Origin of the sequence: Actinophytocola sp., from assembly GCF_035634895.1 — a bacterium.
GTDB lineage: Bacteria > Actinomycetota > Actinomycetes > Mycobacteriales > Pseudonocardiaceae > Actinophytocola.
This window is the reverse complement of sequence record NZ_DASQCC010000070.1, coordinates 1-49660: the sequence shown is the minus strand read 5'-3', so window position 1 is coordinate 49660 and position 49660 is coordinate 1. Positions and strand designations below refer to the sequence as shown.

At 72.2% G+C, this 49660-nt stretch carries 49 protein-coding genes and 1 pseudogene; 28 read left to right on the top strand and 22 right to left on the bottom strand.

Translation table 11 applies throughout. The features are described from left to right. The coding region (locus VET29_RS10260) for an ABC transporter ATP-binding protein (RefSeq protein ID WP_324918191.1) at positions 1-1208 on the top strand (1208 nt) is incomplete at its 5' end. Further along, complete coding sequence (locus tag VET29_RS10255; protein ID WP_324918188.1) at positions 1205-2965, top strand: ABC transporter ATP-binding protein; 1761 nt, start codon at positions 1205-1207, stop codon at positions 2963-2965. The genes VET29_RS10260 and VET29_RS10255, both read left to right, overlap by 4 nt. 41 nt (positions 2966-3006) lie before the next feature. Here VET29_RS10255 and VET29_RS10250 read toward each other — a convergent pair whose 3' ends face one another. Beyond that, positions 3007-3198 carry a hypothetical protein gene (locus tag VET29_RS10250; RefSeq protein WP_324918185.1) on the bottom strand — a complete coding sequence of 64 codons (192 nt, stop codon included), beginning with the start codon at positions 3196-3198 and terminating at the stop codon, positions 3007-3009. 88 nt (positions 3199-3286) lie between these two features. Continuing rightward, complete coding sequence (locus tag VET29_RS10245; RefSeq protein ID WP_324918182.1) at positions 3287-4255, bottom strand: SDR family NAD(P)-dependent oxidoreductase; 969 nt, start codon at positions 4253-4255, stop codon at positions 3287-3289. Between the two features lie 245 nt (positions 4256-4500). Between VET29_RS10245 and VET29_RS10240 the strand changes: the two are divergent. Both VET29_RS10240 and VET29_RS10235 read left to right on the top strand, forming a co-directional pair. Beyond that, a pseudogene (locus tag VET29_RS10240) lies at positions 4501-4857 on the top strand (MFS transporter); the annotation flags it as partial. Between the two features lie 26 nt (positions 4858-4883). After that, positions 4884-5621, top strand: coding sequence for an MFS transporter (locus tag VET29_RS10235; protein ID WP_324918179.1), 738 nt, complete (start codon positions 4884-4886; stop codon positions 5619-5621). Here VET29_RS10235 and VET29_RS10230 read toward each other — a convergent pair. Next, on the bottom strand, positions 5594-6532 hold the full coding sequence (locus VET29_RS10230) for an NAD(P)-dependent oxidoreductase (protein WP_324918176.1): 939 nt from the start codon (positions 6530-6532) through the stop codon (positions 5594-5596). The two genes, VET29_RS10235 and VET29_RS10230, sit on opposite strands and share 28 nt — an antisense overlap. Before the next feature lie 67 nt (positions 6533-6599). On the opposite strand from VET29_RS10230, the gene VET29_RS10225 reads away from it, so the two are divergent. Continuing rightward, a complete protein-coding gene (locus tag VET29_RS10225) occupies positions 6600-7034 on the top strand; it encodes a MarR family transcriptional regulator (protein ID WP_324918173.1) in 435 nt (144 codons plus the stop codon). Positions 7035-7037: 3 nt separating this feature from the next. On the opposite strand, the gene VET29_RS10220 is transcribed toward VET29_RS10225, so the two are convergent. Then, entirely contained in the window at positions 7038-7652 is a 615-nt protein-coding gene (locus tag VET29_RS10220; RefSeq protein WP_324918169.1) for a TetR/AcrR family transcriptional regulator, read from the bottom strand. A gap of 97 nt (positions 7653-7749) precedes the next feature. On the opposite strand from VET29_RS10220, the gene VET29_RS10215 reads away from it, so the two are divergent. Further along, positions 7750-8877, top strand: coding sequence for an NAD(P)/FAD-dependent oxidoreductase (locus tag VET29_RS10215; protein ID WP_324918167.1), 1128 nt, complete (start codon positions 7750-7752; stop codon positions 8875-8877). On the opposite strand, the gene VET29_RS10210 is transcribed toward VET29_RS10215, so the two are convergent. Next, on the bottom strand, positions 8844-9809 hold the full coding sequence (locus tag VET29_RS10210) for a helix-turn-helix transcriptional regulator (RefSeq protein WP_324918163.1): 966 nt from the start codon (positions 9807-9809) through the stop codon (positions 8844-8846). The two genes, VET29_RS10215 and VET29_RS10210, sit on opposite strands and share 34 nt — an antisense overlap. 91 nt (positions 9810-9900) lie before the next feature. On the opposite strand from VET29_RS10210, the gene VET29_RS10205 reads away from it, so the two are divergent. From VET29_RS10205 to VET29_RS10190, 4 genes are all read left to right on the top strand, one after another. Then, on the top strand, positions 9901-10299 hold the full coding sequence (locus VET29_RS10205) for a VOC family protein (protein ID WP_324918159.1): 399 nt from the start codon (positions 9901-9903) through the stop codon (positions 10297-10299). A gap of 113 nt (positions 10300-10412) precedes the next feature. Further along, positions 10413-11234, top strand: coding sequence for a helix-turn-helix domain-containing protein (locus tag VET29_RS10200; protein ID WP_324918206.1), 822 nt, complete (start codon positions 10413-10415; stop codon positions 11232-11234). Positions 11235-11298: 64 nt separating this feature from the next. Next, complete coding sequence (locus VET29_RS10195) at positions 11299-11880, top strand: dihydrofolate reductase family protein (RefSeq protein WP_324918156.1); 582 nt, start codon at positions 11299-11301, stop codon at positions 11878-11880. A gap of 74 nt (positions 11881-11954) precedes the next feature. Continuing rightward, positions 11955-12779 carry a helix-turn-helix transcriptional regulator gene (locus VET29_RS10190; protein ID WP_414636477.1) on the top strand — a complete coding sequence of 275 codons (825 nt, stop codon included), beginning with the start codon at positions 11955-11957 and terminating at the stop codon, positions 12777-12779. A gap of 27 nt (positions 12780-12806) precedes the next feature. On the opposite strand, the gene VET29_RS10185 is transcribed toward VET29_RS10190, so the two are convergent. The 3 genes from VET29_RS10185 to VET29_RS10175 all read right to left on the bottom strand — a co-directional run bounded on the left by VET29_RS10185 (position 12807) and on the right by VET29_RS10175 (position 15255). Next, positions 12807-12998, bottom strand: coding sequence for a hypothetical protein (locus VET29_RS10185; protein ID WP_324918150.1), 192 nt, complete (start codon positions 12996-12998; stop codon positions 12807-12809). Positions 12999-13096: 98 nt separating this feature from the next. Next, a complete protein-coding gene (locus tag VET29_RS10180) occupies positions 13097-14797 on the bottom strand; it encodes a putative bifunctional diguanylate cyclase/phosphodiesterase (RefSeq protein ID WP_324918147.1) in 1701 nt (566 codons plus the stop codon). Positions 14798-14880: 83 nt separating this feature from the next. Further along, positions 14881-15255: a hypothetical protein gene (locus VET29_RS10175; protein ID WP_414636476.1), complete on the bottom strand. Its 375-nt coding sequence runs from the start codon at positions 15253-15255 to the stop codon at positions 14881-14883. 81 nt (positions 15256-15336) lie between these two features. Between VET29_RS10175 and VET29_RS10170 the strand changes: the two genes are divergently transcribed. After that, the gene (locus tag VET29_RS10170) at positions 15337-16128 is read left to right on the top strand and encodes a glycerophosphodiester phosphodiesterase family protein (RefSeq protein WP_324918141.1); all 792 of its coding nucleotides are present in this window, start codon (positions 15337-15339) and stop codon (positions 16126-16128) included. Here VET29_RS10170 and VET29_RS10165 read toward each other — a convergent pair. Both VET29_RS10165 and VET29_RS10160 read right to left on the bottom strand, forming a co-directional pair. After that, the gene (locus VET29_RS10165) at positions 16117-16833 is read right to left on the bottom strand and encodes a hypothetical protein (protein ID WP_324918138.1); all 717 of its coding nucleotides are present in this window, start codon (positions 16831-16833) and stop codon (positions 16117-16119) included. The genes VET29_RS10170 and VET29_RS10165 overlap by 12 nt on opposite strands. Continuing rightward, positions 16830-17327, bottom strand: a complete 498-nt coding sequence (locus VET29_RS10160) for a sigma-70 family RNA polymerase sigma factor (RefSeq protein WP_324918200.1) — start codon at positions 17325-17327, stop codon at positions 16830-16832. The genes VET29_RS10165 and VET29_RS10160 overlap by 4 nt, the downstream gene beginning before the upstream one ends. A gap of 132 nt (positions 17328-17459) precedes the next feature. On the opposite strand from VET29_RS10160, the gene VET29_RS10155 reads away from it, so the two are divergent. Both VET29_RS10155 and VET29_RS10150 read left to right on the top strand, forming a co-directional pair. Next, positions 17460-18122 carry a hypothetical protein gene (locus VET29_RS10155; protein ID WP_324918209.1) on the top strand — a complete coding sequence of 221 codons (663 nt, stop codon included), beginning with the start codon at positions 17460-17462 and terminating at the stop codon, positions 18120-18122. A gap of 159 nt (positions 18123-18281) precedes the next feature. Continuing rightward, complete coding sequence (locus VET29_RS10150) at positions 18282-19712, top strand: MFS transporter (RefSeq protein WP_324918132.1); 1431 nt, start codon at positions 18282-18284, stop codon at positions 19710-19712. A 28-nt stretch (positions 19713-19740) separates the two neighbouring features. Here the strand turns inward: VET29_RS10150 and VET29_RS10145 are convergent, their stop codons facing one another. Genes VET29_RS10145 through VET29_RS10135 form a run of 3 tightly spaced genes read right to left on the bottom strand, consistent with a single transcriptional unit; the run spans position 19741 to position 23583 of the window. Beyond that, the gene (locus tag VET29_RS10145; RefSeq protein ID WP_324918128.1) at positions 19741-21021 is read right to left on the bottom strand and encodes a hypothetical protein; all 1281 of its coding nucleotides are present in this window, start codon (positions 21019-21021) and stop codon (positions 19741-19743) included. A 9-nt stretch (positions 21022-21030) separates the two neighbouring features. Beyond that, positions 21031-22803 carry an AfsR/SARP family transcriptional regulator gene (locus VET29_RS10140; protein ID WP_324918125.1) on the bottom strand — a complete coding sequence of 591 codons (1773 nt, stop codon included), beginning with the start codon at positions 22801-22803 and terminating at the stop codon, positions 21031-21033. 51 nt (positions 22804-22854) lie between these two features. Then, entirely contained in the window at positions 22855-23583 is a 729-nt protein-coding gene (locus VET29_RS10135) for an SGNH/GDSL hydrolase family protein (RefSeq protein WP_324918122.1), read from the bottom strand. A gap of 103 nt (positions 23584-23686) precedes the next feature. On the opposite strand from VET29_RS10135, the gene VET29_RS10130 reads away from it, so the two are divergent. From VET29_RS10130 to VET29_RS10120, 3 genes are read left to right on the top strand one after another with little or no spacing between them, the layout of a single operon-like run. Next, the gene (locus tag VET29_RS10130) at positions 23687-24355 is read left to right on the top strand and encodes a response regulator transcription factor (RefSeq protein ID WP_324918197.1); all 669 of its coding nucleotides are present in this window, start codon (positions 23687-23689) and stop codon (positions 24353-24355) included. Beyond that, entirely contained in the window at positions 24352-25737 is a 1386-nt protein-coding gene (locus VET29_RS10125; protein ID WP_324918119.1) for a HAMP domain-containing sensor histidine kinase, read from the top strand. The genes VET29_RS10130 and VET29_RS10125 overlap by 4 nt, the downstream gene beginning before the upstream one ends. After that, positions 25734-26207: a hypothetical protein gene (locus VET29_RS10120; protein ID WP_324918116.1), complete on the top strand. Its 474-nt coding sequence runs from the start codon at positions 25734-25736 to the stop codon at positions 26205-26207. The genes VET29_RS10125 and VET29_RS10120 overlap by 4 nt, the downstream gene beginning before the upstream one ends. On the opposite strand, the gene VET29_RS10115 is transcribed toward VET29_RS10120, so the two are convergent. The 5 genes from VET29_RS10115 to VET29_RS10095 form a co-directional block, all read right to left on the bottom strand. Further along, a complete protein-coding gene (locus VET29_RS10115; RefSeq protein WP_324918113.1) occupies positions 26200-27360 on the bottom strand; it encodes an acyltransferase in 1161 nt (386 codons plus the stop codon). The two genes, VET29_RS10120 and VET29_RS10115, sit on opposite strands and share 8 nt — an antisense overlap. Positions 27361-27423: 63 nt before the next feature. Beyond that, entirely contained in the window at positions 27424-28365 is a 942-nt protein-coding gene (locus tag VET29_RS10110) for an NmrA/HSCARG family protein (protein ID WP_324918110.1), read from the bottom strand. 67 nt (positions 28366-28432) lie between these two features. Next, positions 28433-29671 carry a TetR/AcrR family transcriptional regulator gene (locus VET29_RS10105; RefSeq protein WP_324918107.1) on the bottom strand — a complete coding sequence of 413 codons (1239 nt, stop codon included), beginning with the start codon at positions 29669-29671 and terminating at the stop codon, positions 28433-28435. A 20-nt stretch (positions 29672-29691) separates the two neighbouring features. Continuing rightward, positions 29692-30459, bottom strand: coding sequence for an ABC transporter permease subunit (locus tag VET29_RS10100; RefSeq protein WP_324918104.1), 768 nt, complete (start codon positions 30457-30459; stop codon positions 29692-29694). Continuing rightward, on the bottom strand, positions 30456-31355 hold the full coding sequence (locus tag VET29_RS10095) for an ABC transporter ATP-binding protein (RefSeq protein ID WP_324918101.1): 900 nt from the start codon (positions 31353-31355) through the stop codon (positions 30456-30458). Before VET29_RS10095 ends, VET29_RS10100 begins: the two co-directional genes overlap by 4 nt. 88 nt (positions 31356-31443) lie before the next feature. On the opposite strand from VET29_RS10095, the gene VET29_RS10090 reads away from it, so the two are divergent. Together VET29_RS10090 and VET29_RS10085 are read left to right on the top strand one after the other, a co-directional pair. Beyond that, complete coding sequence (locus VET29_RS10090) at positions 31444-32529, top strand: sensor histidine kinase (protein WP_324918098.1); 1086 nt, start codon at positions 31444-31446, stop codon at positions 32527-32529. Continuing rightward, complete coding sequence (locus VET29_RS10085) at positions 32526-33209, top strand: response regulator transcription factor (protein ID WP_324918095.1); 684 nt, start codon at positions 32526-32528, stop codon at positions 33207-33209. Before VET29_RS10090 ends, VET29_RS10085 begins: the two co-directional genes overlap by 4 nt. On the opposite strand, the gene VET29_RS10080 is transcribed toward VET29_RS10085, so the two are convergent. Further along, positions 33199-33534, bottom strand: coding sequence for a hypothetical protein (locus tag VET29_RS10080; RefSeq protein WP_324918093.1), 336 nt, complete (start codon positions 33532-33534; stop codon positions 33199-33201). The genes VET29_RS10085 and VET29_RS10080 overlap by 11 nt on opposite strands. Before the next feature lie 217 nt (positions 33535-33751). Here VET29_RS10080 and VET29_RS10075 point away from each other — a divergent pair, with 217 nt between their 5' ends. From VET29_RS10075 to VET29_RS10030, 10 genes are all read left to right on the top strand, one after another. Continuing rightward, entirely contained in the window at positions 33752-34945 is a 1194-nt protein-coding gene (locus VET29_RS10075; protein WP_324918089.1) for an NB-ARC domain-containing protein, read from the top strand. Positions 34946-35011: 66 nt separating this feature from the next. Beyond that, positions 35012-37963, top strand: a complete 2952-nt coding sequence (locus VET29_RS10070; RefSeq protein ID WP_324918086.1) for a type 2 lanthipeptide synthetase LanM family protein — start codon at positions 35012-35014, stop codon at positions 37961-37963. Positions 37964-37999: 36 nt separating this feature from the next. Then, positions 38000-38209 (top strand): hypothetical protein, encoded by a 210-nt coding sequence (locus tag VET29_RS10065; RefSeq protein ID WP_324918083.1) that lies wholly within the window; start codon positions 38000-38002, stop codon positions 38207-38209. A gap of 58 nt (positions 38210-38267) precedes the next feature. Then, on the top strand, positions 38268-41174 hold the full coding sequence (locus tag VET29_RS10060) for an ATP-binding protein (RefSeq protein ID WP_324918080.1): 2907 nt from the start codon (positions 38268-38270) through the stop codon (positions 41172-41174). A gap of 102 nt (positions 41175-41276) precedes the next feature. Further along, positions 41277-41924, top strand: a complete 648-nt coding sequence (locus VET29_RS10055) for a hypothetical protein (protein WP_324918077.1) — start codon at positions 41277-41279, stop codon at positions 41922-41924. 82 nt (positions 41925-42006) lie between these two features. Further along, positions 42007-43125 (top strand): XRE family transcriptional regulator, encoded by a 1119-nt coding sequence (locus tag VET29_RS10050; protein ID WP_324918073.1) that lies wholly within the window; start codon positions 42007-42009, stop codon positions 43123-43125. Positions 43126-43303: 178 nt separating this feature from the next. Further along, positions 43304-43924 carry a DUF47 domain-containing protein gene (locus tag VET29_RS10045; RefSeq protein WP_324918070.1) on the top strand — a complete coding sequence of 207 codons (621 nt, stop codon included), beginning with the start codon at positions 43304-43306 and terminating at the stop codon, positions 43922-43924. A 38-nt stretch (positions 43925-43962) separates the two neighbouring features. After that, positions 43963-44952: an inorganic phosphate transporter gene (locus VET29_RS10040; RefSeq protein WP_324918067.1), complete on the top strand. Its 990-nt coding sequence runs from the start codon at positions 43963-43965 to the stop codon at positions 44950-44952. A gap of 167 nt (positions 44953-45119) precedes the next feature. Beyond that, a complete protein-coding gene (locus VET29_RS10035; RefSeq protein WP_324918194.1) occupies positions 45120-45524 on the top strand; it encodes a YciI family protein in 405 nt (134 codons plus the stop codon). Continuing rightward, positions 45521-46666 (top strand): RNA polymerase sigma factor, encoded by a 1146-nt coding sequence (locus VET29_RS10030; RefSeq protein ID WP_324918064.1) that lies wholly within the window; start codon positions 45521-45523, stop codon positions 46664-46666. The genes VET29_RS10035 and VET29_RS10030 overlap by 4 nt, the downstream gene beginning before the upstream one ends. 396 nt (positions 46667-47062) lie before the next feature. On the opposite strand, the gene VET29_RS10025 is transcribed toward VET29_RS10030, so the two are convergent. The 3 genes from VET29_RS10025 to VET29_RS10015 all read right to left on the bottom strand — a co-directional run bounded on the left by VET29_RS10025 (position 47063) and on the right by VET29_RS10015 (position 49445). Beyond that, positions 47063-47302, bottom strand: coding sequence for a monodechloroaminopyrrolnitrin synthase PrnB family protein (locus tag VET29_RS10025; RefSeq protein WP_324918061.1), 240 nt, complete (start codon positions 47300-47302; stop codon positions 47063-47065). After that, positions 47254-48057, bottom strand: a complete 804-nt coding sequence (locus VET29_RS10020) for a monodechloroaminopyrrolnitrin synthase PrnB family protein (protein ID WP_324918058.1) — start codon at positions 48055-48057, stop codon at positions 47254-47256. The genes VET29_RS10025 and VET29_RS10020 overlap by 49 nt, the downstream gene beginning before the upstream one ends. Before the next feature lie 230 nt (positions 48058-48287). After that, positions 48288-49445 carry a hypothetical protein gene (locus tag VET29_RS10015; protein WP_324918054.1) on the bottom strand — a complete coding sequence of 386 codons (1158 nt, stop codon included), beginning with the start codon at positions 49443-49445 and terminating at the stop codon, positions 48288-48290. Between the last annotated feature and the right edge of the window lie 215 nt (positions 49446-49660).

Sequence of the window (49660 nt, the reverse complement as noted above, 5' to 3'; positions counted from 1 at the left end):
GGGTGCCGCTGCTCGTGGTCTCGGTGGGGCCGCTGCTCAACCGGCTGCGCCGCACCGAGACCACCTACCGCGAACACCAGGGCACGCTGACCTCGCGCGCCGGGGACATCGTGGCCGGGCTGCGGGTGCTGTGCGGGATCGGCGGCAAGGACATGTTCGCCGAGCGCTACCGGCGCGGCTCCCAGCGCCTGCGGGCCGAGGGCTACCGGGTGGGCGCGGTGGCCAGCTGGATCGAGGGCGTCGGGGTCGGGATGCCCAGCCTGTTCCTCGCCGCCGTCACCTGGCTCGCCGCGCGGATGACCGCGGCGGGCGAGATCACCGTCGGCGAGATGGTCGCCGTGTACGGGTACGTCGCGGTCCTGACCACCCCGGTGCACTTCCTGATCGAGGCCGCGCAGGACATCAGCCGCGGGATCGTCGCGGCCCGGCGGGTCACGACCGTGCTCAACCTGACGCCCGCGGTCACGGACAGGCCGACCGTGCCGGCCCCGCCGGGGCCGGCGGAGCTGCACGACCCGGACACCGGGTTGTCCGTGCGGCGCGGTGAGCTGCTTGCGGTGGCGGCGGCCGTGCCGGCGGAGGCCACCGACCTGGTCGACCGGCTCGGCCGGTACACCGACTCGACGGTGACCTGGGGCGGGGCGCCGGTGTCGGAGATGCCGCTGGCGGAGGTGCGGGCGCGGATCCTGGTCGCGGACAACGACGCCTACCTGTTCGCCGGGACGCTGCGGGAGGCCGTGTCGACCCGCGACCACGACGACGCGGACGTGCGGGCGGCGATCAACGTGGCGATGGCCGAGGACGTCGTGGCCGCGCTGCCGGCCGGGGTCGACTCGTTCCTGGAGGCGCAGGGCCGGTCGGTGTCCGGCGGGCAGCGCCAGCGGCTGCGGTTGGTCCGCGCGTTGCTGGCGGACCCGGAGGTCCTGCTGCTCGTCGAGCCGACCTCCGCGGTCGACGCGCACACCGAGTCGGTCATCGCCGCCCGGCTTGCCGAGGCCCGGCGTGGCCGTACGACGGTGGTGGTCGGCACGTCGCCGCTGTTGCTGGACCGCGCGGACCGGGTCGCGCATCTGGTCGACGGCCGGGTGGTGGCCACCGGCAGCCACGCCGACCTGCTCGCGACCCGGCCCGGATACCGGGCGCTGGTGTTCCGGGGGAGTGAGGAAGAGCGTGTCCACGACTCGGAGCTCGCGGAGCGGACATCATGACTGAGCAGACGACCGAGCGGGTGGAGGGGTGGCAGCTGCCGGTCGCCGACGCGACCGGGGTGCGGCGTGCCGCGTGGGAGATCGTCCGGGCCGATCCGGGTGCGGCGGTGCTGGTCATGGTGAGCACGTGTCTGGCGTCGCTGGCCGGGCTGGGTGCGCCGTGGCTCATCGGCGGCATCGTCAACCACGTCGAGTCCGGTACACCTGACCTGTCGACGGTGGACCTGCTGGCGGTGGCGATCGTGGCGTTCGCCGTGGCGCACATGGTGACGACCCGGTACGCCCGCTACTTCGCCCACCGGTTCGCCGAGCGGTCCCTGGCCCGGCTGCGGGAGGAGTTCGTCGACCGCACGCTCGCGCTGCCGACCTCGGTGGTCGAGCGTGCCGGTACGGGTGACCTGATGTCGCGCACGACCGCCGACGTCGCCACGGTCGGCAGTGCGTTGCGGGACGCGGTGCCCGAGGTGTTCATGGGCACGTTGCAGTCGGTGCTGATCGTCGGCGCGGTGCTGCTGGTCAGCCCGCCGCTCGCCCTGTGTGTGCTGGTCGGCATGTCGGGGCTGTGGTGGGCCGGCCGCTGGTACCTGAAGCGGGCCAGGACCGCGTACCTCGCCGAGGGCGCGGCGGGGTCCGACCTGTCCGAGTCGATTGCCGCGACCGTGGACGGCGCCCGCACGATCGAGGCGTTCGACCTGCGGGACCGCCGGGTCGCCGACGCGGACGCCCGGGTCGGCGCGGGTTTCCTGACCAAGCTGCGGACCCTCTACCTGCGGTGTGTGCTGTTCCCGTGGATCGACATCACCAGCATCAGCGGCATGGTCTCCGTGCTGCTGGCCGGCGGTGTGCTGTACGTCAACGACCTGGTCAGCCTCGGCGCGGTGATCTCGGCCGCCCTGTACGCGATGCAGCTGATCAACCCCGTCAACCAGGTGCTCATGTGGATGGAGCAGGTGCAGCGCAGCGGGGCGTCGCTGGCCAGGGTCACGGGCGTCGGCGACGTCGAGCCGGCGCCGGTCGGCGACGCCGCCCCCGACGACGACCGGCTCGAGGCCACCGGCGTCCGGTACGCCTACACCGGCGAGCGGGACGTGCTGCACGGTGTGGACCTGTCGGTGAGGCCGGGGGAGCGGCTGGCGATCGTCGGCCCGTCCGGCGCGGGTAAGTCCACGCTCGGCCGGCTGCTCGCGGGCGTGGACGTGCCGAGGGCGGGTGACATCACGGTCGGCGGCGCACCCGTGGCGTTGCTGCCGCCGGAGGAGTTGCGGCGGCGGATCGTGCTGGTGACCCAGGAGCACCACGTCTTCATCGGCACCGTGCGGGACAACCTGGCGATCGCGGCCCCGGACGCGGACGACGAGCGGATGCTCGCGGCGCTCGCGGCCGTGGACGCGACGTGGGTGCGGGAGCTGCCGGACGGCCTGGACACGTCGCTCGGCGCCAACGCCCGCACGCTCGACGCGCCGCAGGCCCAGCAGCTCGCCCTGGCCCGGGTGGTACTGGCCGACCCACACACGGTCATCCTCGACGAGGCGACCGCGCTGCTCGACCCGGCCACGGCCCGCCACGCGGAACGCGCGCTGGCCGCGGTCCTCGCAGGCCGCACGGTCATCGCGATCGCCCACCGCCTGCACACCGCCCACTACGCCGACCGCGTAGCCGTCATGGCCGACGGCCGCATCACCGAACTCGGCACCCACGACACCCTGGTAGCCCAGAACGGCGAGTACGCCGCCCTCTGGCACCACTGGCACGGCTAACCCGTCGCGAGTCCCGCACCAGAACACAGCGAGTCCCGCGTTCAAACACCGCGAGTCCCGCGTTCAGACATACCGAACCGCGGTTTGGTGCACACCGAGATCCAGTCGCCGGCCGACAATCCGGCCGACGAACCGGAGGTCGCCAGCGCCATGCCCGCGCTGGGCCGGCCGTCGAAGACCCGCATCAGCACCGTGGTGCCGACGACGACCAGCCCTGCACGCCAGACCTGCACGAAACCGCGGTTCGGTGTGCGCGAACGCGGGACTCACTATGTCCGAACGCGAGACTCGCTAGGTTTGAACGCGGGACTCGCGGCGGGGTTAGGCGAAGGCGTTTTCGCCGGTCAGGGTGGCGGAGAGGTGCCAGAGGCGGGTGGCCTCGGCCGGGTCGATGGCGTAGTCGCGGACGCCCAGCGAGACCGAGATGTTGGCCGGGGTCGTCTGGGTGGGTGGGGCTGGGTCCGCGATGTCGCAGTCCTCGAGGTAGACGCCGCCCATGCCGTCGAGCTGTGGTGACGTCGCCGCCCATACCTGGGTCGCGGCGCCCTGTTCGACGTTCTTCCAGTCGCCGACGATGTTGCCGTCGGCGTCGATCATGCCGCGGTCGCGCATCTCCTGCTCGTCGATGTGCCGTAGCAGCGGGGTGAGGATCCGCCCCGGGTGCAAGGCGAACGCGCGGACCCGGTCGCGGGCCAGGGCATCGAGGTGCACGGCGAACAGGACGTTCGCGGTCTTGGCCTGCCCGTAGGCGAGCCACTTGTCGTAGCCGTGCTCGAACTGCAGGTCGTCCCAGCGGATGCCGGAGAAGTGGTGGCCGCGGGAGGACACGCTCACCACCCGCGCCCCGTCCGCGATGGCCGGCCACAGCCGGTTGACCAGCGCGAAGTGACCGAGGTGGTTGGTGGCGAACTGCGCCTCCCACCCGGGACCGACGCGGGTCTCCGGGGCGGCCATGATGCCGGCGCTGCCGATGAACAGGTCGATGCGACGGCCCGAGGCGACGAACCGGTCGGCGAACCCGCGCACGCTGTCGAGGTCGGCGAGGTCCAGCTCGTCCACCTCGACACCGGTCATGCCGTCGAGCGCCGAGACCGCGGTCGAGCGGCGCCTGGCCGGGACCACGACGTGTGCGCCCGCCTCGGTCAGCGCCCGCGTGGTCTCCAGGCCGAGCCCGGAGTAGCCACCGGTCACGAGCGCGAGCTTCCCGGTCAGGTCGATGCCGGTCAGGACCTCGGCGGCCGTGCTGGTGGCGCCGAACCCCGAACCGATCTTGTGCTGTGGAGTGGTCATGGCACCGACGCTACGACCTGGAGCGCGCTCCATTTCAAATCCATATGACAGCCGTCGCTACCTGCGCTATCGTTTCCTGGTTGATCAACTTCCCGGCGACGAGAGGCGATGACGTGACGCGCAGCAGGACCTCGGTCGGCCCGTCCGCCTCGCGGGATCGCTGACCACTTCCCAGCTCCACTCCCGGTGAGACGGACCCGTCCGTCGACATATCGCCATGTCTACATATCTCCGGGAGTTTCGTCATGCCTCGACCCGGTCGAGTGCTCAGCCCTGCCTTCATCCGCCTCTGGCTGACCGCCGCCAGCAGCAACCTCGGGGACGGCGTGGTCCTCGCCGCGGGGCCCCTGCTCCTCGCCACGCTCACCAGCAGCCCGGTCGCCGTCGCCGCGGCCGCGTTCGCCCAGCAGCTGCCGTGGCTGCTGTTCGCCCTGACCAGCGGCGCACTGGTCGACCGGTTGCCTCGCCGCACCCTGGTCGTCGCCGCCAACGCCGCCCGTGTCGCGGTACTCACCTGCCTCACGGTCGTGGTCGCCGCTGGCGTGCCGTCGATCTGGCTGCTCTACCTGGTCTCCTTCCTGATGGGCGCGATCGAGACCCTCGCCGACACCGCGTACCGCTGGGCGCGGTGCTGTTCGCCGCCGGCGCCGCGCTGCCGTTCGGGCTGCACGCGGTCGCCTGCGGCGTGGCCGCACTCGTCGTGCTCCGCGTCCCGGCCCGCGCCCACCCGGCACGGCCGCGCGGCACGCTGGCGGCCGACGTCCGTGCCGGGGTGCGCTGGCTGTGGCGGCATCAGGGCCTGCGGGTCCTCGCCACCTGCATCTTCGTGATGAACCTCGCCGGCGGCGGGGCGTTCGCGATCTGGGTGCTGTACGGCAAGCAGCACCTCGGCCTCACCGACACCGGGTACGGCTTGTTCGTCGCCGCCGGCGCGGTCGGCGGGCTGGTCGGCGCGTGGACATACGCCCGACTCGAGACTCACCTCGGGCAGACCACGCTGCTGCGGGCCGGGCTCGTCGTCGAGGCACTGACCTACCTCGCGCCGGCGACCACCAGCGACCCGTGGGTGGCCGGCGCGACGATGGCCGTGTTCGGCGTGCACGCCCTCGTGTGGGGTGCGGTCGCCACCACCGCCCGCCAGCGCGCCACGCCGACGGACCTGCTCGGCCGGGTCGGCAGTGTCTACCAGCTCGCCTCGGTCACCGGGTCCGCGCTCGGCGCGTTACTGGGTGGGTTCCTCGCCGCGCGGTTCGGGCTGCTCGTGCCGTTCTGGGTCGCGTTCGCTCTGGTCGCCGTCATGGTCGTGCTCGCGTGGCGACGGCTCGCGTCGGTCGGCGCTCAGGCCGCGCGCAGCCAGTCGAGGTAGTCGCTGACCGCGCGTTCGGTGTCGTAGGCGGGCCGGAAGCCCGTGTCCTCCCGAAGGCGGGTGGTGTCGAGCCACAGTCGCTGGCCCGATCCGCCGGTCGGCAGGTCGACACGGGCGTCCGGCACGACCTTCCTGATCGCGGCGATGATCTCCGCGTTGGTGGTCGTCCGGCCCGCGGAGACGTTGTACGTGCGGTGGTCGAGCGAGTCCGCGAGCTGGAGCAGCGCGATCGCGCGGCCGCAGTCCTTCGCGTAGCACAGGTCGATCGCGTCGTCGGCGTGCGCGGGGGCGTACAGGGACGCGAGGTCGGGCTCGGTGCCGTACGCGGCGGCACGCACCAGGGACGGCGCGGCGAAGAACCGGTCGACGGGGTGCCCGTGCGGGCCCCAGATGGCGCCGATGCGGTAGTTGACCAGCTCGACGTCCGTCGTGGCGGCGAGGTGGTCGGTGAGCAGCTCGCCGATCTTCTTGAACGCCGGGATGACGTGCCCAGAGGTCATCGGCAGCGGCATGTCCTCGTGCAGCGGGCCCTCCTCCGCGACGCCGCCGTACACGCCGATCGTGCTCGCGACCCCCACCCGCGACACACCCCACTCCGTGGCGGCCTGGACGATGTTGAGCAGGCTGCCGATCGCCTTCCTGGCGCCGTCGACGGGCTCGTACGCGTCGGGTGGCCAGGGCACCGAACCCGCCAGATGCACGATGCCGGTGATCTTGTGTCGCTCGCCGACGGCCAGCAGGGCCGCCGGATCGATGATGTCCGCCTGCTCCACCACGACCTGCTCGCCGGCCAGGTCGGCCGGCACCTCGGGCGCGCGGCGCTGAACCAACACACATGACTCGCCAAGGTCCAGCAGGGCACGCACGGTGTGCCGGCCGATGAAGCCGAGCCCTCCGGTTACCAGGATCATTCCCACTCCTGTCGTATGACTGATCATCAGTACTACTGACAATCAGCGTAGCGATAGGATCGGTGGCATGTCCAGGGACGACGGGCCGGGCCCGGAAGTGACCATGCGGCTCGGCTACCTGCTCAAGCACGCCCAGCTCCGCATGAACGAGCTGAGCACGCGGGCACTGGAGCCCTACAACGTCAACGGGCGCGAGCTCGCCGTGCTGGTCATGCTCGCCGGCCGCGAGCCGGAGTCGCAGCAGCAGGCCGCGAAACGACTCGACGTCGACCGCACGACGATGGTCGCTCTCCTCGACACCCTCGAGGGGAAGGGCCTCGTGTCCCGCCACCCGCAACCCGAGGACCGGCGGCGCAACGTGGTCGAGCTGACCCCGACCGGTCAGCTCCTGCTGGAGAAGGCGGCCGCGGCGCACGACGAGGCCGAGCGCGAGTTCCTGTCGCCGCTGGATCCGCAGACCGCCCGCCAGCTGCGGTCCGCCCTGCGCGCGCTCATCTCCTGACCGTCAGGCCCGCTCGGCCGGGCCGGCGAGACCGTTCAGCAGCAGTGACGTGATCGTGTCCACGATCTCCTCGTCGCCGTAGGGCGCGTTCTCGGTCGTCAGCAGGGCATACCCGAGGTTGCCCATCATCGCGCCGATCGCCGCGGCCACGAGCGTCGGATCACCCGGCACCGGGTCGCCCCGGTCGCGCAGGTACTCCAGGTGGTCGCGGAACTCCACGGTCTGCTCGGTCAGCGCCTGCCACGCCCGGCCACGGCCAGGGTCCTCGGCGATCATCGCCTGCGTCTGCGCCACCACGACCGGCAGGTGCTCGCGGAACATCCGCCACCCCACCGCGACGTGGTCCCGCAGCTGGGAACGGTCGGTCAGGTCGTGGTCGGCCGGATGCTCCCAGCCCGCCGCCACCTCGTCGGCGCTGTCCTCGATGTCCTGCATCAACGCCCGGAGCAGGGCCTCCTTGCTGGGGAAGTGGTCGTAGAACGAGCCGGTCGCCCGGCCGGCCTCCGCCGTGATGTCGGTGATCTTCGTGTTCAGGTAGCCGCGGTCGGCGAACAGCCGGCGCGCGGCGTCCTTCAACGCCTGCTGGGTCTCGGCCGCCTTCGCCTTCCGCACGCCCACGCTCGCCTCCCTGGTTGACACGATCTCGCCCGCCACATCATACTGAACTCGATTTCACCGAATCAGTATTCACCGAATTAACGTTCAGGAGGAGAACATGCAGGTCACAGTAGCCGGGGGAGGGGTGGCCGGAACGGTGAGCGCCATCGCGTTACGCCGCATCGGCGCCGACGTCACCGTGTACGAGACCTACCCGGACGCCGCCGGTGACATCGGTGGGTTCATCAGCCTCGCCAGCAACGGGCTGCGGGCACTCGACGCCGCCGGGCTCGAGGACGCGGTACGGGCCCACGGCGTCGACGTGGCGGTCCAGCGGATGTGGGCCGGCGGCGGGAAACTGCTGGGGGAGAACCCACGCGGTCGCCGGTCGACCGACCCACGACACAGCATCACCATTCGCCGCGCCGACCTCGTCGCCACCCTCCGCGAGGCCGCCGCGGCCGCCGGCGTACGGCTGGTCACGGGGGAGCGGGTCACCGACGCCACGCCGGCTGGCGACGGCGTCCGCGTCACCCTCGCCAGCGGCAATACGGTCGACTCGGACCTGCTGGTTGGCGCCGACGGCCTCTGGTCGACCGTCCGAACGATCCTGGACGCCGACGCCCCACGCCCGGAGTTCGCCGGCATCCTCACCGTCTTCGGCACCAGCACCACCCCGACCCCACCCGGCGCGTTCAACATGATCATGGGACGCGGGGGAGCGTTCGCCCACCTCGACGCCGGCGGCACCACCTGGTGGGCCGCGCAGGTACTCGAACCCGACCCCGACACACCCATCGACCTGGGCGTACTGCGGGACCGGTACCGCCAGGACAAGCAGGCGCTGACGATCCTCGACAACGCCGCCATCCCGCAGCGACCGACCCGCGACCACGTCCTCGCGCTCGTGCCCACCTGGCACAACGACCGGATCGTGCTCGTCGGCGACGCCGCACACCCCGTCGGCGCCGGCCAGGGCGCGTCCATGGCCATCGAGGACACCGTCGTGCTGGCACAGCGGCTCGCCACCGACCCCGCGCTCGCCGCGTACGACGCGGCCCGCCGGGACCGCATCGGCAAGATGCTCAAGGCTGGGCACGACAACCGCGCACGCAAGAAGGCCGCCGGACCCGTGCGCCGCCGCGTGACCGACGCCGTGATGTCCTTCGGGCTCAAGCACTTCTACGAGAAGGCCACCGGCTGGCTGTACCACTACGACGTGGGCGAGCTACCCGTCCGCGCATAGCGGCCGACCAGTTCCGCACCCAGCCGGGCCAGCTCCGCGTGGACCTCGGGCGGACCCTCCACGTCGAGCAACGCACCCCACCCGGCCAACGGCTGGGCGACCATGAGGGGAGTGGGCGCGGACAACCGGACCCGCACCCGACCGTCGTCGAGAGTGCCGACGACCACGCAGTGCCGCCCGAACTGGTCCCGCAACACGGGCACGAACCGGGCGGCCACCAGCACGGTCGCGGCCACCCCCGACCGGTGTTCCTCGACCTCCGTGACCACCCGGTCCCACGCCGCCGACAGGTCGAACCCGGCCGGCCGCTCGAACGTCCCCTCCGTCAGTTCCGCGTCGCCAATACGGTCGACCCGGAACGTGCGCTGCCCGCGTTCGGTGCCGGCGACCAGATACCAGACGTCGTCCTTGTCCACGAGCCCCCACGGTTCGACGAGCCGTTCGGCCCGGTCCCGACCCCGGCTCGCGTAGCCGAACCGCACCTTCTGGCGCCGCACCACCGCGTGCTGCAGCAACTCGACGACGGCCGACCGTTCCTTGACCCGCTCACCCCAGCGCGCGGGGTCGATCACCACGGCGCCTGCGGCCGCCTCGGCGTCCGCGCGGAAGGTGTCGGGGAGGGCGCGGACCAGCTTACGAAGCGCGACCTTCGCCTCGGGAGCGACCGCGGCGGCCGGGCCGACCAGCAGGAACAACGCCTGCGCCTCGCTGGCGGACAACCCGGACAGGTCGGTGCGCGCACCACCGACCAGGGACCAACCCCCGCCCCGGCCCGGCTGCGGGTACACCGGGATGCCCGCGGCGGAGAGCGCTTCGAGGTCACGGCGCGCGGTCGCGACCGAGACCTCCAGCTCCCCGGCGACCTCGGCGGCGGTCACCCGGCCACGGGCCTGCATCAGCAGGAGGGTGGCCACGAGTCGATCGGCACGCATGAGTCTGATTGTGGCCGTAAAAGTGCTCATTCGGTGCGCACTTTGACAGGGAGAGTGGTGCCCAACAGACCAGACAGAAGGGATCAACGACATGTTCCGTGGGTTCGCCACGATCAACTACTTCGCCGACGACATGACCGCCGCCGAGGCCTGGTACACCGAGGTCCTGGGCGTCGAGCCGTACTTCCGCCGCGAGTTCGACGGCGGACCGGCGTACGTCGAGTACCGGATCGGGGACTACCAGGCAGAGCTGGGGATCATCGACAGCCGGTTCGCGCCACACGGCACCGGTCCCGCCGGCGTCATCATGAACTGGCACGTGGACGACCTGGCGGGGTCGCTCGCGCGGCTGATCTCCTTGGGTGCCAAGGAGTTGCAGGGCATCACGCCACGCGGCGACGGCTTCGTCACCGCGTCGGTCGTCGACCCGTTCGGCAACGTCGTCGGCATCATGACCAACCCGCACTATCTGGCGGTGCTCGCCGGGTGAGGGGACCTCTCGAACGATTTACTTAACATAATGTCGATTATCGAACTTAGGGGATGGCGGATGCACCACCTGGTCGCGTCGACGATGCTGTGCGCGTGAAGTACGTGTCGAGAGTGCCGCGACCGCCCCTGGACGGGCTGATCGACGACCTCTACTACCTGGAGGGTGCGTCGCCGTACGCCCGGCTGACGCTGCCGCCGATGCCTGGAGCGTTGCTCATCGTCAACCTGGGCGCGCCGTTCCGAATCCGCGCCGGCACCGACATCGAGACGGCCGAGTACGCCGACGGCTGCATGGTCACCACGCCCCGCCGTGCCGTCGAGTTCGGCTACCCACCCCGGACCCGGTCCGTCGGCGTGCACGTCAAGCCGTGGGGGCTGGCGCCGTTCCTGCCGATGCCCGCTGTCGAGCTGTGTGACCGGCCGGTGACAATAGAGCAGGTGTGGGGCCGGTCCGCCACCGCGCGGCTGCGGGACCGGTTGGCCACGGCGGACGGACCGCACGAGATGCTGACGCTGCTCGAGGCGGAGCTGATGCGACGGCTGTGCGAGACCGCCGGCCTGGGGCTGGTCCGCCACATGAGCAGCGTCATCGCGGCGACCCGCGGGGCGGTCGCGATCGGCGACCTGAGCGTGGCGGCCGGTGTCAGCACCACTCATCTGGCACGGCGGTTCAAGGAACTCGTCGGCGTCACGCCCAAGCGGCTGGCCCGCACCCATCGCTTCGCCGCCACCGTCTTGGCGATCAACCCCGCCGGCCCGGTCGACTGGGGCGACCTCGCCGGTAGGGCGGGCTACTTCGACCAGGCCCACTTCGGCCACGAGTTCCGGGCGTTCACCGGGCTCACACCGACCCGGTACATCGAGATCCGGCGGCGGTTCCTGCGCGAACATCCCGGCCACGTGCTGGACGGCTGGCCGCTGCCGGCCGATTGATTTCCTACAAGAGCGACAGCTCACGAGCCGCTAGCTTTGGGGCCCCAAAGCAGAGGAGAACCCCGTGGGCACGGTGGTCATGTACAGCTCGGTGTCGGTGGACGGCTTCGTCGCGGACGAGAACGACCAGCCCGGACCGCTGTTCGACTGGCTGACAGGCGGTGACGTCCCGTTGGACGAGAGCGGCGAGGTGCGGGTGTCGCAGGCGTCCTACGACCACACCCGGGCGTACTGGGACCAGATCGGGGTGACAGTCGTCGGTCGCCACGTCTTCGACCTGACCGACGGCTGGGACGGGAAGCCTCCGAGCGGGATCGACCACGTGGTCGTCGTGACGCACCGGCCGCCGCCCGAGGGCTGGAACCCCGAGGCGCCGTTCCACTTCGTCGACGGCGTCGAGGCGGCCGTGGCCAAGGCACAGGAACTGGCGGGTGGCCGCGTGGTCGAGGTCGCCGCCGGCGAGGTCGGTGGCCAGGTGTTTGCCGCGGGGCTGGTCGACGAGGTGCGCATGGACGTCGTTCCCGTGGTGTTCGGGTCCGGCAAGCGCTACTTCGGGTCGGTCGACGCGCAGCACCTGTTGGACGGACCTGACATGGTGATTCAGGGCGACCGGGTGCTGCACCTGCGCTATCGGGTGCGCCGCTGACACCGGAACATGGCCAGGGGTCGGGAAAACGCTTCGATGTCGGTGGTGCCCGGTACAACTCGTGCGTGAGCACCATCGAGCAGACCGCCGTGGGCGCCGAGGTACGGCGTTGGCGGCGGGTCCGTCGTGTCAGTCAGCTGGAGCTGGCTTCGCTGGCCGGTACGACGCAACGTCATGTCAGCTTCATCGAGAGCGGCCGTTCCCGGCCGGGACGCGAGATCGTGGTCCGGCTCGCCGAGTCCCTGGGGCTCTCGCTGCGGGAACGCAACGACCTGCTCGCCGCGGCCGGCTACGCGCCCGTGTTCACCGAATCGGGATTCGACGAGGCGGGCCTGGAGCCCGTCCGGAGGGCCCTGGAACAGATCCTGCACGGCCATCTGCCGTACCCGGCGATCATCGTCGCACCGTACGGCCGTGTGGTGGCCGTCAACGACGCCACCGACCTGTTCACCGAGGACGTCTCACCGGCGCTGCTCGAACCGCCGGTCAACCTGATCCGTCTCATGCTGCACCCCGACGGGCTCGCGCCCCGCGTGGCGAACATGGCCGAGTGGGGCCGTCATGTCATCGACAACATGCGTGCCAGGGCGCGGCGCAGTCCGGACCCACGCCTGGACGAGTTCGTCGATGAGCTGGCCGGGTACGTGCCGGCGGCGCCGGCCGGGCCGGATCATCTCGGGTTCGCGGTGCCGATGCGGCTGGCGTCGGCCGACGGTGAGCTCCGGCTGATCACCACGTTGACGTCGTTCGCGACGGCCACCGACGTCACGCTGGCCGAGCTGGTGCTGGAGGCGTTTCTGCCCGCTGACCAGGCCACGGCGGACGTTCTTCTGAGACGGATGGCGCGCTCCCCCGCCGCTCCCCTGACCCCGGCACTAAAACGTCACGTGACGTTATAACCGGGGTCCGAGGAGACCGAGGAGACGTCACGCGGCCTGGGCGGTCGCGGCCTCGACGAGCACTCGTTCCACCCTGGCGATCAGAGACTGCCTACGCAGGCACCACACCCGGAACGCGCGCCGGTCCCCGTTGTCCAGCGCCGCGTCGATCTGGGCGTCGGTGTTGACGATGCAGATCTGCAGTCCGCTGATCTCCGCCGAAGGATTCGAACCGGACATGGTGCACCACCGCCCAAAAAAAGGGTATCCACCGACCCTGACAGGTCGTGTCTTCATGTGTACCCGGCGCCACTTGAGCAGTGGTTGAGTAGTGCTTTTCAGGGGGTGTTCTCGGGGACCTGTCCGAGCTCCACTCCGTTCAGCTCGTCGTCGACCTCGACGTTGCCGATCAGCCGGGGCCGGCGCATCCAGGTGCCGTGTGGGCGGGCGAGCAGCTCACGCAGCGGTTCCGGCTTGCCGAGGTGGAAGCCCTGTGCGACCCGGACACCGAGCCGTTTGAGCGCGTCGACCTGGGTGGCGCGTTCGACCCACTCGGCGACCACGGACACGCCGAGCCCGCGGGCGATGTCCACGATTCCCTGTACGAGCACGGTGTCGCGGCTGCCGTAGTCGATGGCGCGGACGAACTCGCCGTCGATCTTCACCCCGGTGATCGGGAGCTGCTTGAGGTGTACGAACGAGCCGAAGCCGGCGCCGAAGTCGTCCAGGGAGATGCGGCAGCCGCTGGCTCGCAGCTGCTGGGCGAGCATGCGGGCCGCGGTGAGGTTGGTGACCGCGGCGGTCTCGGTGATCTCGAACCCGAGCCGGCCGGGGGCGACGCCGGCGGCGGCGATGCGGTCGAGCACGTAGTCGCCGAAGTCCTCGTCCTCGAGGGTGCGGCCGGAGACGTTGACGTTGAACCGCAGGCCCGGGTAGGGGTGGGCGACGAGCGCGTCGATGGCGATGCCGGCGACCCAGCGGTCGATCTCCAGCACGAGGCCGCTGCGTTCGGCGGCGGGCAGGAACTCCCCCGGTCCCAGCCGCGGTTCGTGGCCGTCCTCCATGCGCAGCAGCAGTTCGTGGCCGACGACGCGGTTGCTGCCGAGCTTGACCATCGGCATGGCGTGCAGTTCCAGGCCGCCGTTGGCGAGCGCGTTGCGCAGGCGGTCGAGCACGGTCACGCGCATGGCGGTGTCGGCGTAGTGGCCCTGCTCGTAGACGGTGACGCGGTTGCGGCCGGCGTCCTTGGACGCGTACAGCGCGAGGTCGGCGTTGGCGAGGACGGCCTGCCAGCCCTCGCCGGTGCCGAAGCGGGCGACGCCGGCGCTGATGGTGATCTGGGTGGTGCCGACGCCGCCGGTGAGCGGGATGTTGGCGACGGCGTTGCGGAGCCGGTCGGCGATGCGGACCGCGGTGGCCTCGTCGGCGTCGCGCAGGACTATGGCGAACTCGTCGCCGCCGAGGCGGCCCAGGACGTGGCCGCTGCCGTCGACGCTGCCGAGGCGGTCGCGCAGCACGTTGGCGAGCGTGCACATGACCCGGTCGCCGGCCGGGTGGCCGCGCAGGTCGTTGATGTCCTTGAAGTTGTCCAGGTCCAACAGGAGCAGCGCGCCCTCGCGGCCGAGCGCGAGGTGGCGTTCCAGCTCCCTGGTGAGGGCGCGGCGGTTGAGCAGGCCGGTGAGCGGGTCCTCGTCGGCCATGCGGATGAGTGCCTTCTGCCACTCGTCCCGTTCGGCCGGGTCGACGCTCTGTTCCTGCCATCGTGTGACGTCCATCACTCGATAGAGGTAGCCGTCGTCGAGCGTGTCACAGCGGACCTCGAGCCAGCGGTGCCGGCCCTCCCCCGCGCGCACGGACAGCACGAGTCCGGCGTGCGGGCCTTCCGGCGCGCCCGCGAGCAGGGCGGGCAGGGATCGGCCGGTGCACTGGGTGGGGTCGAGTTCCAGCAGCTCAGCCATGACACGGTTCACCCAGCGGATCTGGCAGCGCTGGTCGGTGACCGCGAACGCCATGTCCGCCGCGTCCAGCACCTCACTCATTGAGGTGCCGTCGATGTCCATTCGGAGTGCCCTTGGGGTCGTCTGTCTGCGATTGCGCACGAAGGGTAGTCGAACGAGCGGCCTCAGCGCAGCCGCTCCAGCCCATGGGCATTCTCGACCACCGCGGCGGCGAGGGACTTGAGCTCCCCGGGACCGGCGCCGTCGTCGGCCGCGGTGACCACGTCCTCGGCGGCGCAGCGCAGCTGGAACAGGCGATCCTGCAGGTCGGCGAGCTCCGCGGCGGACAGCACGACGGCGTCCTCGGGTAAGCCGCCGCGTTGCACGGCCGAGCGGCGCTCGTAGGCGCGCTGGCGGCAGGACTGGGAGCAGTAGCGGCGGGGCCTGCCGACCTTGGCGGTCCTGCCGCCGGTGTCGCCTGCCGAACCGCCGGCCGCTGTCAGCTGCTGGCCGCACCATCCACAGTGGCGGACGGTCCTAACCCTTTCTGGAGTGATCACCGCACGAACCTCATGTCTGCGACGCTATCCGGCAACTGGCCAGCCACCCACGAGCCACGCCGTTGGTTCACACTGGACAGTGTGCATGACCACGCGTTTCTCAGCGGGCCGTACCCGAGGGCGTTCGTGCACCGCGGCTGGCACCACGGGGACCTGGCGGGGATGGAGAACTCCCTCTCGGCGTTCCGGCGCGCGGTGGCCGAGGGCTATCACTACGTGGAGACCGACGTCCACGCCACGTCGGACGGTGTGGTCGTCGTGCAGCACGACCGGGTCCTGGACCGGACGACCGACCGGGTGGGCGTGGTCGCCCGGTCGCCGTGGCGGGTCGTGCGTACCGCGAAGATCGGTGGCCGGGAGCCGGTGAGCCGGCTGGAGGACGTGCTGGAGGAGCTGCCGGACGCGTTGTTCAACATCGACGTGAAGGCGGAGCGGGCGATCCAGCCCCTGGTCGAGGTGCTGCGCCGGACGAACGCGTTCGGGCGGGTGTGCGTGGCGTCGTTCTCCGAGGCGCGGCTGGAACAGGTGCGGCGCCACGCCGGTGAGGGGCTGCTGACCTCGATGGGCACGCGGGCGATCGCACGGCTGTGGGCGGCGGGCCGGCTGCCGGGGTTCGTGACCGGGCGCCGAGGACATCAGCGGATCGCGCAGGTGCCGGCACGGCAGGGGCGGCTCACCGTGGTGGACAGGCGGCTGGTCTCGGCCGCGCGCCGGCGCGGTATCGAGGTGCACGTGTGGACCATCGACGAGCCGGACCAGATGCACGAGCTGATCGACCTCGGTGTGGACGGGCTGATGACCGACAAGCCGGCCGTGCTGCGGGACGTGTTGCGGTCGCGAGGGTTGTGGGCGGGGCGAAACCTAGCGCAGTGACTCGGCGATCTCGATCGCCTGTCGCTCGGTGAGCTCGCCCTCCACGCGGTAGGTGACGCCGTCCTTCTCGAAGATCAGCGTGCTGCCGGCGATGCGGGCGCTCTCCTCGTGCAGGACGCCGTCGCGGTCGTTGTAGAGGACGGGGTGCGGGCGGTCGACCCACACGGCCGGCGTGCCGGCCACGGTCACGTGGTGCACGTCGTCGGCCCTGGTGAACTTCGTGAAGATGGGGTCGAGGCCGCCGTCGAACTCGTCGACGCGGACCGGGCCGTGGGCCGTGGTGAACGCCATCGACACGACCCGGGCGCCGTCGATGAGCAGGACGGTCGCCGGCAGGCCGAGATCCTTGGGCAGCCGCAGGGGAAAGTCCAGTTCCCGGCGTGCCTCGGCCAGGGTGACCGCGTGCTCGCCGAACTCGACCGGCGGCGCCGGGCTGACCGGTGCCGGCTCGTTCTCGTGGATCTCCACGTCGCCGATGCGCAGCAGGTCGTAGACGGCGGCGCGGACCGCCGGGGACACGACCATCGCCGTCGCGAGCGCCACCACCGCGGCGACGGCGGCCACGACAACCCGGCGCCATCTCGGGCTCGGCTTCTCGTCGAGGCGGGCCAGCACCGCGTCGGACATGCCGGACAGGTCGGGGGTCTCGGGCACGTCGAGGTGGGTGCCCAGCGTGCGGAGGGCGGTCTCGAGATCGTCGGTCACGGGGCCACCTCCTCCGCCAGCTCGGACGGCAGCGCGCGGCGGAGCTTGACCAGCGCGCGGGACAGGCGTGACTTGACCGAGCCGCGTGGCCAGGCCAGCACCTGCGCGGTCTCGGACTCGGACAGGTCCAGGAAGTAGCGGCAGGTCAGCACCAGCCGGTCGCGGTCGGGCATGGCGTTGACCGCGGCCAGCAGGATCGCGTTCGTGGTGGCCGCGACCGCGGACTGCTCGGGTGACGGGTCCGCGTCGGCCTGGTCGGGTCGGATCGCCAGCCGCAGTTCCAGCGACGAGCGGCGCCGCCACGTCCGGTGCAGGTTACGGGCCTCGTTGGCCACGATGCGCAGCAGCCACGGCCGGAACGCGGACCCGGCGCGGAAGGTGTCGAGGGCGCGGTACGCCTTCACGAACGCCTCCTGGGTCACGTCCTCGGCCTCGTGACCGGCGCCGAGGAGGTAGGCGGTCCGGTGCGCGAGCGCGCTGTGGCGGGCGACCAGGAACGCGTACGCGTCCCGGTCACCTGCCTGTGCCCGCTCTACCGCCTCGGTCTCGTCCGTCGTGTTCTCCTCGGCCGAACTACACCTGGTACACCGCCGGAACCGAGGAGGTTCCGGCGGTGTAGTCGGAACATGAGAAGAATCCTTGTGGTCACCCTGACCGCGCTCGCCGCCGGACTGGTCATGACCACGCCCGCCAGCGCGGGCAACTGGGAGGAGACCCTGCTGGACCCGCCGCCCGCGACGGTCCGGTCCAGCGTGACCTACACGTTCGGCTACTGGATCCTCCAGCACGGCTCGTACCCGTACCAGGGCGGCGACCTCGGCCCGACCTCGCTGCGGGCCACCGACGAGGACGGCACGGTCGTCGACTTCCCCGGCGTCAAGGCGCGGACGGCCGGGCACTACTCGGCGGAGGTGACGTTCCCGCACGACGGGAGGTGGACCATCGCCTCCCAGCACGACGTGATCATGCCCGACCCGGTCGTCGCGGAGGTCAGCGTGCCGGGGTCGGTCAGGATCGCGCCCAGCCAGGTGAAGGGACGGGCACCCTACGACTGGGGTCCCGTGCACCCGTCGTTCCCGCCCGTCGCGGCCGACGCGGAGACGTTCGGGCCCGGCAGCGACCTGACCACGACGTCGGCGCCGGACGTCGCCACCCGGGCCCACGAGACCGCGGACCCGCCGGGCACCGACCTGCCGGCCTGGCTGGTGATCGCGGGCGGGGTGGCGGTGATCGGGTTCGCGTCGTTCCTGCTCAGGCGCAACCGCGGCGCGGGCTCCGCCAACCGATAGGCCGATCCGGCAGACAGGCGGCGGGGCCGCCTGTCTCCGTCACCTCCACAACATCCGTCACAGGGCACTCTTTCGCATCGGCCACGGCCGAGACGATCACCGTTCACCTTCCGGGTTGTAAGGTCCGCGTGCCAGTTCCAGTTTTCCCGCGGAGGATCGATGAGCGTGGTCGACGACGGCCAGGAGACGCTGCCCAGCGTCCCGGACCGCAAGCGGGAACAACGCGGCTGGGTCTGGTACGACTGGGCGAACTCGGTGTTCCCGACCTCGGTGATCACCGTGTTCGGGTCCCTGTACCTGACCGCGGTCGCGGCCGATGCGGCCATCGCGGACAAGGCGACCAACGGCCCGAACCCGTGCCCGTCCGACGGCGACGGCGGTACGAACAAGCTCGTCGACTGCCAGATCGGCATCCTGGGCCTGCACTTCCAGGCGGGATCGCTGTGGGGCTACCTGCTGGCCGCGGCGACGGTCATCCAGGTACTCGTGGTGCCGCTCATGGGCGCCATCGCCGACCGCGGGCAGCACAAGAAGCGGATGCTCGCGATCTTCGCGTTCGGCGGCGCGACCGCCACCGCGCTGATGGCACTGGTGGCCGGCACGAACTGGCAGCTCGGGGTGGTGCTGTTCATCCTGGGCAACATCGGCTACGGCACGTCGGTGGTGATCTACTACTCGTTCATCCCCGAGATCGCGACCGCCGACGAACGCGACGGGCTCTCGACCCGCGGATGGGCGTTCGGCTACCTGGGTTCCGGTTGCGCACTGCTGCTGCAGCTGATCATCTACCTGGGCCGGGACGCGCTGGGGCTGTCCGAGGGCAACGCCGCGCAGATCGCGTTCCTGACCTCCGGGATCTGGTGGGCGGCGTTCACGCTCATCCCGCTGCGCCGCCTGAAGGACCACCAGAAGGCGCACGGACACGAACACGGGACCGGCAACGTGATCCTCGGCGGGTTCCGGGAGCTGCGCGGCACGGTGCGGCTCGCGCGGGCCTACCCACTGACCCTGGCGTTCCTGGGCACCTACCTGATCTACACCGACGGCATCGCGACGGTCGCGAACGTGTCGGCCCAGTACGGCTCGGAGGAACTGAACTTCGACGACACGGTGCTGATCTCGACGATCCTCATCGTCCAGTTCGTGGCGTTCGTCGGCGGGGTGCTGCACGGTCTGGTGGCCAGGCGGTTCGGCGCGAAGCGGACGATCATGATGAGCCTGACGGTGTGGGTGGTCGTGATCGCGTACGCCTACTTCGTGCAGGCCGGGCAGGCGCTGCAGTTCTATGTGCTCGCCGGCGGGATCGGGCTGGTGCTGGGTGGGACGAACGCGCTGTCGCGGTCGCTGTTCAGCCAGATGGTGCCGGCGGGCAAGGAGGCCCAGTACTTCTCGATCTACGAGATCGGCGAGCGGGCGACGTCGTGGATGGGGCCGCTGCTGTTCGCGGCCATCGCCGGCGCGACGGGCTCGTACCGGCCGGCGATCATCTCGCTGGTGGTTTTCTTCTTCGTCGGCCTGGTACTGATGTTCTTCGTCCCGGTCCGCCGGGCCATCCGCGCGGTCGGCAACCCGGAGCCCGAGGTTCTCTAGGCCGCCGGGTCGCGGCGGAGGCGCGGAACTACAGCGCCGCGGCCTGCCGGGCCGCGATCGGGTCACGCAGCCGCAACGTCGAACCGTCCCGGAAGTCCAGGCGCAGCAACGGTTTCGGCGGCAGGCTGCGGCCAGCGAACTCCGCGACGATCCCGCGGATCCGGCTCGGCGGCAGCTCCAGCACCGTCGTCAACGGCGGCACCGGGTCGGGGGGCGTCGCCAGCAGCTTCGTCGCCGCGACCAACGCCAGCCGGGCACGCGTCACCACCAGCCGGGCGACCCCGCGCGTGTGCGCCAGCATGTCCGCCAGCACCACCGCGTCCCGGTCCGCGCGGTCGGCCTGCGCCCAGAACGCGATCGTCGGGTCGTCCAGCCAGCCGCTCGACTGCTGCGACGTCGCAGCCGGCCGCGGCCACCGCGGCGTCGGCACGTTCAGGACCGGCATCCGCCCGATCGGCACGTGCGGCAGCCGCAGCTCCCGCCCCAGCTGCACCCCCGCGTACCCGTGGTTCGCCGTGCCCGCCAGCAACACCTGCTCACCCGGCCCCACCAGGCGCTCGGCCAGCATGCGGGACTTCTCCGCGAGCTTCGCCACCCACTCCGCACGCGCACCCGGCCGCAACGACGGCTCCCCGTTCGACAGGCCGGCGGCGTACTCGCACTCGTCGAGGTCGGTCATCCCCACCAGGAAGTCGATGCCCGACCGGTCGACCAGCCGCAACCGCAGCACCGGCGCGGACCCGCGGTGCGCCGCCTCGATCCCGACGATCCGCGACCGCGGGATCTCGGCCACCGGCTCCAGCGCCGGCAACGCAACCGGCTCGTCCGCCACGTTCGCGCCGAACCGCAGCCGGTGCTCGGAGACCCGCTCCGCCAGCTCGCGGCCGATCTTCGCCAGCCCGCTGGCCGCCTTCGCCAGGAACCCGGCCTGCGGGACGTCCTCCTCCCGCGGCGGCGGCGTGAGCGCGGTGTGCAGGGCGAGGCGCTGCGGAGTGAGCGTCCACAGCCGCCGCGAGCTCGCCGACGGGATGTCCCGCACGTACCGGTGCGCGAGGCAGTCCGGTGCCGGACCCCACACGACCAGGTCGGGCCCGTCCTCGTCGAACGCGGGGAGCCCACCGCCGTGCGACGGCGACGTGCCGTCCGGGTTCAGGCCCGGGATGTCGAAGCAGTGGGTCGTGGCGTAGGCCGCCCACAGCAGCCTGCCCTCACCGGGCTGGTGCACGAGGGCCCGCGCGACGGTCGCCGGCCCGATCGGGTCGGCCAGGAAATCCGTCGTGTCCACCCCGACGGACATGGACGTACGCACACGATGATCCTAGGCCGTCGTGGCCACTCCACTGTAGAAGCGGACCAGCCGGGTCAACGCGGCCCGCACCGCGGCTGGACCGTCGTCGAGCTCGGCCCGGCCACGGGCGAAGGCCCGCACCGGACCGTGGAAGTAGTACCGGTCCACGTCCGACAGCTCGAGCAGGTGCACGTCCACCAGCGACTCGAGCAACGCGGCGGTCTCCCCCACCGGGCGGTCCAGCACCGCGGCGGCCGCGGCGAGCGAGATGTCCGGGCCGTCGGCGACCCCGAGCAGCCGGAACGCCCTGGCCTGCGCCGGCGACAGGTCGGCCAGCGCGGACTCGTACGGTCCCTGGATCGCGCCGCACTCCGGGCGCTGCACGGGTGCCTCCGGCGGCAGGTGCCCGAGCCGGTCCCGGGCCGCGGCGAGCGTCCACTCCGGACGCGACGCGACCCGGGCGCCGACCGCGGCGAGGACCTGCGGCAGGCCGGCGAGGGTGACCACGAGCTCGCGGGCGCGGTCGGGCTCACGGCGCACCCGCTCCCCGATGATCCGTTCGAGCAGCGCCATCGACTCGTCCGGGCGCAGTCCGGTGAGCGTGCGCCAGCGGGCGTAGGGGACGCCGTAGAGGAGTCGGCGAGCGGTGATCAACACGGCCGACCCGCTCGCGGGCATGAGCTCGCCGAGCTGGTCGGCCGCATCGGCGTTGTCGAGCACGACCAGCAGGCGGCGCCCCGCGGTGTGGGCGCGCCAGAGCGCGGGCCGCTCGGCGGCCGCCGGGAGGTCGGTGACACCGACGGCACGCAGCAGCGCGGCGAGCGGGTCCGGGGTGGCGCGCAGGTCGACGAACAGTCGCCCGTCCGGGAACTGCTCGGCCATCGAATGTCCGATGTGGACGGCGAGCGCGGTCTTGCCGATCCCGGCCAGCCCTTCGATGCCGACGACGGGAACCCGGTCGAGTGTGTCGACGATGGCGGCGATCTCGTCGGCACGGCCGGTGAAGTCCGGCAGGTCGGGCGGCAGCTGGCTGACACCGCCGGCGCCGCGGGCCGCGAGCCCGGGATCGGCGGCGAGGATGCGGCGCTGCGCCTCCCGCAGCCCGGGTCCGGGGTCGAGGCCCAGCTCGTCGGCGAGCAACTGCTGGATCTGGGCGAACACGGCGAGCGCGTCGGCCTGCCGCCCGGCTCGGTAGTGGGCGAGCATGAGCAGTTCCCGGGGTCGTTCCCGCAAGGGCTGCTCGGCGATGACCTCCGCGAGCGCGGCGGCGGCCTCGACGGGGCGGCCGGACTCGATGTCGGCGGCGGCGAGGTCCTCGACGACGGCGAGGCGGACCTGGGTGAGGCGCGTGCGCTCGAACTCGGCGTAGTCGCCGTTGACGCCGGCGAGCGGGGTGCCGCGCCAGAGCAGGAGCGCGGCCCGCAGCTCACGGGCGGCGACGTGCGGCTCGGCGCCGCGGGCCGCCTCGACGTGCCGGGCGAACTCGGTGAGGTCGAGACTCGTGGCCCGCAGCGAGTAACCGCCGCCCGCGGACTCGATGACGCCCCGGGGCAGCACCCGCCGCAGCCGTGAGACGTAGGAGCGGATGACGCCGACGGCGGCGCGCGGCGCGGTCGGGCCCCAGACCCCGTTGATCAGCTGGTCAAGGGTGGCGGTGGCGCCGCCGCGCAGGAGCAGGATGCCGAGGATGGCGCGCTGTTGCGGGGTGCCGAGCGCCAGTTCGTGGTCACCCACCCAGGCACGGACCGGACCGAGCACCTCGAACCGCAACTCGCCGCTCACCGGGCGACCCCTCTCCGCCACCAACCCACCTGTCGAGCGCAACGGCGCCACCGGGAGCGCTATTCCGGGTGCTCAGCAGCCCCTGAAGTGGATGTCCGCCGACCAGCCGGTGTTGGCCCACCGCCGCGCTGTCGCGGGGGTGAAGCCCGGGTACAGCGTCGCCAGCTCGTGGAGCAGCCAGTCGGTGAACCGGGCGGCGCCCTGCGGGCAGGTGTGCACGCCGTCCGCGCCGCGGTCGGCCTTGCCGTCCCGCACCCGCTGGTACGTGCCGCCCCACACCGCGCTCGCGTCGAGCACGGTCGCCTTGCCCGACGAGGCGACCTCCCGGGCCACCGCGGGAGCACGGTCCAGGTCGGCCATGTGCGGCCGGTAGAAGTCGTCCGGCCTGATCGGCGGCGCCGTGACGAACACCAGCCGGGCGCCCACGCCGGTCACCGTGGTCAGCAGCCTCCTGTACCCGGCCCGCTGCTCCTCCCGGCTACCCCAGTCGTAGGTGGTGAGCTGGTAGACGACCACGTCGGGCCGCGCCGACTCGATCCGCTCCGGCAGCGTGCGCCAGTTCTCCGGCGAGAACGGGCCCACGACGTTCCCGCCGCCGTCGGACGCGATCGACTCGAAGGTGACGCCGCTGGCGTCCAGCGCCTCGGCCAGGGGCAGTGCCTCGCCCGCCGCGATGGAGTCGCCCATCAACAGCACCTTCGACAGGCCCGGGCCGGGCGGCGGCTCCGTCGCGGTGGAACAGGCAGCGGTGGAACAGGCAGCGGTCAGCAGGACGAGGCCGAGAACGAACGTCTTGGTCATGGCCCCGACAGTGCCGGCGCCGTGTCCCCGCCCCGCCGCCGCCATGTCCCGGTTCTGTCGCAGGACCGCCACGGACCGCCCGATCATGTCCATACTCGACGCCGTGGCGGCCATTCTGCTTGTCGAGGACGATCCCCTGGTGCGGCGCGGGCTACAGCTCGCCCTGGGCAGACACGGTCACGACGTCCGCACCGCCGACAGCGGCGAGGACGGCCTGCGCGAACTGCGCACGGCACCCCCGGACATCGTGCTGCTCGACCTCATGCTGCCCGGCATCGACGGCGTCGAGGTCTGCCGCCGCATCCGGGCCGCCGGCCAGCTACCGGTGATCATGCTGACCGCCCGCGGCGACGACTTCGACGTCATCGGCGGGCTCGCGGCCGGCGCGGACGACTACGTCGTCAAACCGGCCCAGCCCACGGTGCTCGACGCGCGGATCCGCGCGGTGCTTCGCCGCACCACCCCCGACGGTGTGCGCGTGCACGGGGACCTGCGCATCGACACCGCCGCGCTCACGGTGTCCCGGCGCGGCGAGCCGGTCCCGCTCACGCCCACCGAGCTGCGGCTCCTGCTCACCCTCTCCCGCGCCCCCGGCCGCGTGTTCACCCGCCAGCAACTGCTCGAGGAGGTCTGGGAGCACGACTACCTCGGCGACTCCCGCCTGGTCGACAACTGCGTGCAACGCCTGCGGGCCAAGGTCGAGACCAACCCGGCCGTGCCGGCGTACGTGCAGACCGTGCGCGGGTTCGGCTACCGGTTCGGACCGGTGTGACCAGACGACTGGGCCTACGCGCCCGGCTCCTGATCGCGTTCGTGCTGGTCACCGTGCTCGGCGCCGCCGCGGCGGCCTGGTCGAGCGCCGAGTCGGCCAGCACCGCCCTGGTCACCTCCACCGAACGCCGCGTCACCGAGACGACCGCGGGCCAGCTCACCGCGATCACCGCCCAGCTGACCTACCCGCCAGACCAGGGCGCCCTCGACCGGCTCCGCGCGGCCGCCGGCCCGAACACCCTGGTGACCTACGGGAACCTGCGGTCCGGCGAGGCCGGCCTGGTCACCGGCGAGCTGCGCGCCGCCGTCCGCACCCGGCACCGGCTCGCCACCCAGCGTGTCATCGCCGACGGCACACCATGGCTGCTCGTCGGCACACCCATCACGATCACCGCACCGGACGGCACCCGCACCCCGTCCGGCATCGAGGTCTACACCATGCACGACCTCAGCGGCGTCGACCAGCAGATCGACGGACTCACCACCTCCGCCGTCGTCACCGCCGCCCTCGCGCTGCCGATGGCGGTCCTGCTCGCACTGCTCGCCGCCGGCAGCGTCCTCCGCCCGGTACGCGACCTGCGCGACACCGCCCGCCGGCTCGCCGCCGGCGACCTCGACGCGCGGACGCCACCCCTGGGCACCGACGAACTGGCCCAGCTGACCGGCACCGTCAACGAGATGGCCGAGTCGGTGCAGGCCTCGATGACGGCGATGCGCCGCATGCAGGCCGACGCCCGCAGGTTCGCCGCCGACGTCTCCCACGAGCTACGCACCCCGCTGAGCACCCTCACCGCCGTGGTGGAGGTGCTCGCGGACAGCACCGACGGCATGGCGCCCGACACCCGCGAGTCCGCGCGGCTCGCGATCACCGAGACCCACCGGCTGGTCCGGCTCGTCGAGGACCTGATGGAGGTGTCCCGCTTCGACGCCGGCACCGCCCGGCCGCACCTGGAGGACGCCGACGTGACCGCTGCCGTACGCGACTGCCTCCGCGCCCGCGACTGGCTCGACCGCGTCGAACTCGTGACACCGGGGGAGGTCCGGCTCCGCCTGGACCGGCGCCGGCTCGACGTCATCGTCGCCAACCTCGTCGGCAACGCGCTGCGCCACGGCCGGCCGCCGGTGCGCGTCCACGTCCGGACCGACCAGCAACACGTGTGGGTCGAGGTCACCGACCACGGGCCCGGCCTGCCCGAGCACGTGCTGCCGCACGTGTTCGACCGCTTCTACAAGGCCGACGCCGCCCGCACCCGCACCCCGGGCAGCGGGCTCGGCCTGGCCATCGCACTGGAGAACGCCCGCCTCCACGGCGGCGACCTCACCGCCGGCAACGCCGATGGCGGCGCCCGGTTCGTGCTGCGGCTGCCACGGGAGGACACGTGAGGCGGCTCTGGCCGGCACTGGCCGCACTGCTGCTCGCCGGCTGCGGTGTCCAACCCTCCGGCGTGACCGACGCCGGCGACGCCCCGACCGGCGTGGCACCCGGGGTGACCCTCTACTTCCTCGACACCCACGACGCGCTCACGCCGCAGCTGCGGGAGACCGACCGGCTCGGCACGATCTCCGACGCGATGGCACTGCTCCTGTCCGGCGTCGGCGACTCGTCCCTGCACACCGACATCGCGGCGGTCGGCACCACCCGCGTCCCGGTGATCACCACCCCCGGCGTGATCCAGCTGATGACACCGCTCACGACCGGCGACGTGACCCCACTCGGCATCGACCAGATCGTCTGCACGGCACTGGGCGTGCACGTGCAGAGCGGCGGACCGCGAACCGTCAAGGTGCGCGTCACCTTCACCCAACCCACGCCCGAGTCGGCCAGGCTGCGGACCTGCCCGCTGCTCAGTTGAGCTCGGTGACGTCCACGACCGGCGGCGCCGGCGCGGGCAGCACCAACCACAACACCGCGAGCCCGGCCATGACCGCCACGAACGCGACCACCCCGCCACGCCCCCGCGCCCACCCGGCACGGAACCGGACCGGATCCTCCACCAGGTACCTCGACAACGCGGCCAGACCGACCGCCACGCCGATCCTGAGCCAGGCGCTCTGCGCGGCCAGCAGCACGAACACGGGCCAGTGCCACAGGTAGAGGCTGTAGGAGACCAGCCCCAACCAGCGCAACGGCCGCCACGTGAGGACCCTGGCGACCACCGCGTCCGGAACCCGCACACACAGCCCGACCAGCACCGCGCTCGCCAGCGAGTGCGCGAACAGCCCGCCGCGGAACAGCCACGACGAGCCCACCCCGTCGGCCACCAGCCACGCCACCCCGATGCCGGCCGCCAGCGACGCCAGCACGGAACCCACCCACCGGGCGGCCACCCGGCCCAGCAAGGCACGTACCGGCGGGGTCGCGACCACGGCACCCAGCAACAGCGAGAACGCGCGCGTGTCGGTGCCGGTGTAGACCCGGGTCGGGTCCGCCGGATCGACGAGCACGACCATCGCCACCAGCGAGACGACCGAGATCACCGCCGCGACCGCCGCGGCCCGCCGCCACCACACGGCAACGAGCACCGGCCACACCAGGTAGAACTGCTCCTCGACCGCGATGCTCCACAGGTGCTCGAACACCCTGGCCGCCCCGAACCGGTCCCAGTAGCCGGCCGACTCCGCCAGCAGGTGCCAGTTCACCAGGTTCAGCTGCACCCACGGCCCGTCGGCGAGCGTCGTCCGCACCAGGTCCGGCGGCCCCACCCACCACACCAGCAGCGTGACCCCGGCGAGCATGGTCGCCAGCGCCGGCAACAGCCGCCGGGCCCGCCGTCCCCAGAACGCGACCAGCGACACCGTCCCGGTCGACTCGGCCTCCCGGAGCAGCTGGTCGGTGATCAGGTAGCCGGACAGGGCGAAGAACAGGTCCACCCCGAGGAAACCGCCGGCCAGGTACCCGGTGTGGAACAGCAGCACCCCCACGATCGCGACACCCCGCAGGCCGTCCAACGCGGGCAGGTGCTGCCCGTGTCGAACGGCCTGCGGGGTCGGTTGAGCTCGTGCCATGGCGGCGACTGTGCCGCGCCGATGTCGACACGGCGTCCGCGTCGTGTCGCGGTCCTGTCGCGGTCAGCCGGTGAACGCGTCGCGGTGGGCGGCCAGCCAGGTCGAGAAGTCCTGCAACCGCGGGTTGAGCGCCCGCACGTCCTCCGGGTTCCGCGCGCCGGCGAAGTAGTCCGCGTGCTCGGTGTAGTAGAAGAACATGTTCGCGAGGTCGTCCGCGCCCGGGAGCGGGAGCGCGCGCAGTTCCGGCAGGGAGGACGGCCGGTACACGACCTCCTCGCCCAACTCCTTCGCGAACCGGGCCGCGTACTCGCCGCCCGTCAGGTTCTCACCCGACGCGCTGACCGTCTCGCCGGCCAGCGCGGGACCGCGCTGGAGGATGCCGTACGCGACCCGGCCGATGTCCTCCGCCGCGATGCCCGGCAGCGGCGCCGACCCCATCGGCAGGTGCAGCGCCAGCGTCCCGTCCTCGTCGCGGGACGGCTTGAAGAAGTCGATGAACGACTCGAAGTAGAACGTCGTCGACAGGTACGTCGTCGGGACGCCTGCCTCGCGGAAGTAGTCGTCCGCCTCGGCCTTGCTGTCGAAGTGCGGCACCTTGTACGCACCGGCCAGCGTCGGGATCCGGTCGTCGTCCAGCGGGATGTGGTCGCGGGTGTCCGGCAGCGTCGACCACACGACGTGCCGCAGACCAGCCGCCGCGGCCGCGTTCGCCATCGCGCGGGCCTGGGCCTGCTCGCGGGCCACGTCGTTGTACTCCCAGAACGACGTCATGAAGTACGCGCCGTACGCGCCATCGAGCGCGGCACGCAGGCTCGCCTCGTCGTCCAGGTCCGCGGCCACCACCTCGGCACCCCGCGCCGCCAGCGCCGCGGCCGCCGGCCTGGCCGGGTCGCGGGTCAGCGCGCGGACCGCGAACCCGCCCTCCTGGTCGTCCAGGATCGCGCGGACCAGGCCGCCACCCTGCTGACCGGTCGCACCCACCACAGCGATGATCTTCTTGCTCATCGGAAGCTCCTCTCGGGATCACCCCCGATGGAACTCCGCCGCGATTGCCGTCTCGTGCACGTCCGGTTCACGTCGCGAGGTGCGCCAGCAACCCGTCCACGACGATCTCGATCCCCAGCGTCGACCGCGTCGGCCCGGTCGGCGTCGGCAGGTCGACGCTCGTCGCCACCCGCCGCGCGAACGTGTCCGGCGGCGACTGGTTGAGCACCGCCCCGTACACGTGCCCCCACAGGATCCGGTTGGCGTGCCCGACCGACTCCTCCGGCACGCCCGCCTTGCGGAACGCCGTGAACACCCGCTCGGCCACCGGCATGATCGCCGGTGACGCCAGACCGTCGACCGCGAGCGCGATCACCGCCCACGGATCGGCGGTGATCGCCTCGTACCCGGCCGTGGCCACCGCCAGCAACTCCTCCCGCGGGTCGGGCGAGGGCGCCGGCACGGCCAGCACGACGTCGGCCGCGAGCGCGTCCAGCATCGCCACCACGACCCCGTCCCGGTCCCCCACGACCCGCCGCACCGCGGCGGCGTCGACCCCCAGCGCGTCGGCGACCGCGTGCACCGACACGGCCCGCAACCCGGACTTCTGCGCGATACGCCGCCCGGCCTCGCCGATCTCCTCGCGGCTCGGCGGTGGCAGCGCCCGCACCGCGGCCGCGTCCGGACGCGACACGGGTGTGCCGGGCTCGCCGAGCCGGGTGGCCAGCCCGTCGAGCATGATCGCCAGCTTCTCGTCCAGCCAGCCGCGGCGGCTGGCCCGGTCCGCGGTCACCGACTCGCCGAACAGCTCCAGCAGGCTGCGGCGGCCCCGCGGCGTGTCGAACACCCGGTTCATCCGGCGCGCGCTGATCTCCGCCGACACGGTCAGCTCGTTGACGAAGCTGACCGCGGTGAGCGCGTCCCGGTGCGAGAGACCCTCCGCGCACAGGCGACTCACGTACTCGTCCACCAGCGCGACGGAGTTGGCCGGCAGGGCCGGCACGACCTGCGTCGCCTCCGCGATCCCCGGGTGCAGCCCGAAGAACTGCCACAGCGCCGCCGCGAACGACGTCAGCAACTCACTCCACCCCTGGTCGGCCGGCGGCCACCGGAACTCCCGCATCGCCAGTTCCAGCGCCGCGAGGAGCAGGTCGTCCCGGTCGTGCACGTACCGGTAGAGGGTCGAGTGCCCGACGCCGAGCCGGCGGGCCACCGCCGGCATCGACAGCTGGGTCACACCCTCCTCGAGGGCGGCCCGTGCCACGTCGTCCCGGGTCAGCGACGGTGGCCGGCCGGGACGACGGCCAGGCGGGGGCGCAGCAGCCACCCCGGTACGGTACCCGCAGGTCAGGCATCGCGGCGGCGCAGCGACACGTAACCACCCAGTAGAGCCGCGGCCACCCAGGCCGACAGCACCAGGTACGCGCCGGTCACGCCGAAGTCCAGCCGGCCCAGGAAGAACTGGCCGTCGGTGTCGACCCGCATCAGCCCGGCGCCGGCCTGGTCGGGCAGGTACTGGGTCACCGACCGGATCGCCGGCAGGCTCGCCAGGCCCTGCGAGTTCAGGAACAGCAACGGGATCAGGATCCCCAGCGCCAGCGCGGAGCTACGCAGGATCGTGGCGACCCCCATGGCGAACACGCACATCGACGTCAGGTACACCACCGCGCCGAACACGGCCCCCAGCACACCCGGATCGCCGAGCGACGCCCCGTACTCGCCCATGCCCCACTGCGTCGCCAGGAACGTGCCGAACGCGACCACGACGGCCAGCACACCCGCGATGCCGGCGGTGACGAGGGCCTTCGCGGCGAGGAACACGCCACGCCGGGGTGCCGCGGCCAGCGACGCGCGGATCGTGCCCGTCGTGTACTCGGCGCTGACCACCAGCACCCCGAACACCACCAGCGCGATCTGCCCGAGCAGCAGCGGATAGAAGCTGATCTCGGCGGCACCGATGCCGGACCGCCGGTCCGGCGGGCCCTGGTACTGGGAGCCGAGCAGCAGCCCGAACCCGACACACAGCGCGGCGGTCGTGACCAGGCTCCACCACGTCGAGCGGACGGTACGGGCCTTGGTCCACTCCGCACGAACCAGCGGCAGGAGAACGCTCATCGCCCGAACTCCACGCTGTCCCCGGTCAGCTGGACGAACGCCTCCTCCAGCGACGCCGAGCGCTGGGCGATCTCGTGCACGACCACCCCGTGCGCGGCGACCAGCTCACCCACCCGCGCCGGGTCGGTCCCATGCACGGCCAGCGCGCCGTCATCCGTGTCGGTCACCCGAATTCCTTCCGTGGCCAGCACCGCGCGGAGCCGCGTGGGATCCGGCGTGGCGATACGTACGTATGACTTGCTGTTCTCGGCGATGAACCGCTCGACCGTCGTGTCCGCCAGCAGCCGCCCCCGCCCGATCACCACCAGGTGCTCCGCGGTCAACGCCATCTCGCTCATCAGGTGGCTCGACACGAACACCGTCCGCCCCTCGGCCGACAACCGCCGCGTCAGGGTGCGCAGCCAGACGATGCCCTCCGGGTCCAGGCCGTTCACCGGCTCGTCCAGCAGCAGCACCGGCGGGTCGCCCAGCAGCGCGGCCGCGAGACCGAGGCGCTGGTGCATGCCCAGCGAGAACCCCTTGACGCGCTTGCGACGCACGCTGGTCAGTCCGACCTGCTCGAGCACCTCGTCGACCCGTCTCGCCGGGATCCGGTTGGTGTGCGCCAGCCACAGCAGATGGTCCCGGCATCGCCGGCCCCCGTGCACCGACCGCGCCTCCAGCACCGCACCCACCCGCCGCAACGGTTCCGACAGTTCCTGGTACGGCCGCCCGTCGATCAGCACCCGCCCGGCCGTCGGCCGGTCCAGGGCGAGCATCATCCGCATGGTCGTCGACTTGCCCGCCCCGTTGGGACCGAGGAACCCGGTCACCCGACCCGGCCGGACCGTGAACGACAGGTCGTCGACCGCGACGGTACGACCGTATTGCTTGGTGAGTCCTTCCACTTCGATCACACCGGCACGCTAGGGCGCGGCCCCGGCCCGCCGCTGTCCTCGAAAGTCGCCCGTACTGTCGACGAAAGTCGCCCCGTAGCCTTTCGCCATGGGCCGATTCCTCGCCGCTGCCGCCGTGCTCGTGGCCAACGCCGCGGTGTTCGTCGCCGCCGAGCACGCCAACCAGGGACCGTTCGGGCTGCTCACCCTGGTCGGCTACGCGCTGCTCGCCTGGACCGCTTACCTCACCGGTCTCACCCTGCCCGCGCGCGGGGACCTCGCGGTCGTCCTCGGCACCGCGCTGGTCGTCGGCGGGCTACAGCTCACCGTGACCCCGCACGGCATGTCGCAGCAGCTGTCCGGGTTCTTCGTGTTCACCGTGCTGCCCCTGATCGTCGGCCGCTACCTCGCCCAGCACCGCCGCCTGGTGCGCACGCTCGACGCGCACAACCGGCAGCTGCGCACCGAACGGGCGCTGCTCGCCGAGCAGGAGCAGCTGCGGGAACGGCTGCGCATCGCCCGCGACATGCACGACTCGCTCGGCCGGCGGCTCAGCCTCGTCTCCGTGCAGGCCGCCGCGCTGGAGGTCGGCGACCTGCCGCCGGCGCAGAAGAAGGCCGTCACCGCGCTCGCCGGCAGCGCCCGCGACGCGGTCACCGAGCTGTACCTGCTGATCGGATCGTTGCGGGGGGCCGCGGAGGAGACACCCGGTGCGGACCGGATCGCCGCGTTGGTCGACGAGTTCCGGACGGCGGGGGTCGACGTGACGGTGACCGGCGCGGCGAACGGACTGCCGCCGGCCGCGTCCCGGGCGGCCTACCGGGTCGTCGAGGAAGGCCTGACCAACGCCGCCAAACACGCACCGGGTCAACCCGTGGCAATACAACTGACTTCGGAAACCGGCGCGCTGGTGGTGACCGTGACGAACCCGGTCGCCGCCGGCCCCGGGGCCGCCACCGGCAGCGGGTTCGGGTTGGCCGGTCTGGCGGAGCGGGCCGGTGCCGCCAGCGGGTTCCTCGACCACCGCGTGGCCGGCGGTGAGTTCCGGCTCGTCGCGATGCTGCCGACCAGGTCACCCGACCTGCCGCCAGAGCCGCGACTCACCCGCGGCCGCGTCGCGCTCCTCAGCCTCGCCACCGCCACCCTGCTGTTCGTAATCCTGCCCGCGACCCTGGTCGTCGGGGTCGGTCGATGATCAGGATCCTGGTCGCCGACGACGAGCCCCTGATCACCGCCGGCATCCGCACCGTGCTCGAGTCCGCCGGGGACATCGAGGTCGTCGCCACCGTCACCGATGGCGGCGCCGCCGTGGCCGAGACCGTGCGCCACCGGCCCGACGTCGTGCTGCTCGACATCACCATGCCGGTCCTCGACGGCCTCGCCGCACTCGGCGAGCTCCGCAGGCAGGCCCCGGACGTCCACGCGGTCATGCTGACCTCGTTCGGCACCGAACCCAACGTGCTGCGCGCCCTCCAGGACGGCGCCGCCGGCTTCGTGCTCAAGCACTGCGCGCCCGACGAGCTGATCCGCGCCGTTCGCGCCGCCCACGACGGCGACGCCTACCTGTCCCCCGAGGTCACCCGGCTCGTGCTCGGCATGGTCACCCCGGCGGCGGGCAGACGCCACGAGGCCGCCACCCGGCTCACCGCGCTCAGCGCACGCGAGACCGAGATCGCCGGCCTGGTCGCGGAAGGCCTGTCCAACGCCGAGATCGGCCGTCGCGTGCACATGAGCGAGCCGACGATCAAGACCTACGTGAGCCGGGTGCTGACCAAGCTGGACTGCGCCAACCGCGTCGAGATCGCGCTGCTGGTCCGCGACGCCGGTCCGCCCGTCCGGCACCAGGAGCGCCGGCCCGGAGCCGCTAGCCCGTGACCGACACCTCGGTCCACTCCTCGGCCGCGCCGCCGCCGACCCGCAGCAGCACCAGGTCGCCGGTCGCCACCGTGCCGTCGGCCAGCTCACGCCGCACCCGGTCCCACACGTTGCCGGACTCCGGCCCGCAGAACACGTGCGCCACCCGGGTCAGCACCGCGAACGGCGGCGAACCCGTGCCACAGCTGGTCACCCGTACGGTTTCGAGCGTCCTCTCGACGGTTCCCACGTCGCCCACGTCCTTCGTGTTTCCGACCGCCGGCCGCGCCGGCGCCTGGTCCAACACCTTGCGCACCAACCCGATCCGGACCGCCGCGACGCGCACCAAGACCTCCGGAAGCCAGGAAGACCCGTCCCGACGAAACCGCATCGGCCGGGCGCGGGCCAGGCACTTCGACCGGCACAACCGCAGGCACAACCGCCCGCGGGGCCGCACGAAGAAGAAAGTGGGTGCCCGCCACTCATGCGCAACCAGGCGCGGTCGGCGATGGTGATCACGAGCCACCACGACGAGAGCGGCACGGCGAGAAGGGAGGTCCGTCATGGGCCCCGCCTTCGGCGTCGTCCTGCGCGGGTACCGGACCACCCTCGGCATGACCCAGGAGGAGCTCGCCGACCGATCCGGTCTGTCCGTCCGCGCGATCCGCAACCTCGAGATCGGCCGCACCGAACGCCCGCAACGCCAGTCGATCACCCTGCTGGCCACCGCGTTGCACCTCACCGAGCCCGACCACGCGAACCTGCTCGCCGCCGCCGGCCGCAACCACCCCCACCAGGGACGCTGCGAGCTGCCGCCGGACGTGCCGGGGCTCGTCGGCCGGGACGCCGACACGATCATCCACATGCTGACCACCCCCGGCCCCCGGCTGGCGCTGGTCACCGGCGGTCCCGGCGTCGGCCGGACCGCGCTGGCCACCCACGTCGCCCACCGTGTACGGGACCGGTTCCCCGACGGCCAGGTGTACGCGGACCTCGACGGGACGTCGTCGGTGGACGCCGTACTGGGCCGGGTGCTCCGCTCCCTCGGCACCACCCATCTCCCCACGACCCGCGACGAACGCGCCTCGCTACTGCGTGCCGACCTCGCCGCGCGGCGGGTGCTGGTGGTGCTCGACAACGTGGCCAGCGAGGCACAGCTGCGCCCGCTGCTCACCACCGGCGCGGCCAGCGCCGTCCTGGCCACCAGCAGACGCGAGCTCGTCGCACTGCCCGGCGCCTACCCGGTCCGCCTCGACCCGCTGACCGACGACGAGGCACGCGAGCTGGTGTTCCGGCTGGTGGGCCACCGGATCCCGGCCGCGCCGCAGGCCACCCGCGCGGTCCTCGACGCCTGCGCCGGACTGCCGCTCGCACTGCACATCGCCGGCACCTGGCTGGCCGCCCGCCCACACCGGCCGGTCGCCGACCTCGCGACCCTGCTCGCCGACCGGGACCTCGTCCTGGACCGGCTCTCCGTCGCGGACCTGTCCATGCGGGCCAGCATCGCCGCGCATGTGGCCGTCCTCCGTCCGGATGAACGCTGGCTCCTCCATCAGCTCGGGCACCTGCCCGTCCTGCGTCCGGTGGAGCTGAGCCGCCGCCTCGCCATGGTCGAGCCGGCATTACGTGACGGGCTGGACGGTCTCACCCAGGCCAACCTGCTCGCCCCCCTCACCCAGGGTTACCGAATGAATCACCTGGTCAGGCGATACGCACGGGAGGAAGGGGGGCTTCCCCGACTGCGGGCGGCAACGTAGCGCGACAAAGAATATGCGTGGTTTCCACCCATGACCACGCACGTTCCGGCTGGCACGGTCCGGTGCATGACCGACACGGGCCCCACCCAGACGCTCCCCGCGGACTGGTGGACGCCCGGGCTCGCGCTGGCGGAACGCTCCGCCGGCCACAGCGTGCCGAACGACCAGGCCCGAGACCGGTTTACCCGCTGGCAGGCCTCGTTCGGCACACGGTTCGGCGAGCGGCTCGCGGCGGACGGGCTCGACGAGTCCGTCCTGCTGGGGCTGCTCGCCGAACCCCCGTCGGCCCAGGCAGGTCGAGTCCCGCGCCCGGCCTGGGCCGACACGGTCGAACGAGCCATCCAGGCCGCGAGGCCGCGGCAGGTCGACACGAGTGACTGGCGTGCCGCGTTCGCCGTGCCGCTGCGGCCCTTCGTGACCAACGCCGTCGCCGATCTCACCGCCCACGTCGCCGGCCAGGTGGAGCCGCAGGGCGATCTGGCCGCCATCACCGGTGGGTTCGCCGACCGCCTCGCCAGGCAGCTGGTCCGGATCGCGACCAGGACCCTCGTCCACGAGCTGAACACCCGGCTCGCCGCCGGCCGCACCGCGGGCCTCACCGACTTCGCGACACAGCTGACCGAACCGGCCGCGCTCGCCGGCCTCGTCGCCACCTACCCGGTGCTGGCCCGGCTGCTCGGGCTGGCCAGCACCTTCCACACCGACGCGACCGCCGAACTGCTCACCCGGTTCGCGGCCGACCGCGCCGAGATCGTCGGCACCCTGCTCGGGGGTGCCGACCCCGGCCCGCTCACCGAGATCCGCACCGGCGCGGGCGACCCGCACCGCCACGGCCGCACGGTCGCCGTCCTGACCTTCGCCGGCGGCGCCCGGCTGGTCTACAAGCCACGCGACCTGGCCGGCCACCAACGGTTCGCGACCGCCGTCCGCATGCTCAACATCGCGGCGCACGACCTCGACCTGCGCACCGCGACCGCGCTGCCCCGCGACGGCTACGGCTGGGTCGAGTTCGTGCCCGCCCGGCCCCTGCCCGACCAGGCCGCCGCGGACCGCTTCTACCGCCGCCACGGCGCGCTCCTCGCCCTGCTGCACGCGCTGCACGCCGCGGACATGCACTTCGAGAACGTCATCGCCTGCGGCGAACACCCGGTCCCGATCGACGTCGAGACCCTTTTCCACCCCGCGCTCACCGCCCCGGAGTCCGCGCCGGACCCGGCCGCCCGCATGCTCGCCGACTCCGTGCAGCGCACCGGAATGCTGCCGGTCGTGGCCGCGAGCGAGGCAGGCGCGGCCGACGTGTCCGCACTCGGCGGCTCGACGGTCACCGACCTCGTCACCGACTGGGACCTCGACGACCACGGCGCGCTGCGCGAGGTACGGCGGCCGGTCACCCGTACCGGGTGCGGGAACCTGCCGGTGCTCGACGGCCGCGAGATCCCCGTCGCCGCGCACGAGAAGGCGTTGCTGGCCGGTTTCCGTCTCGGTTACGACGCGATCCTGCGCTACCGCGCCGAGTTCGTCGACCTGCTGGAGGAGTGCGGCGACGACGAGATGCGGGTCGCGGTCCGCAACTCGAAGGGCTACGCGCGGCTGCTCACCGAGTCCACCCGCCCGCGGCTGCTGCGCGACGGCCTCGCCCGCGACCAGGCATTGGACCTGCTGTGGACCGAGTCCAAGTTCGACCCGCCGCGCTGGCGACTGTGTCGCGACGAGCTGGCCGACCTGTGGGCCCTGGACGTGCCGCTGTTCACCACCCGTCCCGGTACTGCTGACCTGTGGAGCGCCGCCGGCCACCGCCTGCCCGGCGTCCTGGACCGGTCCGGTCTGGCCAGCGCACTGGCCAAGGTCGACGCGATGAGCGAGCTCGACTACCGCGACCAGGAGTGGGTCATCTCCGCCGCGCTGGCCACCACCCGCGACACCACCGGCGGGCACGTCGCCGCCCCGCCGCTGCCCGGCGAGCTCGCCGGCACCGCGGCACCCGCGGACCGGCTGCTCGTGGCCGCCTGCTCGGTGGCCGACCAGATCGTGGCCCGCCACCTCGCCCACGGCGAGCGGATCAACTGGCTGAGCCTGGAGCTGGTCGACGAGACCAGGTGGATGGTGCTGCCGATGGGCGCGAGCCTCGGCAACGGCTACGTCGGCGTCGCGTTGTTCCTCGCACAGGTCGCCGAGCTGACCGGGATCGCCCGGTACGCCAACCTGGCGGGCCGCGCCCTGCTGGGCCTGCCGCGCCTGTTCGACCTGATGGCGCGGCGCCCCGACCTCGTCGCGGCCGTCGGCTGTGGGGGCTTCCACGGCTTCGGCGGCATCGCCTACGGCCTCGCCCGCCTGACCACCCTGCTCGGCGACGACTCGCTGCGTGCCGCCACCCGCATGGCCGTCGACCTCGCGGCGGCGGCCGCCAAGGAACCCGGCCAACCCGGCGTGGCGAGCGGCGCCGCGGGCTGCCTCGCCGCGATGACCGCGGTACACGCCGAACTGGGCGTCCAGGCGGCCGAGGCGCTGGCCCGCGACTGCCGTGACGGTCTCACCGACCTGGTTCGCACCACGAGCCTCGCCGAGGCGCCGCAAGGCTTCCTCGACGGCGCCACCGGCATCGCATGGGCGCTGGGCAGGCCCGAGGTCGCCGGCCGTGTCCCCGCCGGCGACCTCGGCTGGTGCCGAGGCGCCGCCGGGCACGCCGCGGCCGGTGCGGACGGGGACATCGGCCGGCTCCTGGGGGGCCGGCCGGTGCTGGGAGACCTCAGCCTGTGCCACGGTGAGCTCGGTATCGCCGAGGCGCTCACCGTCGCCGGCTCCGGCGGAGACGAATCCGCCGCCGCGGCCCGCAGACGCCGGGCCGGACTCGTCCTCGACGCATTGACCAGACATGGCGCGCGCTGCGGCACCCCGGGCGGCGTCACCACCCCAGGCCTGCTCACCGGACTGGCCGGTATCGGCTATGGGCTGCTGCGCCTCGGCTTCGCCGACCGCGTGCCGTCCGTGCTCCTTCTCGAACCAACGGGAAGGCACTGACCCGAAACACCTCACCGCTAGGAGAGGGGTACACCCATGTCAGAAAACCCTTACCCGATCGAGGAAACCACTGGTGGCTACCCGGCACCGCTGCTGCGCATGCTGCCCGCCATCACCTTCGGCGTGCGTGCGGCCGCCCTCGCCGGCATGGCGGTGTCCGCCGGCGCTCTCGCGTTCGGCCTCGCCGGCGCCTTCGAGTCCGCCCAGCCCGCGGACACCACCTGCTGTGGCGTCATCGCCGAGTAACGGACACCTGGTCTCACCTGCCTGGCTCGACAGAGCCACGTCTCGATAGGGTCGGCCTGTGCGGAACCGCTCATCGATCGTGGTGGGCCGGGACCGGGAGCTGCTGACCGTCAAGGACGCGTTGACGGAAGCGGCTGCCGGGCAAGGCGGCGCGGTCTTTCTCATCGGAGAGAGCGGCATCGGCAAGTCCCGGCTCGCGACAGTGGCCGCGGACCACGCGTTCGAGACCGACATGGTCCTGATGCGTGGCCGTGGCAGCGCGATCGGCCCGATGGTCCCCTTCCGGTCACTCACCGAGGCACTGCTGTCGCTGCTGCGCGCGGGTGTGGACATCGACGTCGACGCGCTCGGCCCGTACCGGCCGGTCCTCGCCCGGCTCATCCCCGACTGGGGCACCCCCACCCCGGAACAGGACGGCAGCTCGCTCGTCATCCTGGCCGAGGCGGTGCTGCGGCTCACCCGGCTCGCCGGCACGGCCCGCGGCTGCCTCGTCTCCCTCGACGACCTGCAGGACGCCGACGCGGAAAGTCTCGCCGTCGTCGAGTACCTGATCGACAACCTCGACAGCCAGCCGACGCTGCTGCTCGGCGCCATCCGCGACGAGCCGTGTCCCGCGCTCGACCTCGCCCGGTCCGCGGCCCGCCGCGGCGCCGCCGTGCTGATCGAGCTGGAGCGGCTCGACCGCGACGGTCTGCGCGGCCTCGCCGCGGCATGCCTGTCCGGTGATGTCCCGGAACCGGCGGTCGATCTGCTGTGGGCGGGCAGCGCGGGCAACCCGTTCCTGATCGAGGAACTGCTCGGCGGCATCGTCGACGGCGGGCTGCTCGTGCCGGGCGAGGACAGCTGGCGGATGGCCGACCCGCCGCCCGCCGACGTGCCGGCCACGTTCGCGCGCACGGTGGCCCGGCGGGTGGCCGCGCTCGGCCCCGCGACCCAGCGGCTGCTTTCGGTCGCGGCCGTGGCCGGCCGGCGGTTTCCGCTCGCGGTCGTGCAGGCGGTCACCGGGCAGCCGGACCGCGAGCTCCTGTCCCACCTGCACGGCGAGCCCGGCGCGCAGCTCGTGCACCCCGACGAGCACGAGCCCGACTGGTACACCTTCCAGCACCAGCTCATCCACAAGGCGATGCTCACGCTGCTCGCGCCGGCCGAACGGGCGCGGCTGGCGGGCGAGGTCGCCGACGTGGTCGAGCGGCTGCACCCCGGGCTGCCCGGCGAGTGGTGCCACACCGCGGCGACCCTGCGGCGCGACGCCGGCACCCCGCTGCTGGCCGGCCGGCTGTTCACCGAGGCCGGCCGCCGCGCGCTGGCACAGGGCGCCGCGCACTCGGCGGTCGGGTTACTGGACACGGCGTGGGACCTGATGGCCGGCGGGGACCCGTCCGAGCGTGCCGAGGCGCTCGAACACATGGTGTACGCGCTGGCCGAGGCGGGGCTGGTCGAGCGGGCGGTCGCGTCCGTCGGCACGCTCGACCAGGTCGGCGGCCTCGACCCGACCCGGCGGGCCCGGCTGCACACCCACCTCGCGTGGGCGGCGCAGGTCGCCGGGCCAGGGCCGAACAGCCTCGAGCAGATCACCGCGGCACGGACCCTGCTCGGCCCGGGCGCGGACGACGCCGACGCCGCCCAGGCCGCCGTCGTGGAGGCGCACATCGTCCTCGACGTGCCGGGGCCGAGGCAGATCGACAAGGCGATGGAGCTGGCCCGGCGTGCCGCCGACATCGCGACCCGGTTGCCCCTGCCGGTCGTCGCGTGCCAGGCCTGGCAGCTGCTCGGCGCGCTGCACCGGACCCGGGACCCGCTGGAGGCGACCGCGTGCCTCGAACGGGCCCGCACCATCGCCGTGGCGCACGGCCTGCCGCTCTGGGAGATCCACGCGCTGGTCCGGCTCGGCAACGACGACGCCCTCCGCGACAGCCGGCTCGACCGGCTGGAACAGGCACGCACACAGGCCAGGCTCGTCGGCGCGGTCGTCGCCCAGTACCAGGCCGAGCAGAGCATCGCCCTGTACACGACCCTCGAGGGCGACTACGCCACCGCCGAGAAGCTCGTCGACCAGGTGCTCACCGAGGCCGAGCGGCTGAAGCTGAAGGGTTGTGTGCACTACGTCCTGCTCGTCCGCGCGATCCTCGCCGGGCACCGCGGGCGCCGCAAGGACATGGACGAGGCGCTCGCGACCTTCCGGCGCTGGGAGGGCGACACCCAGCCGCTGCACGTGCCCAGGATCTACGGGCTCGCACGGGCGTTCTGCGCGTTGCTCGAGGAGAACCGGGCACGCGCGATCGCCGAGCAGGCCACCGCGTTGCAGGCCGACGACGACACCCCGACCGTGTACTACCTGACCGGACGGTACGGGCTGAGCCTGCTGCTGGCCGCCCTCGACGACACCATCACCCGTGCCGAGTTCGACGCCGTCGTGTCCTCACCGGCGGCGGGGTTGCGCTGGGACCGGATGTTCGCGTTGTTCGGCCAGGCCGTGCTCGCGGGCCGGGCCGGCGACGCCGACGGGGCCGCCCGCGCGGTCGACGACGCCATGACCGCCGGCGCCCCGTACGCCATGGGCCGGCACCTCGGGCTGCGGCTGGTCGCCGAGGCCGCGCTGCCCGGCGGGTGGGGAAAGCCGATCGACTGGCTTCGAGAATCGGAGGACTTCTTCCATTCCTCGAACATCCCGGCCGTCGCGAGCGCGTGTCGTGCCCTGCTGCGCAACAGCGGCGTCCGGGTCGCGCAGCGGCGGACCGGCGTGGCGGAGATCCCCGCCGCACTGCGGTCGGCCGGGCTGACGGTGCGCGAGTACGAGGTGCTGCTGCTGCTCGCGGACCGGCTCGGCAACCGCGAGATCGCCGACCGCCTGCACCTGTCGACCCGCACGGTGGAGAAACATGTGTCGAGCCTGATCACGAAGACCGGGCTGCCGAACCGGATCGCGTTGTCGGAGTACGCCGTCACCACGGCCAAGCGCGGCTGACCGCGACACGCCGGGCCCACCTCCGCCGCCGTGACCGGATCGTGCGTGAGAATCAAGTGGCACGACGTGAAACGGGAATGACGAATCAAGTAGGGGGACCGTGTGGACCGGCTGGCGCACCTGATCGACCCGATTCCGGTTCCCACGTTCGTCGCCGTGATGTGCGAGTGGCTGCAGGACGCGCACGACGCGGCGGCCGACCTGCAGCGGATCCGGCTGAGCGGGCCACGCGGCAACTGGAACAACAGCCACAGCTTCGGCACCGACCGCTACCAGTTCCTCGTCCGTACCGCGGACTCGCTGACCGCGCGGCTGCCGGATCTCCAGGTGGACGCGGCGTTCCAGACGGTCGCGCTGAAGCTGCCGCGCGTGGGCATCTACCAGATGCAGGTCAACGGCGGACCGACCGGCTCGCTGGCCGACGCGAGCGACCTGCGCAGGGAACTGCTGGGCGCACACGACCATCCCGGCCTGTTCAGCAGGCCGGAGGTGTTGTTCGGCGCACGGGAGCGGCTCACGCTCGTCTGGACCGGGAGCGAGCAGCACGGGCTCACCGGCGCCTGGGTCGGTCAGGGCGAACTGGTCGACAGCCGCATCGACTGGTTCTGGCGGGAGAGCATGCTCGACGTGACCGGGGCGGCCGGTGTGCCACGCCAGACCGGGCCACTCGACCCGACGATCTTCGACCTGCCGGAGCCGATCTTGCCGTTGCGGCCCCGCGACGCCGACGAGGATCGCCGGTCCGGCTGAACCCCGCCCCCGAAGATCGCCACTCTCCGTGCTGGACCACCATGTCACGGACCATCACCCGTTGCCTCGAGGAGCTACCGCCGTGCACCCGGATGCCGCCGCCGTCGCGCAGGCATTCGCGCCGGCCCGGCTCACGATGGCACGTGAGCTGGCCGGCATGCGCAAGCGGGACCTCGCCGAGGCGATCGACCGGACCGCGGCCGCGGTGTCGCAGTACGAGCTGGGGCAGTCCCGGCCCAGCAGCGAGACACTGCACCGGTGCGCGGCCGCGTTGGGCGTGCCCGTGTCGTTCTTCACCACCGGTCGCCCGCACCTGCGGCTGGACACCGCGAGCGCGCACTTCCGTTCCCTGCGGTCCACGACCTCTCACCAGCGGCAACAGGCGCTCGCGCACGTCGAGCTGCTGTGGGAGCTGATCGACCAGCTGGACCGGGTGATCGAGCTGCCGCCGGTGGACCTCGGCGTGCCGCTCGGGCTGCGTCCCGCCGAGCCGGCCGAGACCGCGGGCATGGTCCGCACGGCGTGGGACGTGCCCGCCGGGCCGGTCGTGCACCTGGTCCGCCGGCTCGAGACCCGCGGGATCGTGCTGACCCAGCTTCCCGGGGTGGACGCCGAGACCATCGACGCGTTCTCCGCCGCCCTGCACGGCCGACCGATGATCGTGCTGTCGCACAAGGGAAACCCGATGCGGCAGCGGTTCTCGGTCGCCCACGAGCTCGGGCACCTGCTGCTGCATCCCGAGCCCGCGCCGGGGTCGCGGGTGCACGAGCGCGAGGCCAACACGTTCGCCGCCGAGCTGCTGATGCCGGCCGACGAGATCCGCGACCGGCTCCCCACGCCGGTCGACATCACCGCGCTGAAGGAGATCGCCGACGGGTACGGCGTGTCCGTGGCGGCGCTGGCCTACCGCGGCAAGGACCTCGGCGTGTACGGCGAGTCGACCCTGCGGCGGATCATGGCCACGCTCACCAGGCTCGGCTGGCGTACCGGGGAACCGGTCGGTTCGCGGTATCCCGGTGAGCGGCCCGAGCTGCTGACCAGGGCCGCCGAGCTGGCCGCCGCGCACGGCCTGCCGATGTACCTGCTCGCCGACCGCCTGCACCTGCCGCTCCCCCGCCTCCGCGATCTCCTCGGCCTACCCGCCCCGCGCCCACACCTGCGCCTCGTCCACGGCGGCGAGGACCCGAATCCCGGACCCTGACGGGAAGTCCGCGCCTGACCAGCGGATACGGCACGACACCCAGCCACCACCCACCTCGGCACGCACACCTTCGCCGGGCCGGCCGGGCCGTCGGGGAGGCGGACTGGTGGTACCCGATCATCCCGCGTTCACGGGCCGTTCATAATCTGGCCATGATCAGGGATGGGAGTGGCTCCACATGCGCCTGCGACTGAAGCCTCGGGACACGAAGTTCTTCGAGCTGTTCAGCGTCGCCGGCGCGAACATCGCCACGGCCACGGCCGTGCTGCGGGAGTTCGTCACCGCGCCGATCGAACAACGGCCCGAGCTCGCGCGACGGATGCACGAGGCCGAACACGCCGGCGACGACGCCACCCACGCCATCATCGAGCAGCTCGACCGCTCGTTCGTCACCCCGTTCGACCGCGAGGACATCTACCGGCTCGCGGTCCGGCTCGACGACGTCGTCGACTACATGGACGCCGCCGTCGACCTCACCGTCCTGTACAACCAGGAGGCGTTGCCGCCGAACGTCGGGCCGCTCGTCGACGTGCTCGACCGGTGCGCCACGCTCACCACCGCGGCTATGCCCCGGCTCGCGACACTGCGCAACCTGACCGACTTCTGGGTGCAGATCAACGAGCTGGAGAACGAGGCCGACCAGATCTACCGGCGCCTGCTGCAGTTCCTGTTCGACGGCAGCCACGACCCGCTGACCGTCATGAAGCTCAAGGAGATCGTCGACCAGCTCGAGTCCGCGGCGGACGCGTTCGAGCACGTCGCGGACGTCGTGCACAGCATCGCCGTGAAGGAGTCCTGATGGTCAGCTCCGCAAGCTCGACCAACGGGTCCTGACGGATGGACTGGGTCGCGCTGATCCTCGTCATCGTCCTCGCGGTGGGATTCGACTACACCAACGGTTTCCACGACGCGGCCAACGCGGTCGCGAGTGCGGTCTCGACGAAGGCCCTGTCGCTGCGTGGCGCGCTCACCCTCGCGGCGGTCATGAACCTGATCGGCGCCCTGGCCGGTACCGGCGTGGCGGTGACGGTCGCGAAGGGCATCATCGACACGCCGCACTCCGGGCACGGCATGGCGGTGGTCGGCGCCGCGCTCGTCGGCGCGATCACGTGGAACGTCACCACCTGGTACTTCGGCCTGCCGTCGTCCTCGTCGCACGCGCTGATCGGCGGCATGGTGGGCGCCGCGCTCGCGTCCGCGACGACCGTGCATTGGTTGGGCGTGCTCGAGAAGGTCGTCATCCCGATGGTGCTCTCGCCGCTGGTCGGCCTGACGCTGGGCTACCTGGTGATGATCGGGCTGATGTGGTTGTTCCACCGCTCGAACCCGAACTGGGCCAACCGCGTGCTGCGGCGGGCGCAGCTGGTGTCCGCGTCCAGCCTCGCGCTCGGCCACGGGTTGCAGGACGCACAGAAGAGCATGGGCATCATCGTGCTGGCGCTCGTGGTGACCGGGCACCAGCAGGACTTCCACGTGCCGCTGTGGGTGATCCTGTTGTGTGCGACCGCGCTGGCGGCCGGCACCTGGTCCGGCGGCCTGCGGATCATGCGCACGCTCGGCCGGCGGATCTTCCACCTGACCCCCGCCCACGGGTTCGCCGCGGAGGTCTCGGCGTCGTCGGTGCTGTACCTGACGGCGTTCGTGTTCGCGGCCCCGGTGTCGACGACCCACGTGGTCACCTCGGCGATCATGGGCGTCGGCGCGACCCAGCGCCGCAAGGCTGTTCGCTGGTCGATCGCGGGCGACATCGCGATCGGCTGGGTGCTGACGTTCCCGGGCTCGGCGTCGGTGGCCGCGTTGGCCTATACCGTGCTCAACCTGCTCTGATTGGTTCGAACGCGCACGCCGTCCGGGTGCCGAGAAAAAAGTTCGTGGCCGCTGTCGAGAACGTGACGGCGGCTCCGTCCCAGGGCTGCAAGCCGACGCTGACCGACGTCGAGGCCACCCTCCAGCCGGTGCGCCGGCGCGAGGAACCCAGCCGAAGGAGAACCACCATGAAGTACCTGCTGCTGAAGCACTACCGCGGTGCCCCGGCCCCGACCAACGACGTGCCGATGGACCGGTGGACGCCGGAGGAGGTCGACGCGCACATGCGGTTCATGCACGATTTCTCGGCCCGCCTGGAGGAGACGGGTGAGTTCGTCGACGCCCAGGCACTGGCCCCGGAAGGCACGTGGGTGCGGAGCGACGGCGAAGGACTCCCGCCGGTGACCGACGGTCCGTTCGCCGAGACCAAGGACCTCATCGCCGGCTGGTACGTCATCGACGTGGAGTCCTGGGACCGCGCGGTCGAGCTGGCCGCGGAGCTGTCGGACGCGCCCGGTGCCGGCGGGAAGCCGCTCGGCGAGTGGCTCGAGGTTCGCCCGTTCTACGGCGTGCCGGCCACGATCACCGAGTGAACGAGCCGCTGCTGCGGGAGCTCGTGCCCGCGGTGATCGGCGTCCTCGTCCGGCGGGGAGCCGACTTCGCGTCGGCCGAGGACGCCGTGCAGGAGGCGCTGATCCGGGCGCTGGAAACCTGGCCGGACGATCCGCCACGCGACCCGAAGGCATGGCTCGTCGCGGTCGCGTGGCGCAAGTTCCTCGACGCCACCCGCGCCGAGGCGTCGCGGAAGGGCCGGGAGCTCGTCGTCGAGACGGAGCCGCCCGCCGGCCCGGCGCCCGTCACGGACGACACGCTGCGGCTCTACTTCCTGTGCGCGCACCCCACCCTGCCGCCCGCGTCGGCCGTCGCGCTGACGCTGCGGGCGGTCGGCGGCCTGACCACCCGGCAGATCGCGACCGCGTACCTCGTCCCCGAGGCGACCATGGCGCAGCGGATCAGCCGGGCCAAGCGGAAGATCGCCGTGCTGGCCCTCGACCAGCCCGGCGATCTCGCGACGGTGCTGCGGGTGCTCTACCTGGTCTTCAACGAGGGATACGGCGGCGACGTCGACCTGGCGGCCGAGGCGATCCGCATCACCCGCCAGCTCGCCGCCCTGACCGACGAGCCCGAGGTCGCGGGCCTGCTCGCGCTCATGCTGCTGCACCACGCGCGTCGCCCATCGCGCACCGGCTCCGGAGGCCGCCTGATCCCGCTCACCGAGCAGGACCGCACGCGCTGGGACACCGGCCTGATCACCGAGGGCGTGGCCGTCCTGCAGGCCGCGCTGGCCCGCGACCGGCTGGGCGAGTACCAGGCACAGGCCGCGATCGCCGCCCTGCACGCGGACGCGCCGAGCGCCGCCGCGACGGACTGGACGCAGATCGTGGAGTGGTACGACGAGCTGCTGGGCCTCACCGGCAGCCCGGTGGTGCGGCTCAACCGCGCGGTGGCGGTCGGCGAGGCCGACGGTCCGCGGGCCGGCCTGGCCGCGCTGGCTGATGTCAGCCCCGACCTGCCCCGGTATGCGGCGGTGGCGGCCCACCTGCACGAACGCGTCGGTGAGCTGTCGCACGCGGCCGAGTTGTACGCCGAGGCGTCTCGCACCGCGGCCAGCATGGCGGAGCGGGACCACCTCACCCGGCAGGCTGCCCGGGTTCGGCAGCAACTACGCGGTTGAGTGCCTACGTGGGGACGCGGCAGGCCGCCCGGGTCCTACGACAGCTGCGCGGTTGAGTGCCTACGCAGGACGCCCAGGGTCCGGCAGCAACTACGCATGAGCGCCCACGCGGGACGCGGCAGGCCGTCTGGGTCTGGCAGCAACTACGCGGATGAGTGCCTATGCGGGACGCGGCAGTGGGCGGGTCTGGCAGCGGCTGCGCGGGAGCGGTTCCTCGCCAGACCCGTCGGCGGCCTCGGCCCGTGTGCGGTCGAGCTGACCGCTGGCAGGATCGTGAGTGCCTACGCGGGACGTGACAGGCCGCCGGGTGCGGGTGCGTGAAGCCCGGCGGGATCTCCTCGACGTGGTGGGTGACGAGGATCGACGCCGTCCGGCAGCGGCTGGGCGGGTAAGTGTCTACGCGGGCGCGGCGGCGGCACGCAGGGCGGTGAGCCGGAGGTAGGCGGTGCCCGGACGGTTGCGCGCCGCACGAAGGTCGACCAGGCGGGACAGGGTCGCGAGCACCACGTCGAGCGGTGGGCCGCTGGCGGTCAGGCGGGCGAGGCGGTCCGGCGGCGCGGAGGCGGCCGGCTCGGCCAGGAACGGTGTCACCAGCCGGTGGTGGTGGAACGCGTAGGCGGCAGCGTGGGCCGGCATACGGCGAGGAAACGTTCGACGTTCGGACTGGTTGCTTCGATTCTCGAAAGAAGGTCTGCGGGTATCGATCGAAGTCGTGGCTGGTCCTCGGGCGGCACGTACGGGTACTTCTCCGCGAGGATCCGCTGGTAGAAGGGATCCCGCGGGTCGCAGAGACCGAGGGCCAGGTCGATCTCTCTGCTGCACCTATCGGTGCAGCAGACCCGCGGAGTAGTCACCCGCGTTGGCGCCCCGGTACTCGGGGTCCCGCACACGACGTGCGGTTTGAAGTAGGGACGGACGTTGTAGAAGAACCGGTCGCCGTCCAGCTCCCGCGCGAGTGTCCGGCTGTGCTGGAGGACGTCGTCGAGTGCGGCACGGGCGTCGTCGAGCAGGTGAGCGGCCAGGGGGCCGTCGATCGGGACGCCCGCGACGCGGCGCAGGGCGTCCGCGGCCCGCTGGCAAGCGAGGACCCCGAGGCCGTTGTAGGCGGTGAACATGTGCTCGTCCGGGAGGTGGGTGAAGGTGTGACCCGCCGAGTTGTGCGTCGACAGGTGGGCGAACACCATCCGCGGCGCGACGCCGAGCGCGAGCCCGAGACGTCCGGCCACGGCTTGGACGTGCTCGGGGACGTCGACCTCGTGGCGGCGGCAGTCGGCCAGGTAGATGCCGACGACACCGAGCAGCTCGTAGGGGCCGTCCGCGCCGAGCCGGCCGATCAGCGCGGCGCCCTCGTCGCGGACGGCACGTCTGGCGATAACGCGCTTTCGGGACAAGGCCAAGGAGCACACAGACTCCCGCAGGAAGATCCCCGCCGCCAGCATTGCTGGTCCAGGTCCACCACCTCGTAGACGATCTCGGCCCGCGAGGCGAAGTAGGCCTCCTCCAGCTCGGTGTTCGCCTCGGTGAAGTCGGTGTCGAGCCAGCGTCTGAGATCGGTGACGGCGGACATACCGCCATGGTCGGGGCGGCCGTCGTCGCCTGACCAGGTCCACCTGGCCGTTGGCTAACTGGTCCGGTCGGTCAGCAGTTCCGCGAGCAACCGGGTTCGGAGGTCCTCTGCCGGCAGGTCGGGTACGAGCAGGACGTCCCTGAGTGCGGCGATCGTCGTTCGGAGCCGGGTCAGGTCGCGTTCGGCCGCGGTGGTCGTCGTGGTTGCTTCGGTGGTCAGCCGGCTTACTTCGGCGTTCGCAGCGCTTAGTTCGGCCTTTAGTCCGGCGTTCGCGGTGGTTACTTCGAGCCGTGCACGACTGAGTTCGATCTTTGTGGCTTCTAGTTCGATGCTCGCGTCGTTGCGTTCGGTTTTCGCGGCTTGGAGTTCGGCGCGTGCCCTGTTGAGTTCGGCGGTCACCTCTGTTTCGCGGATCTTCGCGGTGTTGAGTTCTGCGGTCGCGTCGGCGGCGGCTCGTTGTTGCTCCTCGAGCACGGCCCGGAGGTCGTCGAGTGCGGTGCGGGCGGCGTCGCGTTCGGTGCGGGTGCTGGCGAGCTTCTCCGTGGCGGCGGCTACGGCCTTCGTGGCGGCTTCCGTTCGGGCCCGTTCGTCCCGGACGGTCTGTTCCGCCCGTTCGCGTTCGGTGGTGGCGACTCCCTCGGCCCGTGCCTGGGCCCGTTCGGCCTCCGCGCGTGCCGCTGCGGCGGCTTCGGCTTCGGCGACGGCCTGGTCCCGCTCGGCGCGGTAACGGTCGGCTTCGGCGGTGGCGTCACGCATGACGTCGGCCGCGTGGTCAGTGGCCCGCTGGGCCTCGGTGGCGGCCGCTGCGGCGGCTTCCTCGGCCTGCTGGCGTAGGCCGCGTTCGCGGGCGGCGGTTTCCTCGGCCTCGGCGACACGGGCGGCGGCGGTGTTCAGCTCGGCGGCGAGGGTGTCGCGCAGGGCGTTGGCGGCGGCGAGGACGTCACCGAGCGGTTGGGCCAGTTCCGCGGCCGCGGCGGTGAACGCGCTGGTCGAGGAGGTGATGCCGGCGTCGGCGGGTGTGCCCAGAGCTTCGGTGAGGGCGTCCTGGGCCGCGGCGAGCTGCTTGCAGGTCTTGCCGCCGGGCCACGTCCGGTCCGGGCAGTAGGCGAACGGCCGTCCTCCGCGCGGTCCGGGGGCCGGCAGGGGCGCCCGGCAGTGGCTGAACCCGCAGAGCGAGTCCGTTTCGACGGCTTCCAGGACCACATCGATCATAGTTCGTCACCTTAGTATTAACCGTCATAACTCGATACCTTAGTTAGAGATATCTTAACCGCAACCTAGGTCAGCTACAGAACCGGGCTTTTGTAGCTAAGATGGTGAGCGTGACGACAGGGGAGCTGACGAGAGCGTCGGACGGGCCGTGGCCAGGCGTGGACCGGCCAGCGGAGCTGCTGGAGGAGATCGCGGAGTGGCTTGGGGGCTACGGG

What these genes read in the sequence shown, in the direction of transcription:
- VET29_RS10045 (WP_324918070.1), top strand. Translation starts at nt 43,304, where the DNA reads ATGCGCCTGCGACTGAAGCCTCGGGACACGAAGTTCTTCGAGCTGTTC.
- VET29_RS10085 (WP_324918095.1), top strand. Translation starts at nt 32,526, where the DNA reads ATGATCAGGATCCTGGTCGCCGACGACGAGCCCCTGATCACCGCCGGC.
- VET29_RS10070 (WP_324918086.1), top strand. Translation starts at nt 35,012, where the DNA reads ATGACCGACACGGGCCCCACCCAGACGCTCCCCGCGGACTGGTGGACG.
- VET29_RS10025 (WP_324918061.1), bottom strand. Translation starts at nt 47,302, where the DNA reads ATGCCGGCCCACGCTGCCGCCTACGCGTTCCACCACCACCGGCTGGTG.
- VET29_RS10180 (WP_324918147.1), bottom strand. Translation starts at nt 14,797, where the DNA reads ATGAGTGAGGTGCTGGACGCGGCGGACATGGCGTTCGCGGTCACCGAC.
- VET29_RS10065 (WP_324918083.1), top strand. Translation starts at nt 38,000, where the DNA reads ATGTCAGAAAACCCTTACCCGATCGAGGAAACCACTGGTGGCTACCCG.
- VET29_RS10155 (WP_324918209.1), top strand. Translation starts at nt 17,460, where the DNA reads ATGAGAAGAATCCTTGTGGTCACCCTGACCGCGCTCGCCGCCGGACTG.
- VET29_RS10115 (WP_324918113.1), bottom strand. Translation starts at nt 27,360, where the DNA reads ATGGCACGAGCTCAACCGACCCCGCAGGCCGTTCGACACGGGCAGCAC.
- VET29_RS10090 (WP_324918098.1), top strand. Translation starts at nt 31,444, where the DNA reads ATGGGCCGATTCCTCGCCGCTGCCGCCGTGCTCGTGGCCAACGCCGCG.
- VET29_RS10185 (WP_324918150.1), bottom strand. Translation starts at nt 12,998, where the DNA reads ATGTCCGGTTCGAATCCTTCGGCGGAGATCAGCGGACTGCAGATCTGC.
- VET29_RS10075 (WP_324918089.1), top strand. Translation starts at nt 33,752, where the DNA reads ATGGGCCCCGCCTTCGGCGTCGTCCTGCGCGGGTACCGGACCACCCTC.
- VET29_RS10245 (WP_324918182.1), bottom strand. Translation starts at nt 4,255, where the DNA reads ATGACCACTCCACAGCACAAGATCGGTTCGGGGTTCGGCGCCACCAGC.
- VET29_RS10225 (WP_324918173.1), top strand. Translation starts at nt 6,600, where the DNA reads ATGTCCAGGGACGACGGGCCGGGCCCGGAAGTGACCATGCGGCTCGGC.
- VET29_RS10215 (WP_324918167.1), top strand. Translation starts at nt 7,750, where the DNA reads ATGCAGGTCACAGTAGCCGGGGGAGGGGTGGCCGGAACGGTGAGCGCC.
- VET29_RS10150 (WP_324918132.1), top strand. Translation starts at nt 18,282, where the DNA reads ATGAGCGTGGTCGACGACGGCCAGGAGACGCTGCCCAGCGTCCCGGAC.
- VET29_RS10230 (WP_324918176.1), bottom strand. Translation starts at nt 6,532, where the DNA reads ATGATCCTGGTAACCGGAGGGCTCGGCTTCATCGGCCGGCACACCGTG.
- VET29_RS10035 (WP_324918194.1), top strand. Translation starts at nt 45,120, where the DNA reads ATGAAGTACCTGCTGCTGAAGCACTACCGCGGTGCCCCGGCCCCGACC.
- VET29_RS10255 (WP_324918188.1), top strand. Translation starts at nt 1,205, where the DNA reads ATGACTGAGCAGACGACCGAGCGGGTGGAGGGGTGGCAGCTGCCGGTC.
- VET29_RS10100 (WP_324918104.1), bottom strand. Translation starts at nt 30,459, where the DNA reads ATGAGCGTTCTCCTGCCGCTGGTTCGTGCGGAGTGGACCAAGGCCCGT.
- VET29_RS10015 (WP_324918054.1), bottom strand. Translation starts at nt 49,445, where the DNA reads ATGATCGATGTGGTCCTGGAAGCCGTCGAAACGGACTCGCTCTGCGGG.
- VET29_RS10210 (WP_324918163.1), bottom strand. Translation starts at nt 9,809, where the DNA reads ATGCGTGCCGATCGACTCGTGGCCACCCTCCTGCTGATGCAGGCCCGT.
- VET29_RS10040 (WP_324918067.1), top strand. Translation starts at nt 43,963, where the DNA reads ATGGACTGGGTCGCGCTGATCCTCGTCATCGTCCTCGCGGTGGGATTC.
- VET29_RS10110 (WP_324918110.1), bottom strand. Translation starts at nt 28,365, where the DNA reads ATGAGCAAGAAGATCATCGCTGTGGTGGGTGCGACCGGTCAGCAGGGT.
- VET29_RS10135 (WP_324918122.1), bottom strand. Translation starts at nt 23,583, where the DNA reads ATGACCAAGACGTTCGTTCTCGGCCTCGTCCTGCTGACCGCTGCCTGT.
- VET29_RS10205 (WP_324918159.1), top strand. Translation starts at nt 9,901, where the DNA reads ATGTTCCGTGGGTTCGCCACGATCAACTACTTCGCCGACGACATGACC.